54 protein-coding genes and 1 pseudogene (1 of these 55 running past the window's edge) are annotated in these 54,815 nt (G+C 72.0%); 26 read left to right on the top strand and 29 right to left on the bottom strand.

Annotation, left to right across the window (positions count from 1 at the left end; all coding sequences use genetic code 11):
• From SROS_RS36425 to SROS_RS36415, 3 genes are all read right to left on the bottom strand, one after another.
• Window positions 1-1,175 carry the 5' portion of a hypothetical protein gene (locus SROS_RS36425; RefSeq protein WP_012893958.1) on the bottom strand. The gene continues 1,027 nt to the left of window position 1, outside the view, so the window shows 1,175 of its 2,202 coding nt (coding positions 1-1,175); its start codon is at window positions 1,173-1,175; its stop codon lies beyond the left edge, outside the window.
• Window positions 1,172-1,414 carry a hypothetical protein gene (locus tag SROS_RS36420; protein WP_012893957.1) on the bottom strand — a complete coding sequence of 81 codons (243 nt, stop codon included), beginning with the start codon at window positions 1,412-1,414 and terminating at the stop codon, window positions 1,172-1,174. Before SROS_RS36420 ends, SROS_RS36425 begins: the two co-directional genes overlap by 4 nt.
• 188 nt (window positions 1,415-1,602) lie before the next feature.
• Window positions 1,603-2,085 carry a GNAT family N-acetyltransferase gene (locus SROS_RS36415; RefSeq protein ID WP_012893956.1) on the bottom strand — a complete coding sequence of 161 codons (483 nt, stop codon included), beginning with the start codon at window positions 2,083-2,085 and terminating at the stop codon, window positions 1,603-1,605.
• A gap of 166 nt (window positions 2,086-2,251) precedes the next feature.
• Between SROS_RS36415 and SROS_RS36410 the strand changes: the two genes are divergently transcribed.
• Complete coding sequence (locus SROS_RS36410) at window positions 2,252-2,470, top strand: EF-hand domain-containing protein (protein ID WP_012893955.1); 219 nt, start codon at window positions 2,252-2,254, stop codon at window positions 2,468-2,470.
• 12 nt (window positions 2,471-2,482) lie between these two features.
• Here SROS_RS36410 and SROS_RS36405 read toward each other — a convergent pair whose 3' ends face one another.
• The gene (locus tag SROS_RS36405) at window positions 2,483-5,638 is read right to left on the bottom strand and encodes a SpoIIE family protein phosphatase (protein WP_012893954.1); all 3,156 of its coding nucleotides are present in this window, start codon (window positions 5,636-5,638) and stop codon (window positions 2,483-2,485) included.
• A gap of 65 nt (window positions 5,639-5,703) precedes the next feature.
• On the opposite strand from SROS_RS36405, the gene SROS_RS46460 reads away from it, so the two are divergent.
• Together SROS_RS46460 and SROS_RS36395 are read left to right on the top strand one after the other, a co-directional pair.
• Window positions 5,704-6,030: an STAS domain-containing protein gene (locus SROS_RS46460; RefSeq protein ID WP_012893953.1), complete on the top strand. Its 327-nt coding sequence runs from the start codon at window positions 5,704-5,706 to the stop codon at window positions 6,028-6,030.
• Window positions 6,023-6,523 carry an ATP-binding protein gene (locus tag SROS_RS36395; protein WP_052317112.1) on the top strand — a complete coding sequence of 167 codons (501 nt, stop codon included), beginning with the start codon at window positions 6,023-6,025 and terminating at the stop codon, window positions 6,521-6,523. The genes SROS_RS46460 and SROS_RS36395 overlap by 8 nt, the downstream gene beginning before the upstream one ends.
• 191 nt (window positions 6,524-6,714) lie before the next feature.
• Here the strand turns inward: SROS_RS36395 and SROS_RS36390 are convergent, their stop codons facing one another.
• The 3 genes from SROS_RS36390 to SROS_RS36380 form a co-directional block, all read right to left on the bottom strand.
• Window positions 6,715-6,987 carry a hypothetical protein gene (locus SROS_RS36390; RefSeq protein ID WP_012893952.1) on the bottom strand — a complete coding sequence of 91 codons (273 nt, stop codon included), beginning with the start codon at window positions 6,985-6,987 and terminating at the stop codon, window positions 6,715-6,717.
• Window positions 6,988-7,228: 241 nt separating this feature from the next.
• On the bottom strand, window positions 7,229-7,822 hold the full coding sequence (locus tag SROS_RS36385) for a TetR/AcrR family transcriptional regulator (RefSeq protein WP_012893951.1): 594 nt from the start codon (window positions 7,820-7,822) through the stop codon (window positions 7,229-7,231).
• Window positions 7,822-8,331: an SRPBCC domain-containing protein gene (locus SROS_RS36380; RefSeq protein WP_012893950.1), complete on the bottom strand. Its 510-nt coding sequence runs from the start codon at window positions 8,329-8,331 to the stop codon at window positions 7,822-7,824. Before SROS_RS36380 ends, SROS_RS36385 begins: the two co-directional genes overlap by 1 nt.
• A 325-nt stretch (window positions 8,332-8,656) precedes the next feature.
• Here SROS_RS36380 and SROS_RS36375 point away from each other — a divergent pair, with 325 nt between their 5' ends.
• The gene (locus SROS_RS36375; RefSeq protein WP_169369467.1) at window positions 8,657-9,268 is read left to right on the top strand and encodes an HAD-IA family hydrolase; all 612 of its coding nucleotides are present in this window, start codon (window positions 8,657-8,659) and stop codon (window positions 9,266-9,268) included.
• Window positions 9,269-9,555: 287 nt separating this feature from the next.
• Here SROS_RS36375 and SROS_RS36370 read toward each other — a convergent pair whose 3' ends face one another.
• Together SROS_RS36370 and SROS_RS54280 are read right to left on the bottom strand one after the other, a co-directional pair.
• A complete protein-coding gene (locus SROS_RS36370) occupies window positions 9,556-9,900 on the bottom strand; it encodes an STAS domain-containing protein (protein ID WP_169369465.1) in 345 nt (114 codons plus the stop codon).
• 198 nt (window positions 9,901-10,098) lie between these two features.
• Window positions 10,099-10,671 (bottom strand): ArsR/SmtB family transcription factor, encoded by a 573-nt coding sequence (locus SROS_RS54280; RefSeq protein WP_342632897.1) that lies wholly within the window; start codon window positions 10,669-10,671, stop codon window positions 10,099-10,101.
• 157 nt (window positions 10,672-10,828) lie between these two features.
• Here SROS_RS54280 and SROS_RS36360 point away from each other — a divergent pair, with 157 nt between their 5' ends.
• Together SROS_RS36360 and SROS_RS36355 are read left to right on the top strand one after the other, a co-directional pair.
• Window positions 10,829-11,941 (top strand): acetate/propionate family kinase, encoded by a 1,113-nt coding sequence (locus SROS_RS36360; protein ID WP_043653673.1) that lies wholly within the window; start codon window positions 10,829-10,831, stop codon window positions 11,939-11,941.
• Window positions 11,942-11,990: 49 nt separating this feature from the next.
• Complete coding sequence (locus SROS_RS36355; protein WP_012893945.1) at window positions 11,991-12,440, top strand: DUF6789 family protein; 450 nt, start codon at window positions 11,991-11,993, stop codon at window positions 12,438-12,440.
• 193 nt (window positions 12,441-12,633) lie between these two features.
• Here the strand turns inward: SROS_RS36355 and SROS_RS36350 are convergent, their stop codons facing one another.
• Window positions 12,634-12,963 carry an isoamylase early set domain-containing protein gene (locus SROS_RS36350; RefSeq protein ID WP_012893944.1) on the bottom strand — a complete coding sequence of 110 codons (330 nt, stop codon included), beginning with the start codon at window positions 12,961-12,963 and terminating at the stop codon, window positions 12,634-12,636.
• 370 nt (window positions 12,964-13,333) lie between these two features.
• On the opposite strand from SROS_RS36350, the gene SROS_RS36345 reads away from it, so the two are divergent.
• Window positions 13,334-13,963: a nucleoside/nucleotide kinase family protein gene (locus SROS_RS36345; RefSeq protein WP_012893943.1), complete on the top strand. Its 630-nt coding sequence runs from the start codon at window positions 13,334-13,336 to the stop codon at window positions 13,961-13,963.
• A gap of 195 nt (window positions 13,964-14,158) precedes the next feature.
• On the opposite strand, the gene SROS_RS36340 is transcribed toward SROS_RS36345, so the two are convergent.
• From SROS_RS36340 to abc-f, 5 genes are all read right to left on the bottom strand, one after another.
• A complete protein-coding gene (locus SROS_RS36340) occupies window positions 14,159-14,431 on the bottom strand; it encodes a hypothetical protein (protein WP_245564409.1) in 273 nt (90 codons plus the stop codon).
• 141 nt (window positions 14,432-14,572) lie between these two features.
• Window positions 14,573-14,791, bottom strand: coding sequence for a hypothetical protein (locus SROS_RS36335; protein ID WP_012893941.1), 219 nt, complete (start codon window positions 14,789-14,791; stop codon window positions 14,573-14,575).
• Between the two features lie 101 nt (window positions 14,792-14,892).
• Complete coding sequence (locus tag SROS_RS36330; RefSeq protein ID WP_012893940.1) at window positions 14,893-15,576, bottom strand: hypothetical protein; 684 nt, start codon at window positions 15,574-15,576, stop codon at window positions 14,893-14,895.
• A 202-nt stretch (window positions 15,577-15,778) separates the two neighbouring features.
• Window positions 15,779-16,687 (bottom strand): Vgb family protein, encoded by a 909-nt coding sequence (locus SROS_RS36325; protein WP_012893939.1) that lies wholly within the window; start codon window positions 16,685-16,687, stop codon window positions 15,779-15,781.
• A gap of 160 nt (window positions 16,688-16,847) precedes the next feature.
• Window positions 16,848-18,458, bottom strand: coding sequence for a ribosomal protection-like ABC-F family protein (gene abc-f / locus SROS_RS36320; RefSeq protein ID WP_012893938.1), 1,611 nt, complete (start codon window positions 18,456-18,458; stop codon window positions 16,848-16,850).
• A 139-nt stretch (window positions 18,459-18,597) separates the two neighbouring features.
• On the opposite strand from abc-f, the gene SROS_RS36315 reads away from it, so the two are divergent.
• The gene (locus SROS_RS36315) at window positions 18,598-19,212 is read left to right on the top strand and encodes a TetR/AcrR family transcriptional regulator (protein WP_012893937.1); all 615 of its coding nucleotides are present in this window, start codon (window positions 18,598-18,600) and stop codon (window positions 19,210-19,212) included.
• Window positions 19,213-19,295: 83 nt separating this feature from the next.
• Here the strand turns inward: SROS_RS36315 and SROS_RS36310 are convergent, their stop codons facing one another.
• The 4 genes from SROS_RS36310 to SROS_RS36295 form a co-directional block, all read right to left on the bottom strand.
• Window positions 19,296-19,688 (bottom strand): nuclear transport factor 2 family protein, encoded by a 393-nt coding sequence (locus tag SROS_RS36310; protein WP_012893936.1) that lies wholly within the window; start codon window positions 19,686-19,688, stop codon window positions 19,296-19,298.
• A gap of 115 nt (window positions 19,689-19,803) precedes the next feature.
• Window positions 19,804-21,270, bottom strand: a complete 1,467-nt coding sequence (gene hpaE, locus SROS_RS36305) for a 5-carboxymethyl-2-hydroxymuconate semialdehyde dehydrogenase (RefSeq protein ID WP_012893935.1) — start codon at window positions 21,268-21,270, stop codon at window positions 19,804-19,806.
• The gene (gene dapA, locus SROS_RS36300) at window positions 21,267-22,181 is read right to left on the bottom strand and encodes a 4-hydroxy-tetrahydrodipicolinate synthase (protein WP_012893934.1); all 915 of its coding nucleotides are present in this window, start codon (window positions 22,179-22,181) and stop codon (window positions 21,267-21,269) included. The genes hpaE and dapA overlap by 4 nt, the downstream gene beginning before the upstream one ends.
• Window positions 22,178-23,815: a fumarylacetoacetate hydrolase family protein gene (locus tag SROS_RS36295; protein WP_012893933.1), complete on the bottom strand. Its 1,638-nt coding sequence runs from the start codon at window positions 23,813-23,815 to the stop codon at window positions 22,178-22,180. Before SROS_RS36295 ends, dapA begins: the two co-directional genes overlap by 4 nt.
• Window positions 23,816-23,977: 162 nt before the next feature.
• Between SROS_RS36295 and SROS_RS36290 the strand changes: the two genes are divergently transcribed.
• The 4 genes from SROS_RS36290 to SROS_RS36275 all read left to right on the top strand — a co-directional run bounded on the left by SROS_RS36290 (window position 23,978) and on the right by SROS_RS36275 (window position 27,857).
• Window positions 23,978-25,423 (top strand): aldehyde dehydrogenase family protein, encoded by a 1,446-nt coding sequence (locus tag SROS_RS36290; RefSeq protein WP_012893932.1) that lies wholly within the window; start codon window positions 23,978-23,980, stop codon window positions 25,421-25,423.
• Window positions 25,423-26,280: a 3,4-dihydroxyphenylacetate 2,3-dioxygenase gene (gene hpaD / locus SROS_RS36285; protein WP_012893931.1), complete on the top strand. Its 858-nt coding sequence runs from the start codon at window positions 25,423-25,425 to the stop codon at window positions 26,278-26,280. The genes SROS_RS36290 and hpaD overlap by 1 nt, the downstream gene beginning before the upstream one ends.
• A 109-nt stretch (window positions 26,281-26,389) precedes the next feature.
• A complete protein-coding gene (locus tag SROS_RS36280; protein ID WP_218919744.1) occupies window positions 26,390-27,112 on the top strand; it encodes an alpha/beta fold hydrolase in 723 nt (240 codons plus the stop codon).
• A gap of 61 nt (window positions 27,113-27,173) precedes the next feature.
• Window positions 27,174-27,857, top strand: a complete 684-nt coding sequence (locus tag SROS_RS36275) for a GntR family transcriptional regulator (protein ID WP_012893929.1) — start codon at window positions 27,174-27,176, stop codon at window positions 27,855-27,857.
• A 188-nt stretch (window positions 27,858-28,045) separates the two neighbouring features.
• Here the strand turns inward: SROS_RS36275 and SROS_RS36270 are convergent, their stop codons facing one another.
• Window positions 28,046-28,435 (bottom strand): PPOX class F420-dependent oxidoreductase, encoded by a 390-nt coding sequence (locus tag SROS_RS36270; RefSeq protein ID WP_012893928.1) that lies wholly within the window; start codon window positions 28,433-28,435, stop codon window positions 28,046-28,048.
• A gap of 142 nt (window positions 28,436-28,577) precedes the next feature.
• Here SROS_RS36270 and SROS_RS36265 point away from each other — a divergent pair, with 142 nt between their 5' ends.
• Window positions 28,578-29,465, top strand: coding sequence for an imine reductase family protein (locus SROS_RS36265; RefSeq protein WP_081453302.1), 888 nt, complete (start codon window positions 28,578-28,580; stop codon window positions 29,463-29,465).
• A 199-nt stretch (window positions 29,466-29,664) separates the two neighbouring features.
• On the opposite strand, the gene SROS_RS36260 is transcribed toward SROS_RS36265, so the two are convergent.
• Both SROS_RS36260 and SROS_RS36255 read right to left on the bottom strand, forming a co-directional pair.
• Window positions 29,665-30,405, bottom strand: coding sequence for an SDR family NAD(P)-dependent oxidoreductase (locus SROS_RS36260; RefSeq protein ID WP_012893927.1), 741 nt, complete (start codon window positions 30,403-30,405; stop codon window positions 29,665-29,667).
• Window positions 30,402-31,394 (bottom strand): methyltransferase, encoded by a 993-nt coding sequence (locus SROS_RS36255; RefSeq protein WP_012893926.1) that lies wholly within the window; start codon window positions 31,392-31,394, stop codon window positions 30,402-30,404. The genes SROS_RS36260 and SROS_RS36255 overlap by 4 nt, the downstream gene beginning before the upstream one ends.
• Window positions 31,395-31,487: 93 nt before the next feature.
• Between SROS_RS36255 and SROS_RS36250 the strand changes: the two genes are divergently transcribed.
• Window positions 31,488-32,477 (top strand): aldo/keto reductase, encoded by a 990-nt coding sequence (locus SROS_RS36250; RefSeq protein WP_012893925.1) that lies wholly within the window; start codon window positions 31,488-31,490, stop codon window positions 32,475-32,477.
• 200 nt (window positions 32,478-32,677) lie between these two features.
• Here SROS_RS36250 and SROS_RS36245 read toward each other — a convergent pair whose 3' ends face one another.
• Entirely contained in the window at window positions 32,678-34,066 is a 1,389-nt protein-coding gene (locus SROS_RS36245) for an amidohydrolase (protein ID WP_012893924.1), read from the bottom strand.
• A gap of 111 nt (window positions 34,067-34,177) precedes the next feature.
• Here SROS_RS36245 and SROS_RS36240 point away from each other — a divergent pair, with 111 nt between their 5' ends.
• Genes SROS_RS36240 through SROS_RS36210 form a run of 7 tightly spaced genes read left to right on the top strand, consistent with a single transcriptional unit; the run spans window position 34,178 to window position 41,833 of the window.
• A complete protein-coding gene (locus SROS_RS36240) occupies window positions 34,178-35,125 on the top strand; it encodes an alpha/beta hydrolase (protein WP_012893923.1) in 948 nt (315 codons plus the stop codon).
• Window positions 35,122-35,862, top strand: a complete 741-nt coding sequence (locus tag SROS_RS36235) for an ABC transporter ATP-binding protein (protein WP_012893922.1) — start codon at window positions 35,122-35,124, stop codon at window positions 35,860-35,862. Before SROS_RS36240 ends, SROS_RS36235 begins: the two co-directional genes overlap by 4 nt.
• 2 nt (window positions 35,863-35,864) lie before the next feature.
• Window positions 35,865-37,601 carry a branched-chain amino acid ABC transporter ATP-binding protein/permease gene (locus SROS_RS36230; RefSeq protein ID WP_043653668.1) on the top strand — a complete coding sequence of 579 codons (1,737 nt, stop codon included), beginning with the start codon at window positions 35,865-35,867 and terminating at the stop codon, window positions 37,599-37,601.
• A 36-nt stretch (window positions 37,602-37,637) separates the two neighbouring features.
• Complete coding sequence (locus SROS_RS36225; RefSeq protein ID WP_012893920.1) at window positions 37,638-38,792, top strand: ABC transporter substrate-binding protein; 1,155 nt, start codon at window positions 37,638-37,640, stop codon at window positions 38,790-38,792.
• 31 nt (window positions 38,793-38,823) lie between these two features.
• Window positions 38,824-39,696 (top strand): branched-chain amino acid ABC transporter permease, encoded by an 873-nt coding sequence (locus SROS_RS36220; RefSeq protein WP_012893919.1) that lies wholly within the window; start codon window positions 38,824-38,826, stop codon window positions 39,694-39,696.
• A 19-nt stretch (window positions 39,697-39,715) separates the two neighbouring features.
• Window positions 39,716-40,825, top strand: coding sequence for a zinc-binding dehydrogenase (locus SROS_RS36215; RefSeq protein ID WP_012893918.1), 1,110 nt, complete (start codon window positions 39,716-39,718; stop codon window positions 40,823-40,825).
• A 39-nt stretch (window positions 40,826-40,864) separates the two neighbouring features.
• A complete protein-coding gene (locus tag SROS_RS36210; RefSeq protein ID WP_012893917.1) occupies window positions 40,865-41,833 on the top strand; it encodes an aldo/keto reductase in 969 nt (322 codons plus the stop codon).
• A 195-nt stretch (window positions 41,834-42,028) separates the two neighbouring features.
• Here SROS_RS36210 and SROS_RS36205 read toward each other — a convergent pair whose 3' ends face one another.
• Genes SROS_RS36205 through SROS_RS36195 form a run of 3 tightly spaced genes read right to left on the bottom strand, consistent with a single transcriptional unit; the run spans window position 42,029 to window position 45,244 of the window.
• Complete coding sequence (locus tag SROS_RS36205; protein ID WP_012893916.1) at window positions 42,029-42,874, bottom strand: fumarylacetoacetate hydrolase family protein; 846 nt, start codon at window positions 42,872-42,874, stop codon at window positions 42,029-42,031.
• Between the two features lie 10 nt (window positions 42,875-42,884).
• The gene (locus SROS_RS36200) at window positions 42,885-43,808 is read right to left on the bottom strand and encodes a 3,4-dihydroxyphenylacetate 2,3-dioxygenase (RefSeq protein WP_012893915.1); all 924 of its coding nucleotides are present in this window, start codon (window positions 43,806-43,808) and stop codon (window positions 42,885-42,887) included.
• A complete protein-coding gene (locus tag SROS_RS36195; protein WP_012893914.1) occupies window positions 43,796-45,244 on the bottom strand; it encodes an aldehyde dehydrogenase in 1,449 nt (482 codons plus the stop codon). The genes SROS_RS36200 and SROS_RS36195 overlap by 13 nt, the downstream gene beginning before the upstream one ends.
• Window positions 45,245-45,362: 118 nt before the next feature.
• Between SROS_RS36195 and SROS_RS36190 the strand changes: the two genes are divergently transcribed.
• Window positions 45,363-46,055: a gamma-glutamyl-gamma-aminobutyrate hydrolase family protein gene (locus SROS_RS36190; RefSeq protein ID WP_012893913.1), complete on the top strand. Its 693-nt coding sequence runs from the start codon at window positions 45,363-45,365 to the stop codon at window positions 46,053-46,055.
• Window positions 46,056-46,058: 3 nt separating this feature from the next.
• On the opposite strand, the gene SROS_RS36185 is transcribed toward SROS_RS36190, so the two are convergent.
• The gene (locus SROS_RS36185) at window positions 46,059-46,631 is read right to left on the bottom strand and encodes a MarR family winged helix-turn-helix transcriptional regulator (protein ID WP_012893912.1); all 573 of its coding nucleotides are present in this window, start codon (window positions 46,629-46,631) and stop codon (window positions 46,059-46,061) included.
• Between the two features lie 176 nt (window positions 46,632-46,807).
• Between SROS_RS36185 and SROS_RS36180 the strand changes: the two genes are divergently transcribed.
• Window positions 46,808-48,259: an APC family permease gene (locus tag SROS_RS36180; RefSeq protein ID WP_043653665.1), complete on the top strand. Its 1,452-nt coding sequence runs from the start codon at window positions 46,808-46,810 to the stop codon at window positions 48,257-48,259.
• A gap of 159 nt (window positions 48,260-48,418) precedes the next feature.
• Here SROS_RS36180 and SROS_RS36175 read toward each other — a convergent pair whose 3' ends face one another.
• Window positions 48,419-49,228 carry an acetoacetate decarboxylase family protein gene (locus SROS_RS36175; RefSeq protein WP_012893910.1) on the bottom strand — a complete coding sequence of 270 codons (810 nt, stop codon included), beginning with the start codon at window positions 49,226-49,228 and terminating at the stop codon, window positions 48,419-48,421.
• Between the two features lie 178 nt (window positions 49,229-49,406).
• Between SROS_RS36175 and SROS_RS36170 the strand changes: the two genes are divergently transcribed.
• The 3 genes from SROS_RS36170 to SROS_RS36160 all read left to right on the top strand — a co-directional run bounded on the left by SROS_RS36170 (window position 49,407) and on the right by SROS_RS36160 (window position 53,239).
• On the top strand, window positions 49,407-50,744 hold the full coding sequence (locus SROS_RS36170; RefSeq protein WP_012893909.1) for a glutamine synthetase family protein: 1,338 nt from the start codon (window positions 49,407-49,409) through the stop codon (window positions 50,742-50,744).
• Between the two features lie 42 nt (window positions 50,745-50,786).
• Entirely contained in the window at window positions 50,787-52,034 is a 1,248-nt protein-coding gene (locus SROS_RS36165; protein WP_012893908.1) for a cytochrome P450, read from the top strand.
• A gap of 155 nt (window positions 52,035-52,189) precedes the next feature.
• On the top strand, window positions 52,190-53,239 hold the full coding sequence (locus SROS_RS36160) for a magnesium transporter CorA family protein (RefSeq protein WP_012893907.1): 1,050 nt from the start codon (window positions 52,190-52,192) through the stop codon (window positions 53,237-53,239).
• 94 nt (window positions 53,240-53,333) lie between these two features.
• Here SROS_RS36160 and SROS_RS54620 read toward each other — a convergent pair.
• Window positions 53,334-54,753: pseudogene (locus tag SROS_RS54620) on the bottom strand (aminobutyraldehyde dehydrogenase).
• Between the last annotated feature and the right edge of the window lie 62 nt (window positions 54,754-54,815).

Genomic DNA, 54,815 nt, shown 5'->3' with positions numbered 1-54,815 from the left:
TTGGTCAGCTCGGCGGCCAGTTTCTTGGAGGTGGCGTCCTGGCCGGTCGTGCTCGTAAGGAGCACGCTGCGGAACGATCCGTGCTCGCCGGTCCCGCGGAAGGCACCCCACCGCGTGGTCACCAGGTGTGACAGCACGGACTCCTTCCATCCCGCCGGAGTGTGGGCGAGCAGGGCCTTGGACGCCTCCGGGCTGGAACCGGCCGCGTGAAGGAGATCGTCCACAGCCGAGGATCTCGTCTTCTTGCCGGGGTTCGCCGTCTCCGCGCCGGATCTCAGCAGGCCGCCCAGCCCCAGAGCGCCGGCGAGGTCCGGCAGGGACACCTGGGCGTCGTGGTGGTATTCGGTGGCCGCGGCCCACCTGCGCCGGTACTGCTCCTTCTCGTAGGCGACCGCGTCGCCGCCGACGGTCCGCATGAACGTCGCGGAGAACGGCGTCTTCCCGTCGTGGGCGCCCCAGATCAGCGCCTGGGCCTGGTATCCCGCGTACTTCACGCCGCCGGCGGCATGGTCCGCGCGGCCCTGTTCGGTGAGCTCTTCGAGGAACCCGTCACCGACGTAGGCCCTGTTCTTCGGGTCGGTCCCGGCGGCGAGAGCGGTGCTCAGCAGGCGCAGCGTCTGCTTGCCCTGCGTGGAGAGGCCGTTCATCCGAGCCGACTCCCCGCGCTTCGAGGCGTCCCGGAGCTGTGCCGCGAGCGTGCCGGGCAGCTCGGTGACTCCCTTGGCCCCCAACTTCCTCAGGAACGCCCCGGCGAACTCGGGATCGGCCGCCCGGCCGGCGTATTTCCGCAGCGCGGCCAGGGCCTTGGCATCCCCGTCGGCGGCGGCGCGCGCGAGGCGGGCGGCCAGGGTCCCGTCCAGCAGGCCCTGGGTGGCGTCCAGCCCGTCGGGCATCTCCATGAAGGATCCAGCGGTCGTGGAGGTCCCGAAGCTGATCTTCTGCTGCTCCATCTCGCGGATCAGCGCCTGCCGCCGCCGCAGGTCCTCGGCCTGCTTGCCGACCCGGCCGGCCAGCTCGCGCAGGCGCAGCGCCGGAGCGGTGTCCAGCCCGGCGCCGTGCAGCTCGCCGTACAGACTCTCCGCCAGCTGCTCGATCCGCCCGGCGGCCTGGGTGTGCCTGCCGGCCATCGTGTCGAACTCGGGCTGCCTGACCCCGCTGAACTCCGCGCCGGTCACGAGGTGCCCGGAAGCGAGGCCAACCTGCTCTGCGCGCTGTGCACCGCCCTGGCGAGCAGGTCGCGCAGCTCCCGCTGGTCGGCGTTGACCTGGGTGCCGAACCGGGCTCCGGTGGGTCCCACCCACGCGTCGCCCTCCATCAGGCGGCAGGAGGGGTCGAGCGCCCACCAATGCTCGTCCGACAGCCGCTGGATCCGCTCCAGCACCGCCCGCATCGCCTCGCGATCGAGGTCAGCCACGACGAACTCCCGTACGGCGCTGCACAGAAACAGATCGGAAAGCGGCGCCCCCCGCGCCCGTTACAGATTAATCAACGGCGCACTAATCAAACAACCCTCTATATTTATAAAGGATGAAGAATGTCTGATTTGGTTAGTGAAAGTCATATCGAAAAATCGGGGAGCTCGGCCTGACCTGCCGTGCGCGGCTATCGCGGGTGCTCCGTCGCTGCGAGCTTTTCGAGCGCCGGTCCTGTGAGCCGGTACGTGTCCCATTCGTCGAGCGGCTCGGCGCCGAGCGAGCGGTAGAACTCGATGGACGGGGTGTTCCAGTCGAGAACCGCCCATTCGAACCGGCCGTAACCGCGTTCCACGCATATGCGGGCGAGCTCGACCAGCAGTTGCTTTCCGTGCCCGGCTCCCCGGTGGCCGGGGTGCACGTAGAGATCTTCGAGGTGTATTCCATGCCTGCCCAGCCAGGTGGAGTAGGACACGAACCAGAGCGCGAACCCCGCCACCGTCTCTCCGTCGGTGGCGATGTGGCAGAACACGGCGGGGGACGGTCCGAAGAGGGCGTCGTGGAGCTGCTCGGCGGTGGTCTCGACCTCGTCGAGCGCCTTCTCGTACTCCGCGAGCCCACGGATCATGTCGATGATCGCCGGAACGTCGTCCGGCGTTGCGGGGCGAATCATGGGGGAAGTCTAGGCTTCCGCGGTGAGCGGACCGGCACGGCAAAGCGCCCGAACGACGATAAAAGACCATATTTAGGGGCATGTGGCTGCGTGGGCGGGGACTCCCGTAAGTTGGCTGCTGATCGAACGCAGGGCGTTCACAGGTTGTTGAGGAAGGCGGACCACCATGTCGACAGAGCCCACCGGTGAGCGGCTGGCCGAGCTGAAGCAGGCCTTCGCCGCCATCGACGCCGACGGCGACGGCTTCATCACGGAGCGGGAATTCGGTGAGCGCTTCCCCGACCTGCCCGCCGAGGCCATCGGGTCGCTGAACCGGGACGCCGACTCCGACGGCGACGGCCGGTTCTCCTTCGAGGAGTTCGTCCGGATCGTGTCCGTCGACTGACCCGGGCGGCTCTCACACGCCGGCGAGGGCGAAGCCGAGCAGGGCCACGTCGTCGCGGGTGTCCTCGTCGCCGACCAGGGCGAGCAGCGACTCCAGCTGGGCGTCGAGGTCCAGCCCGGCCGCCTTCACCATCTCGGAGCGGAGCCTGGCCATGCCGGCCAGGATGTCCGCCGACCGCTTCTCGACGATCCCGTCGGTGTAGAGGAGCAGCCGGTCGCCTGGCTCCAGACGGGTCTCCGCCGTGGTGAAGACCGTGGACGGCAGGGCGCCGACCAGCGGGGCGAGCGCGCCGCCGAGGTAGTCGGCCTCCCCGTCCGCCCTGCAGATCAGGACGGGCGGATGGCCCGCGCTGGAGTACTGCAGGCGCCCGGTCGACAGCGACAGCCGCACGCACAGGACCGTCCCGTGCATCCGGTCGTAGCGGCCGGTCGTCATCCGGTTGAGGCGGCCGAGGATCCGGCCCGGGTCGGGGTCCTCCAGGGCGTACGCCCTCAGCGCGTTGCGCATCCGGCCCATGGTCGCGGCGGCCTTGACCCCCTTGCCGACGATGTCGCCGATCACCAGCACCACCTCGTCGCCGGAGACGCGGATGACGTCGTACCAGTCGCCGCCGACGCTGGACTCGTCGTTCCCCGGGCGATAGCGGCCGACGATCTCCGCACCGCTGATGCGGGGAACCTCGGGCAGCAGGGCGAGCTGCAGCGTGGTCGCGATCCGGTGCTCCAGCTCCAGCTGCTTCAGGTTCTCCAGGCGCGCGGCGGTGAGCTGGGCGAGCTGCCGGAGGACCGTGTCGTCCCTGCCGTCGGCCGCGATGCCTGAGACACCTGAGACGGCGGAGACGGCGGCGCTCGGCGGCTCGACCCGGAGGTCGCTGCCGGAGGCGAGCGTCACCCTCGCGCCCGGGGAGTCGGCCAGCAGCCGGCCGTACTTCTCGGTGAGAGCCAGCACCTCGGGTGCCGACGGCGCCTCGTTGATCGCGAGGGCCGCCTCCGTCAGCTCGCGCAGCTGGCGGTTGTGGCGCGAGCGCGCGGCGGCCAGCCGCAGGACGCCGCGTACCCGGGTGAGCAGCTCCCTGGCCGAGAACGGCTTCACCAGGTATTCGTCGGCCCCCGCGGTGAGTCCCGTCAGGGACTCCTCCTTGCCGGCCCGCGCCGACAGCAGCATGATCGACATGCTCCGGGTGCCGGGGTCGGCGCGCAGCCGGCGCACCAGCTCCAGCCCGTCCATCCCGGGCATCATCACGTCGGCGATGATCAGGTCGGGGTTCTGCTCCCTGGCCGCGTCCAGGGCGGCGGCACCGTCGGCCACCGCCGTCACCGCCCAGTGCGGGCTGAGCAGGCGGACGAGATACTCCCGCAGGTCGGCGTTGTCGTCGACCACCAGGATCCGTTCGACGGCGGAACGGCCGGCGGAGTGCTCCGGCGCGGCTCCGTTCGTCGCCCCCCTGCCCGCCCGCTCGTCCGGGATCGGCAGCCACAGCCCCTCGCCCGGTCCCGTTCCGTACGGCATGGCCGCGTCGGCGACCTGGTCCTGGGGAAGGTGCGCCGAGCCGTACGGCAGGGTGATCGTGAAGGTCGTCCCCTCGCCGAGACGGCTGTCCGCCTCGATCCGGCCGCCGTGCAGGGCGATCAGCTCGCGCGCGAGCGCCAGGCCGATGCCCGTCCCCTCGTGGCTGCGCGACGGCGAGCCGCTGACCCGGTGGAAGCGCTCGAAGAGGTTCGGGATCTCGTGGCCGGGGATGCCGACCCCGGTGTCGGAGACCGTGACCACGGCGTGGCCCTCACCGGGCCGGACGCCGACCGTGACACCACCCGCGAACGTGTGCTTCAGCGCGTTGGAGAGCAGGTTGAAGACGATCCTCTCCCACATGTGCCGGTCGAGGTGGACCGGCTCCGGAAGCGGCTCGCCCTCCACCCGCAGGGTCAGCCCGACGCTCTCCATCGACGAGCGGAACACGCCGGCCAGCTCGGCGGTCTGCGCGGTCAGGTCGGTCGGCTGGTAGCGGGCGCGGGTCCGGCCGGAATCGACGCTGGTGAAGTCGAGCACGTCGTTGACCAGCGTGAGCAGCCGCATCGCGTTGCGGCGGGCCGTACGGAGGACGGTGTGCTGATCGGAGCCGAGTGAGGGGTCGTCGAGCAACTCCTGCAGCGGACCCAGGATCAACGCCAGCGGGGTGCGCAGCTCGTGGCTGATGTTGGAGAAGAACGCGGTCTTGGCGTCGTCGAGCTCCGCGAGCTCCCGGGTCCGGCGGCGTTCGTGCTCGTGGGCCTCGGCGGCGGACAGCGCCCGCGACACCCCGGCCGTGAGCACTTCGAAGAACTCCTGGTACGGCCCGCGCGGCTGGAGCAGCGGGTTCGTGCCGCACACGAGCACGCCCAGGACGCGGGCGCCCGAGGTGAGGACCAGGGCGACCGCCGGGCCGGACGCGCCGAAGGGCTCGCCGGAGAGCTCCGGCGCGCTGCCCCCGCCCGTCATGGAGCGCTGGAGGTCGCCGCCGGCGCGGATCCGCGCCGGAGCCGTGCCGTGCGGCACGGCGAGCCGCAGGTCCCCGTCGGCGTCCAGGAGGTAGACGAGGGCGAACGGCACGTCGTCGCGTGCCTCGCCGAGGACCGAGACGACGGCCCGTGCCACCTCCTGCCGCGTGACCGTTCCGCTCGCCGCCACGCCGACCTGGCTGAGCGTGCGCAGCCGGCGCTCGGCGAGCACCCGGCCGGTCGTCTCGCTGACCAGGCACAGCACTCCGCCGACCGTTCCGTCGGCCAGCCGTATGGGGCTGTAGGAGATGTCGAAGTAGGTCTGTTCGAGGAAGCCGTGCCGTACCAGGAGAAAGGGGTGGTCCCGGGCCCAGAAGGGCTCGCCCGTCTCGCGCACCCCGTCGAGCAGCGGGCGCAGGACGTCCCAGGTCTCCCGCCAGTTCTCCACGGCCGGGTGGCCGAGAGCGGCCGGATGCTTGTCGCCGATGGTGGGGATGTAGGGGTCGTTGTAGAGGGGGATGTAGTCCGGCCCCCAGAAAACGACGATCTGCATACCGGCGGAGAGCGCGAGGTCGACGGCGCCTCTGAGGGGGGCGGGCCACTGCTCCATCGGCCCCAGGGGGGTCGTTCCCCAGTCGTGCCCGCGGATCCGCGAGCCCATCTCACCGCCGCTGGAGGGGGTCTCCTTCTGCATCTCACTCCCCGCGTATCAGGTAATGTGACCATACCTGGTGCGGCAAGAGATCCTACGGTGAGGACATGGGCATTCACCTCGAGGGACGGATGGATCCCGACGGTTCGCGCGTGATCATCCCGATCGGCGACCTCGACCGTGACGCGGCGGATACGCTGGCCACCGCGGTGAACGAGAGCCTCGCCCATCCGCCCGGCAGACTGGTGATCCAGATGACGCACGTGCAGTTCTGCGACTCCTCCGGGATCGTCACCCTGCTCGACGCCCACGCCGACGCGGCGCAGCTGGGCACGGAGCTCGTCCTCGCCGGTGTCAGCGACCACCTGCGGGCGCTCTTCCAGATCTGCGCTCTCGACCAGGTCGTACGGATTGTCGAAGAGTCCCGTGGCTGAGGCGGCCCATGAGGGCGTGCGGCTGGTCCCGGAGAGCCCCGAGGCCGTGCGGACGGACCAGGAGAGCCCCGAGGCCGCGCAGGCACCTCCGGAGGACGGGGCGGCCGCGGACGGCGGCCGGACGCTCTCCCTCCCGATCGCCGGAGATCTCGCCGGGCTCAGGAGGCTGGCGCGCCGGTTCCTGGAGCCGGAGGTCCTCGACGAGATGCGGGAGAAGAACTTCATCCTCGCCGTCAGCGAGGCCGCCAACAACGTGCTCGACCACGCCGGCACGGGCGGCACCATCATCCTGCGGCGCGATGCCGATCGGATCGTCGCCGAGATACGCGACCGGGCGGGGCTGCTCACCGACGCCGAGGCCGGCATGACCCCGCCGCCGGTCGGATCCCGCCGGGGCTACGGCCTCTGGCTGATGCGCCAGATGTGCGACGGGGTGGAGATCCTCCACGACCCGGCCGGATCGACGGTCCGGCTCACCATCCTGCGCGCCTGACCCGCTCGGGCCGTCCTGCCGGCCCGATCTCCGTCCAAGTCTTGCCCTGCGGTCCGCTCCGCCGTCCTGTCGGCCCGCTCCCCGTCCAAGCCTTGCCCCTCCGGTCCGGTCCCGCCGTTCTGCCGGCCTGATCCCCGTCCAAGCCTTGCCCCTCCGGTCCGGTCCCGCCGTTCTGCCGGCCTGATCCCCGTCTAGGACTCGGTCAGCGGGTCCTGCCGCTCGCTGATGCGGGTCGCCCACCTGCGGATCTGTGCTCCGTCGAACTGCTGGATCCCGGGGAGCTGCAGCAGGGCCGCCCGCAGGGCCTCGTCCACCTCGTCGACCGGCCCGCCGCCGTGCGAGGCGCTGACACGCTGCAGCACCTGGGTGGTCCGGGCGTCGAACTGCGGCCGCTTCCCGGCGGCGGTGCGCATGGCCACGTCACGCAGGGCGGCGTTGTCCATGGTGATACGGATGCGAGACATCCCCGATTCCCCCCGAAGAACATAGGTTTCACGAGACCGGCGCCGATAGGTCGTTTCCGACCAGAACAGGGGACTGGCCTATGTCCTGACCTGTTAAAACGTGATTCCGATCCTGAGGGAGTGTCTCACGCCGCCCCGTGACGGATCACCAGGACGCGCCATTCGCGGGCCACACGAGGGCCGGCGGGCCGGACTGTTTTACCTGTTCGTGGCCAGTGTCGCGGCCGGGAGGGACGCCGCCTCACCCCTGCGCCTCCGTGCCGGGCCGCTCGACCCGGAGGTGGCGCGCGGCGAAGGCGTGGGCGCCCTCGGACCAGGTCCGGTCGAGATCGGAGCCTTCCGGATAGCGGCCGTCGAGCTCCAGGATCACCATCCCGTGCGCGAAGGACCACAGCGCCTGGGCCAGGTACGGCTCGCCGGCGGCCAGGAAGAAGGGGGTGCCCGCCCACTCCTCCAGGCCGGGGGCGAGCCGCTGCCGGGGGAGCGGGCCCGAGGTCGTCAGGCGGTAGAGGTTGGGGTGGGCGAGGCCGATGCGCCGGTAGGCGCGGAGCACCGCGCCGATCGGGTCCTCCGCGGGAGTCGAGTGGAGGGCCGCGTCGAGGGCCGCGTGGAGGGCCGCCCCGGTCTCGGCGAGCCCCCGCTCCATGAGCGCGGCCTCGACGGCGGCCTTGTCGGAGAAGTGCTTGTAGAGCGACGGGGCCCGGATGCCGAGCCGGTCGGCCAGCGCTCGCACGGTGAGGGCGTCACGTCCCTCCTCCTCCAGCAGCACCCGGGCGGCTGACACGATCTCCGCCGCCCGTGGGGTGAGGGGGCTCAGTTCCGGCGCGGTGCTCATCAGGGCATCTTCTCAGCACGGGCCTTCAGTGCCGTGTTCATCGCCGCGAAGTTGTCGGCCACATCCAGGGCGCCGCCTGCCAGCGGCACGAGCGCGCCGGTGAACGTCTCGCCCTGCGTCAGGCGGCTCCGGCCGCCGCCGAGGTCCTCGATGCGGAAGTAGTGCTCGCCGTCCACGATCCCCGGCACGCCGAACCGGCCGATCCAGCGCAGCTCCCGCCCGGGGGTGGCGGCCAGGACCGTGGGGGTGAAGGTGGTGACCGAGCCCTCGTCGGAGAGCCGGTTGGTGAGCACCGCGCCGACCCGGGCCTCGCCCACCGCGCTCACGATGAACGGGTTCCACTGCGGATAGGCGCCGAAGTCGGTCAGCACCTGCCACACCCGCTCGGGCGAGGCGTCGATCTCAACCTCCGCGCGGACCTGGTGAGGAGCGATCCGCGTCCAGGTGTAGAGGCCCGCGGGGACCGCGACGAGCAGTGCGACGACGACGAGCAGGATGCGCTTGACCATCATTCCTCCATGGCTAACTTTGTTAGCCAGACTCTAGGCTAACAAAGTTAGCTACGCAAGCGGCCAGCGGCGGGAGGTACGCAAGCGGCCGGCGGCGGGAGGGGGCGCTGCGGCGGCGGTCATGGCGGGTCGGGGCCGGAGCGGAGCCCCGTGACGATGGGGCGCGGATCATCCCTTGCGTGCGAACATCAAACGTGTTCGAATGAACTTGACCTGCTTCCGAAACGGGAGGTGGGCGTTGGCGGCGCGAGCGCGGTACCGGGTGCCGTGTCTCCTCCCCGCCCGCGCGGCCGCCCGCTTTCCCCGGACCGACCTGGGAGAACCCTTGACCGCCTTTCGCCCGACCGATCAGGAAGAGGCCGTGACCGGCTGGATGCTGCTGGACTACGGCGAGGTGATCTCGCTGCCCCAGCCGGCCGAGGAGGTGGCTGCCATGGCCGTCCTCGCCGGCCAGGACCCCGACGCCTTCCGCGACCGCTACTGGCACCACCGGGATCCCTACGATCGCGGCCAGGCCCCCCACCTGTACTGGAGCAACGTCCTGGGCCGGGACCTGGCCGCCGACGACCCCGTCGTCACCGACCTCAACGCGGCCGACGTCGCGAGCTGGTCCCACCTCGACCCCGCCGGCATGGACATGCTCCAGGAGCTCGCCGGCCGCCACCGCCTCGCCCTGCTGTCCAACGCCCCCGAGCCGCTGGCGGCGGCCATCGACGAGGCCCCCTGGGCCGCGATGTTCGCCCACCGCTTCTACAGCTGCCGTCTGGCCCTCGCCAAGCCCGACGCCGCCATCTTCGAACGGGTCCTCCACCACCTCGACGCGGACCCCGGACAGATCACCTTCCTCGACGACAGGGCCGTCAACGTCCACGCGGCGGCGGCACTCGGGATCAACGCCGTCCTCTACCGCGCCCAGCCGCACGCACAGGGGCGGTGAAGCCGGCCGGAGCGCGCGGCGGCGCCTGCGGTGCGGGCGTGTGGTGGGAGGGGCGGTACGGCTTCCTGCGGTGGGCGCTCCGGCAGGAGGGGGCCTGTGGTGGGGGTGAGGGTGCGGCTTCCTGTGGTGTGAGCGCCACGGCGGGAGGGGGGCGGGCGTGCGGTGGGGGTGCGGCTTCCTGTGGTGGGCGCCCTGGCGGGAGGGGGCGCCGGTATGTGTGGCGGCGCCTGGCGCGTGAGTGGGGGAAGGGCCGGGCCCGCCGTCCCGGTGCGGCCCGGCAGGGCCGATCAGGAGGCCGAGACGCTCCCCGCGGAGGCCTGGCGCAGGGACTCGCCCACATCCGGGTCGATGGGGAAGGCCTCGCCCAGCCGGGTCAGCTCCAGCAGCCGGCCGAGGAACCCGTGGACGCCGGCCAGGCGGAGCCAGCCGTTCTGCTCGTAGGCGCGGCGCATTGTCGTCAGCAGCGCCCAGACGCCGGTGGAATCGCAGAACCCCAGCCCCGCCGTGTCGATGATGATCCGGACACGTCCCTGTGTCAGCAGTCCAGCGAGCGCCTCCTCGAACTGTGGGGCCGATAGCTTGTCTAGATCACCGATGAGTGACACCACAGAGAACTGCGAATGGTCGCTCACCGTGACGGAGAGTCGAGTCATGATGCCCCGCTGTCCACGACTGTTGGAGACAGCGCCCTCATGGGGAGCCGCGCAAAGACGGAAACCACTACCACCACGGTACGCCGGTGCCTCAGGACAGTTCAACGGGTCGGTGCGGGCACCCGCAACCAGGATGTTCGGGGGCACGGACAGGGGACGGCGGTGCCCGAGGGCGGGTCAGCCGCTGCCGGTCGCCTTCCCGGGAGCCGCCCCGGTGCGGCCCCCGGTACGGCCGGCGTCGCCGGGGGAATCCGGTTCGCGGCCGTGCCGTCCTGGGCCGCCCCCCGTACGGCCCGTGCCTGAGGCGCCCGCCGTACGGCCCGCGGCGCCGGGGGAGCCCGCGGTGCCGGTGGGGTCCGCGGTGTCCTGGCGGCCCGTGCTGTCGGTGCGGCCCGCGGTGTCCGGGGAGCCCGTGCCGCCTCTCATGCGGCGTTCGCGCTTTCCCCGCGAGAGCTCGGTGCCGAGGGCGTCCAGCCTCTGGGTCCAGAACCGGCGGTAGCGCTCCAGCCAGACGTCGACCTCCCGCAGGGGGGCGGGATCGACGGCGTACAGGCGCCGGGTGCCCTCGGCCCGGACCGTCGCGAACCCGTTGTCGCGCAGCACGCGCAGGTGCTGTGACACTCCCGGCTGGGAGATCCCGAACTCCTCCTGCACGACGGCGCCGAGCTCGCCGGCGGAGCGCTCGCCGTCGGCGAGCAGCTCCAGGATCCGGCGGCGTACCGGATCGCCGAGAACGTCGAAGGCGTGCATGGACGCCATTGTATGAGCGCACGCTTATATAGTTCAATTCCCGGAGCGGCTCCGGTCTCGCGGGCCGTCCCCCGCCGGGGCAGGCGTGCCGGTCTTCCGGGGAGACCCGGGCGGAGCGGGTCGTTTGCCCCGTGTCACCGGGGGCACCCCGGAAACCATGGGAACCACCGATCCGGCGGTGCTCACCGTCAACGCGGGATCATCGAGCCTCCAGCTCCACCTCGTCCGGAACGGGCGGGTCCTGCGTGCCGAACAGAGCGAGAAAAGTCCTGATCCGGCAGGCGTCGAACGGACGCTGTCGGACTTCCTCGACGCCGAGCCCGGGTGCGAGGTCGTGGCGGCCGGTCACCGGCTCGTGCATGGCGGCGACGCCGTACGGCAGCCGACGGTCGTCGACGACGCCGTGCTGGCCGCGGTGCGCGAGCACGCCGACCTCGCTCCGCTGCACGTGCCGCCCGCGCTCGCGCTCGTCGAGGCCTGCCGGCGCCGGCTGCCCGACATCCCGCACGTGCTCTGCCCGGACACCGCCTTCCACGCCGGACTGCCCGAGCGGGCCGCGACCTACGCGCTGCCGCCGGAGTGGAGGAGCCGGTACGGCCTGCGACGCTACGGCTTCCACGGGCTGTCCTACGCCTGGACGCTGCGGCGGGCGGCGGAGCTGCTGGGACGGCCCGCCGGGGCCCTGCATCTCGTCCTCACCCATCTCGGCGGAGGCGCCTCGGTGTGCGCGGTCCGCGAGGGCCGCAGCGTGGACACCTCCATGGGCTTCACCCCGCTTGAGGGGGTCCCGATGAGCAAACGGTCGGGCAGCGTCGACCCCGGCATGCTGCTCTGGCTCCTGTCCGGTTCCCGGCTCTCCCTGGAGGAGCTGCGCGACGGCCTGGAGCACCGGTCCGGGCTGCTCGGGCTCTCGGACGGCAGATCCGGCGACACGAGGGACCTGGTGAGCGCGGGTGACCACGCCTCCGCTCTGGCGCTGGAGGTGTTCGTCCACCGGGTGAGCCGGGAGATCGCCGCCGCCGCGACGAGCCTGGACCGGCTGGACGCGCTGGTGTTCACCGGGGAGATCGGCTGGGACCAGCCGGAGGTCCGTGAGGCCGTCTGCCGCAGGCTCGCCCTCCTCGGCGTCGAGCCGCCCGCACTCGCCGACCCGGAGGCCGACGGGGCGGTGAGCCGGCCGGACGCCGCCGTGCCCGTGCTGGTGGTGCGGCCGCGTGAGGAGTTGCAACTGGCCCGCGACACTCTTGGCGCGCTCGGCGACATCCCGTAGATATATCCGGACAATCGGGTAGGAGAATCCATGTAAGGGGGGTGAGATCGTGACACGTGACCTCGTGAACGGGGCCGCCGGCGGGGTCCTCGCCACCGCGGCGATGAGCGCGGTGATGCTCGCCGGTGACCGGATGGGCCTGATGCCGGACCAGCCGCCCAAGCGGATCGCCCGCGCGGTCCTCCCTGGCCACCGGCACCGACCCAAGCCCGGTGAGGGGGTGCTGGGCGCGGTCACTCACTTCGGCTTCGGGGCGGCCTGCGGGGCCCTCTACGCCCTGGCCCGGGGGCGGCGGCGCACGCCGATCCTCCTGGGCGCCGGCTACGGGCTGGCCATCTGGCTCGTCAGTTACCAGGGCTGGGTGCCGCGCCTGGGCATCCTGCCGCCGATCTCCGGTGACCGGCCGGGGCGTCCCGCGGTCATGGCCGCCGGCCACGTCGTGTACGGAACCGTGCTCGCCCTGGCGGTGAACCGCCTCAACGGCGCCGCCGAGACGTGACGGCCGCCGGCCCGCTCGGCCGGGAGATCCTCGCCGGGCCTCCGCCGGGGTCGCGGACGCGGTGCCGGGCGGGAGGGGCCGCGCTGGGACAGGATAGGGGGGAGGCCGCTCCAGCGAATGGCGATCGTGGAGACGGCGGAACTCTGTCCTGTGACGCGGCCCGCAGGGCTGCGAGCGGTCGTGGTGCCGCTTCCTACATGACGGGTGCCGGAATGCCCTCGCCCGCCAGATCCTGCCGGAGCACCGGGTTGATGCGTCCGCCGTGCTCGTCGTGGTGATCGGCGTCGGCGTCGTCGAACCACACGCCGCCGTCCGCCAGGTAGCGGAAGCGGATGGGCTGCTGCGACGGGACGGTGAGGCTCACCTGGTAGGTGCCGTTGTCCTTACGCTGCATCGGGTGGGCGTAGGGGTCCCAGTTGTTGAAGTCGCCGACCAGCGAGATCCCGCCCAGGGGCTGGTCGGCCGGCACGGTGAAGGTGAGTTTGACCTGCCCGTTCTTGGTTGGTTTACCGCGTTTGATCATCGAAGTTCTCCTGACATCACTGTCTCCATGGGTGGCCTGCCGTGATCGTGGTGACGGTATGACGCGAAGGTCACGCCGGTCCCCGAACGTGTGTCCTCCAGGACGGGCACGATCGGGAGACCGGCGTCCAGTCACGGTCAAGCCGGTACGATTCACATGGATCGTTACCGCCAGTGACCGCAGGACAACACGGTGCGCCAACTTTTGGGCGGGATAACGTCCGACTTTGACTAGATCAAGATGATTAACCGGGCCACGGCCCATGGAAAGGGCGTTTCTCCCCTTCTACCCCCCGTGCGGGACCGGGTAAGGGAGACCTGCGGCCGGTGGTCCGGGAGCGCGCATCGGCGCACCGGTGAAGGATGGCCCCATGGAGATACGGCCCATCTCACCGTCGCTGCTGGTCGAGGAGCTCGCCGACCGGGTGGCCTCGGCGGCTCCGGACTCCTGGGTGCGGGTGGCGCTCGACGGCGCGCCCGCGGCGGACCCGGGACGGCTCGCCGACGCCCTGGTGGACCCGCTCCGGCTCCGCGGCCGCGAGGTTCTCCGGGTGTCCTCCGCCGACTTCCTGCGCCCGGCGTCACTGCGCTTCGAGTACGGCCGGACCGATCCGGACGCCTTCTACACCGACTGGCTCGACTACGGAGCGCTGACACGCGAGGTGCTCGGCCCGCTCGACCCCGGCCGCTCGGGGAAGGTCCTGCCCACGCTGTGGGACAGCGCCGTCGACAGGGCCACTCGCGCGCCCTACGTCACCGTGCCGCGCGGCGGAGTGCTCCTGCTGGACGGGGCGCTGCTGCTGGGTCAGGGGCTGCCGTTCGACCTGGCGGTGCACCTGTGGCTGTCGCCGGGCGCGCTCAGCCGGCGGACCGCCGGGGAGTGGCGGTGGACGTTGCCCGCCTACGCCCGGTACGAGCGGGAGATCGAGCCGGTCGGCGTCGCCGACGTCGTCGTCCGCGTCGACGACCCGCGGCATCCGGCCATCGTCAGGCGGCCGTGAGACCGCACCCGCCCGCCGCCGCGGACCGGCGTCCTCTGGAACGTCTCACCGGACCGGCGTCCTCTGGAACGTCTCACCGGACCGGCGTCCCCTGCGACACCTCACCGGACCGGCGGCCCCCGCGACGCCTCGCGCGTCGCGGGCGGGCCGCGCCCCCCTGGGACGCGGCCCGCCCGAACTCGCCTGTTCGCCTGGCTAGACTCCGGCGCGCGAGGGCATCTTGCCCTCGGCGTAGGTCCCCTCGAACATCTCCCCGCTCATCGCCCGGGAGTCGGCGTGCGTTTCCTCGATCCGCAGGGCGATGCCCACCGCGAAGAAGGTCGGCGCCCACTGGCCGACGAAGATCCCCCACCGGTCCGCCCTGTCGGTCCCGGCCTTCTCGATCGACTGCGAGGTCAGCCATGACGCGAACGACAGGCCGATGGAGGCGACCCCGGCCGCGTACATCATGCCGGACCGTACGCCCATCTTATGAAGCATGTTGATCATTTCATCCCCCTGATGAGTGTTCGTTCTTATCGTTACCCTTTGGGCTGTTGTGTAACCGAACGTCCGAAAATGCAGGCCGGTACGTCGCGCCCGGGCGGGTTGTGACAGGGGGATCGGGGACTACGTGTCCGGGTCGCCTGCCTGCTGGAGCAGCGCCTGGCGCCGTCCCTCCAGCTCGTCGGCCAGGGCTTCCTGCTGGTCGGCCATAGTGATCAGCGTCGACCGCTCGGCGGCATCCGTCGGGCCGATCTCGCCGACCTGCCTGCGCAGCTCGGCGGCCTCGGCCCGTAGCCTCGCCAGCTCCTTTTCGACCTGGTGGAGTTCCTCTTGAATGCTCATCCGGTGTCCATACCCCCGCCGTGAGCCCCGACTCCAGAGGCTCCCGGCCCCGGCGTGGTCGGCGCCGCCGGCCGGGAGGCGCGTCCCGGGGACGAGGGCGGTCAGCGCCGCCGTACGCGATGGGCCACCACCCCCAGCGCCACCAGTGCGAGGACGGCGGCCACCGTGTACGGCGGGCGCCACCAGGAGTCCGGCTCCACGACGGCGACGGTGGTGGTGCCGGGTGCCCCGGCGGCTCCCGCCGACGGGGACACGGCCGGAGACGCGGCCGGAGACGCGGCCGGGGACGTGGAGGGTGACGGGGACGCGGTGCCGGCCGGGAAGCCCGGCGGGTGGATCTCGCCCCAGTGGTCCTTCTGCGGTGCCTGGTCGTCGATCGCCCGCTGGAGGTCCTTCGGGATCGGGTCGACCTTCAGGCTCCCCGGCACGCTGAGGGTGCCGATCGCGTAGGGGGCGAACCAGCCCTGGACGCCCTCCACCTTCCAGGTGCCCGGCGGCAGCGAGATCGCCGCCGCGTAGTGGGACGGTTCCCTCAGCTCCACGCCGGGGAAGCCGACGGTCCTCTTCCCGTCGGTGAACTTCAGCCCGACCTCGCCCAGGTCGTCGCCCTCGTAGGGGTGCGTGCCGTGCTGGAGCAGCCAGAAGCCGAGCGTGTAGGTCGTGTGCGGGCGCATGTCCGCCGGAGCCGGGTCCATGTAGGTGACCGCCCAGCCGCCCGCCCGCGCCGGCGCCGCCAGGGCCAGCACGGGGGCGAGGATCGCCAGAATCAGCAGGATACGTTTCATGCCAGCTCTACACCGGCCGGACCGGCCGGGTTCCGGTTTCCCGTGCGGGCCGTACTCCCCGCGGCGTGGGACGACGGCCCTCCGGCGGAGGGTCTCCGGTGGGTGGAGACCCCCGCCTCGGGCGGTCTTCCGACGCGGGACGGGAGAGGCCGGTTCTCGCCGCGGGCCGGTTCTCGACGCGCGGGACGGAAACGGCCGGTTCTCAGCGCGGGCCGGAAGGGGTGAGCCGGGCGAGGGCTCCGATCTCCAGCGCCACCCAGATCGTGCCGTCCGGCCCGGCGGCGATGCCGTGCGGCTCCGAGGCCGGGGTCGGCAGCCCGTACCCGTCGATCCGGCCGTCGGGGGTGATCCGCCCGACGCGGTTGGCGCCCCATTCGGTGAACCAGCAGTCGCCGTGCCCGTCGACGGCGATGGCGTGGGGACGCGCCCCGCGGTCGGGGAGCGGGAACTCGTCGATCCGGCCGCCGGTCGTGATCCGCCCGATCCGGCCGGCGCCGATCTCGACGAACCACATCGCGCCGTCGGCGCCGGCGGTGATGCCCACGGGGGCGGCGCCGGCGGTCGGCAGCGGGTGGACCGTGACGTCGCCGTCCAGGCCGATCCGGCCGATCGCGTCCGCCTGGTTCATGGTGAACCACATCGCGCCGTCGGGGCCGGCGGCGATCGCGGACGGGAACGCCCCCGGAACCGGGAGCGGGAACTCGGTGACCTCGCCGCCGGTCGTGATCCGGCCGATCCGGCCGGCGTTGGTCTCGGTGAACCACATCGCGCCGTCGGCTCCCGCCGCGATCCCGAACGGCCCGGCGTCCGGCGACGGCAGCGCGAACGAGCCGATCTCCCCGGCCGTGGTGATCCGGCCGATCCGGTGGCTCTGGTACTCGGTGAACCACAGCGCGCCGTCGGGGCCGGAGGCGATGACCGTCGGCCCGCACGAGGCCGGATCGAGCTGGTGGGAGGTGAGCTCCCCGCCGGGCGTCATCCGGCCGATCCGGCCGTGGTGGACCATCGTGAACCACAGGGCGCCGTCCGGTCCGGTGGTGATCCCGTACGGCCCGGCGTCACGGCCGGACACGGGGAGCTCCTCGATCGAAACGGTCAGGTCGGGTGACATGGATTCTCCTTCGGCCCGGTCCCGGGGACCGGGGTTGTCTGTGACGGATGACCGGGGTTGTCTGTGACGGATCGGAGGCGATCCCGGGGACCGGGATCGCCTGTGGCGGATGTGCCGTGCGGATGTGCCGTGCGGACGGGCCGGCGGACCCGCCGAGACGTCAGGCCGGCCGGCCGTCACGCATCTCGATCTCGGTCCCGGCGAACCGGCCGCGCAGCGCCCGGTCGTGGGAGACGACGACGAGGGCGCCCCGGTAGGCGTCGAGGGCCTCCTCCAGCTCCTCGACGAGGGTGAGCGAGAGGTGGTTGGTCGGCTCGTCGAGCAGCAGCAGGTCGGCCTCGCCGGCCAGCAGCCTGGCCAGGGCGAGCCGCCGCCGCTGGCCGACCGACAGCGCCCCGACCGGTGTCCGGAGGCTGTCGGGCCGGAACAGGCCCATCGACAGCAGCCTCGCGCGGTGCTCTTCGGGATAGCCCGGCCGGCCGTCGGCGAACGCGTCGAGGACGCTCCGTCCGGGCCGGCCCGGGGGCGACTCCTGCGGCAGGTACCCGATCCGCCCCCGGTGCCGTACGGTCCCGCCGTCGGGTCCGAGTTCACCGGCGAGGACGCGCAGGAGGGTGGACTTGCCCGCGCCGTTGGGGCCGTGGACCAGCAGCCGCTGTCCCGGCTCGACGGTGAGGGAGTCCACGGCGAGCCGGTCTCCCACCCGTACGGCCCGCAGCTCGGCGACCGGCCCGTCGGCCGTGCCGCGCCGGAAGAGGCCACCGAACCGCAGGGGCTCCGGCGGCCGGGGCACCGGGTCGTCCTGGAGCCGGCGCAGGCGTTCCTGCGCCTGGCGGACCCGGCCCGCGACCGAGCTCTGCACCCGGCCCCCGTGGCGGTCGTAGGCCATCTTGTTGCCGTCCTTGATGTCCCGGCCGTGCGCGACGCGGTGCGCCGTGGTCGCCGCGAAGGTCTCCAGCCGCCCGATCTCCTCGCACCAGTCGGCGTAGGCCTGCTCCCACCGCCGCCGGGCCGCCGCCTGCTCGGCCAGGAACCCGCTGTAGCCGCCGCCGAACCGGGTGATCCCGCCATCCTCGACCTCCAGGATCGAGGTGGCCACCCGGTCGAGGAAGACACGGTCGTGCGACACCGCGACCACCGTGCCCCGGTGCGCCCGCAGGCGCTCCTCCAGCCAGGCCGTCGACGCCCCGTCGAGATGATTGGTCGGCTCGTCGAGCAGCAGGATCTCCGGGGAGGCCGCCAGCAGGCAGGCCAGGCCGAGCCGGGCCTGCTCGCCGCCGGACAGGCTGCCCAGCGGGCGGTCGCGGCCGACGTGCCCGAGCCCGAGACCGTGCAGCGCCTTGTCCACGCGGGCGTCCGCCTCGTAGCCGCCGCGTGCCTCGTAGGCGCTCAGCAGGTCGCCGTATTCGGCCAGCCGGTCCTCGGTGAGGTCGTCCTCCAGGGCCCGCATCCGCCGTTCCATGGCGCGGAGCTCCGCGAGCGCGGCGTCGACGGCGTGCTGGACGGTCTGGTCCGCGGGCAGGCCGATGGTCTGGCCGAGGTGGCCGATCCCGCCGTCGGCGGAGACGGTGACCTCGCCGTCGTCCGCCCTCTCGATGCCGGCGATCAGCCGCAGCAGGGTGGACTTGCCCGAGCCGTTCTCCCCGACGATCCCGGCGCGCTCGCCGGGCCGGACGGTGAGGGAGACGTGGTCAAGAACCGGCTGCTCGCCGTACGCCTTGGAGACTCCTCGCAGAGTGAGCTGAGTAGACAGAACAGGCCTCCGGAACATGATGTGAACAGGTCGTCGCGGCGTTCGGTGAAAGGCCCATGGCTACTGCGCTCCCTCGATCTCTACCCTAATGCTACTGAGTTGCATTAAGCTGGAGTATGCCCGATGTGCCGGAACTCATGCAAGCGGAGGTGTCGTGATGTCCACCGGAAATGTGCGGCCCGGCGGGCGCACCGCGCGGGTGCGCGAGGCCGTGCGCGAGGCCACCCTCGCCGAGCTGGCGGACAAGGGATACGAGGGGCTGACCGTGGAGGGGGTGGCCCTGCGGTCCGGCGTGCACAAGACCACGGTCTACCGGCGCTGGGGCAGCGTGGAGGGGCTCGCCGCCGACGCGCTCGACCTGGCCGGCGGCGAGCCGTGGCCGATCCCCGACACCGGCACGATCGAGGGAGATCTGCGGGAGCTCGCCCACCTGGTGCTGACCGGGTTCGCCGACCCCGAGATGGGACCGGTCTCGACGGCGTTCATCTCGGCCTCCGGACGGAACCCTGTCGTCGCCCGGGCGCTGCACGCGTTCTTCGCCGCCCGCCACGAGCAGTCGGCCATCCTCGTCGTCCGGGCGGTCGAGCGCGGCGAGCTGCCCGAGGACACCGACGCCGCCGACGTGGTCCGGACCGCCGTCGCGCCGCTGTACTACCGGCTGTTCGTCAGCGGTGAGCCGGTGGACACGGCGGTCGCCGACCGCGCCGCCGACGCGGCCCTGGCCGCCGCCCGCGCGGGGGTGTTCCGCACCGTCGGGCCGGGGCACGCATGAGCGCGCCCCGCCCGCGCGGGGTGTTCCGCCGACCGCGCGGGGTGCCCCGGCCGGCTACGGGCTGACGGTCTTCTGGAGCCTGGCTACGGCCTGACGGTCTCCTGGAGCAGGGCGGTGTCGGTGAACTGCTCGAACCGCGTGGCGACGCCGTCCTCGCACTTCCAGACGTGCACGAAGCGGATGACCATGTGCTTGCCCGTCGCGAGGTACGTCCCGCTGTAGTTGCCGATGACGACGACCGTGTCGCCGCCGTCCACGTACTCCTCGGGCACCGCCCGGTAGTCGTCCCACTCGGTGCCCAGCCGCTGGAAGACCCCGTCCAGGACGCCTTCGGGGCCCACGTAGGTGCCGCCGTAGGGGGACCCGGCCATCTCGGTCCAGCGGGCGTCCGGTGCGAGCAGGCGCAGCAGCCCGCCGACGTCGCCGGCGGCCGAGGCCTCGTAGGAGCCGCGGACCGCGTCGAGGTTCTTGCTCATTGCATCTCCTTCAGACCGGCTCTTCGCCGTTCGGGTAGGCCCCGTCGCCGGAGGGACGGGACGCGGGCGCGGCCGGGCGGGGGCGCCGGTCACCGCCCGCCCGGCCGCCCGCTTCTCAGGCCGCGCCGAACCGGGGGATCGGCATGTCCTCGGTGGCCAGGTGGACGATGTGCGACTCGGTGTAGACGTCGATGCTGTGCCGGCCGCCCTCCCGGCCCAGCCCGCTGGCCTTGACGCCGCCGAAGGGCGTGCGCAGGTCACGGACGTTCTGGGAGTTGACCCAGAGCATGCCCGCCTCGACCGACTGGGCCAGCCGGTGCGTGCGGCGCAGGTCGTTCGTCCACAGGTAGGCGGCCAGCCCGTAGCGGGTGGCGTTGGCCAGCTCCAGCGCCTCGGCCTCGGTGGAGAACGGCGTGACGCAGACGACCGGGCCGAAGATCTCCTCCTGGAAGATCCGCATGTTGGGGGTCACGTCCGCGAACACGGTCGCCGACAGGAAGTTGCCGACCGGCAGGTCCGCCGGCCGCGATCCCCCCGCGACCAGGCGGGCGCCCTCCTCGACGCCGATCCGGACGTAGTCCATGACCCGCTCGTAGTGCTCGGGGTGGACCAGCGCGCCCAGCTCGGTTGCCGGGTCGTCGGGGGAGCCCACCCGCACCCGGGAGGCGCGCTCGGCCAGCCGCGCCACGAACGACTCGTAGACCGTGTCCTGGACCAGGACGCGCGAGCTGGCCGTGCAGCGCTCGCCGTTGAGCGAGAAGACGCCGAAGACCGCGGCGTCCAGCGCCCGGTCCAGGTCGGCGTCGTCGAACACGATCAGGGGGGACTTGCCGCCCAGCTCCATCGACAGCGTCTTCAAATTGGCCGCGGCGGTGCGCATGATGACCTGCCCGGTGCCGGTCTCCCCGGTGAAGGAGATCACCGGCACGTCGGGGTGCTCGACGAGCGCCGCGCCCGCCTCCTCGCCGATGCCGTGCACAAGGTTGAACACCCCGGCGGGCAGCCCCGCCTCCTCCATGATCTCCGGCAGCAGCCCGGCGGAGGCCGGCGACCACTCGGCGGGCTTCAAGACGACCGGGCAGCCGGCCGCGAGCGCGGGTGCCAGCTTCCAGGTCTCCAACATGAACGGGGTGTTCCAGGGAGTGATCAGACCGGCCACTCCGACAGGCTTGCGCAGCACATAGTTGAGCTGGGCGGAGGCGACCCGGTAGACGTCCTCCCCCAAGGTGGTGATCACATCGGCGAAGAAGCGGAAGTTGTGGGCGGCCCGGTGCGCCTGGCCGCGTGCCTGGGTGATCGGCAGTCCGGTGTCGCGGCACTCCAGCGCGGCGATGCGGTCGTCCCGGGACTCGATCGCGGCGGCGATCCTCCGCAGGACCGTGGCCCGCTGCTCACCGGTCATCCGGGGCCAGGGGCCGTCGGTGAAAGCCTTGCGCGCCGCGGCCACCGCGGCGGCGATGTCCTCCGGGCCGCCGGCGGCGACCGTCAGGTAGGTCTCGTTGCTCGCCGGCTCCAGCGCGTCGAAGGTCGCGCCCGAGACGCTCGGGACATGGGCCCCGCCGATGTAGTGCTCCAGGTTCATGAGGCCACTTCCTCGCTCTGAGCCAGCAGTTCGTTGATCCGCTTGATCCCCGCCTCGGTCGGCGTGATCAGCGGCGGGCGGACGTGACCGGAGGCGATCAGGCCGCGGCGTTCCAGGACCCACTTGGCCGGGGCGGGGTTCGTCTCCACGAACAGCAGCTCGACCAGGGGGTGCAGTGAGTAGTGCAGGTCCAGGGCGGTCTGGTGGTCGCCCTCCACGTAGGCGGTGTACATCCTCGCCACGGTCGAGGGGGCCAGGTTGGCCGCCGCGCTCACGAACCCCACGCCGCCGATCGCCAGCAGCGGCAGGCAGAGCAGCTCGATGCCCGACCACATCAGGAAGTCCCGCCCGCAGCGGTGCAGGACCTGGGAGAAGTGCTCGAAGTCCTTGGTGGTCTCCTTGATGCCCACGATGTTGTCGTGGGCGCGGCGGAGCCGGGCGACGGTCTCGGGGGCGATGTCCACCGCGGTGCGCGACGGCACGTTGTAGATGACGATCGGCAGGCCGGGGAACTCGGCGGCCACCGTGGAGTACCAGCGGTGGAGCGCTTCCTGCGTCGGCCGGGCGTAGTAGGGGGTGATGACGAGCGCGGCGTCGGCGCCCAGCCGCTCGGCCTCGGCGGTGAGGCGGAGCGTCTCGTCGAGCTTGGCCGATCCGGTGCCGGGCAGGAACGGCACCCGGTCGGCCGTCTCCTCGGCCACCGCCGCCATCGCCGCGATCCGCTCGTCGACGCTCTGGGCCCCCGGCTCGCCGGTGGAGCCGCCGGTCGAGATGCCGTGGGATCCCTGGGCGAGCTGCCAGCGCACCAGCGCCCGGAGCGAGTCGAGGTCGAGCTCTCCGGTCTCGGTGAACGGTGTCACCACCGGGGCTATGGACCCGCGTATGGTCGCCGGGTCGGAACGGAACTTCATTCGATCACTCCTTGGCGCACGGGGCTCGGCTGAGCCTCGACGGTGTGCAACGTGCGGTCCGGGGCGGGGACCCGTCCCGGCGCCCGCGGTTCGGGGGCCCGTCCGCGGTGCTCGCGCGGAGGCCGTACGGTGGCCGGCGTCATCGCGCGCTCCCGCTCCTCGTAGGCCTCGCGCCAGACGCGGTTCATCGGGTACAGGCCGTCGACGGAGGCTCCCTCGTCGACCCGCTCGTAGATGAAGCGCTCCTCGGCCTCCTGGCGGGCCGCGTCGCGTGCGACCTCGGCGGCCAGGCGGGGCGGGATGACGACCACGCCCTCCGCGTCGCCCACCAGGACGTCGCCCGGCATGACGAGCACGCCGCCGCAGGCCACCGGGATCTGGGAGTCCATCGGGACGTGCCTGCGCCCGAGCACGGCCGCGTGCGCCACCGCGAAGTAGGCGGGCAGCCCCAGGCCGGCGAAGGACGGGCTGTCGCGCAGGCCGCCGTCGGTGACGACCCCGGCCGCGCCCCGGCGCAGGGCGCGCAGGGCGAGGATGTCGCCCAGCGTGCCCGCCCCCCGCTCGCCCCGCGCCTCGATCACCAGGACCTCGCCGGGCCGGATCTCCTCGACGGTGCGCTTCTGCGCGTTCATCCCGCCGCCGATCTCCTCGAACACGTCCTCGCGGAGGGGGAGGTAGCGCAGCGTGCGGGCCACTCCCACCATGCGGAGGTCGGGTCTCGCGGGGCGGACGCCCTCGATGAAGTGGTGGTCGATCCCGCGCTTGCGCAGCTGCGAGGAGAGCGTGGCCGTCGAGACCGACCGCAGGGCCGTCAGGGTCGGCTCGTCCAGGCCGGCCGGGCCGCCCTCGCCGTCGGCGGGGGCGGAGTCCGTGGCGGGCGCCGGGCCGGTGGCCGGATCGGGGCCGGCGACGGCCGGCGCGGAGCCGGGGACCGGGGCGGAGCCGTAGGCGGCGGCGCGGACCTCGTCGGTCACGCGGGGCTGGACGCCGAAGTCGCCGAGGTCGCGGCTGTCGGCGACGACCTGGTTGCGGAGCCGTCCGGCGCCCTCCAGCTCCACCTCCACCACGTCGCCCGGCCGTACGACCGTGGACCCGGCGGGGGTGCCGGCGAGGATGATGTCGCCGGGCTCCAGGGTCATCAGCCGGGACAGGTCGGCGATCAGCAGGTCGAAGCCGAACAGCAGCTCGTCGGTGCACGCCTCCTGGGCGAGCTCGCCGTTGACGTAGGTGCGCAGCCACAGCCCCGAGGGGTCGGCCGTCTCCAGGATCGCCGGGCCGACCGGGGTGTAGCCGTCCTGTCCCTTGGCGCGGAGGTTGGAGCCGAGGTCGGCGTGCTTGAAGTCGTAGACGCCGAAGTCGTTGGCCGCCGTGTAGCCGGCCACGTGGCCGAGCGCGCGGTGGCGGGGGACGCGGTGCGCGCGGGCGCCGATGATGATCGCGATCTCGCCCTCGAAGGCCAGCAGCTCGCATCCGGCGGGCCGTACCACCGGCCGCCCCGACCAGGACAGCGACGAGGCGGGCTTGAGGAAGTAGGAGGGGACGGCCGGGGTGCGTCCGCGCTCGGCCGCGCGACTGCGGTAGTTGAGATGGACCGCGATGATCTTTCCTGGTGCCAGGCCGAGCGGGTGCTCCACGTCGACTCCCTTCAAATCGTATAGGACATCCTGGACGATACTCGATTTGGACAAGTGAGGCTATAGACAAAGATATTTGAATTCATACATGATTTGGAGGTGCCGGACTCAGGGGCACCCGCCGGGACGTGAGACGCCGAGCTGACCGAGGAGACCGAAGAGATGACCGATCTGTTCATCGGAGGTGAGTGGGGCCCCGCGGAGGCGGGCGCCACCTTCACGACGCTGAATCCGGCCGACGGCTCGGTGTTCGAGGAGTGCGCCGAGGCGGGCGCCCCCGACGTGGACCGCGCGGTCGCCGCGGCCCGCTCCGCGCTCGCCGACCCCGCCTGGGCCGGCATGACCGCCGCCGCGCGGGCGCGGATGCTGTGGCGGGTGGCCGACCTCGTCGAGGAGCACGCCGACGAGCTCGCCGAGCTGGAGACGCGGGACAACGGACAGCCGCTGGCGGTGGCCGGGGGCGTCACGGTCCCCGGCGCGGCCGAGCACTTCCGCTACTTCGCGGGGTGGTGCACCAAGATCGAGGGATCGGTGGTGCCGGTCTCCTTCCCCGACACCCTCCACTACACGCGGCGCGAGCCGGTGGGCGTCTGCGCGCTGATCACGCCGTGGAACTTCCCGCTGATGCTGGCCGCGTGGAAGCTCGCCCCGGCCCTGGCCTGCGGCAACACCGTGATCATCAAGCCCGCCGAGCAGACCCCGCTGAGCACGGTCATGCTCGTCGAGCTGATGGAGAGGGCCGGCTTCCCGCCCGGCGTGGTCAACCTGCTGACCGGCGGCCCGGCCACCGGGGCCGCCCTCGCCGAGCACTCCGGCGTGGACAAGGTCTCCTTCACCGGATCCACCGAGGTCGGCCGCAAGCTCGTGCACGCCAGCGCGGGCAACCTCAAGCGCCTCACCCTCGAACTGGGCGGCAAGACGCCGAGCATCATCGCCGCCGACGCCGACATCGACGCCGCCGTGGCGGGAAACGTGCAGGGCGCGCTGTTCAACAGCGGCCAGGTCTGCGCCGCCTACGCCCGCTTCTACGTGGACCGCCGGCGGGCCGACGAGTTCACCGAGAAGATGGCCGCCGCTGCCGCCGCGCTGGTCCTCGGACCGGGCCTGGACCCGGCCTCGCAGCTCGGGCCGCTGGTCAGCGAGGAGCACCTCGCCAAGGTCGACTCCCATGTCCGCGGCGCCCGCGCCGAGGGCGCGGAACTCGTGACCGGCGGGCGCCGGGCGGGCGGGAGGCTGGCCGAGGGATTCTTCTACGAGCCGACCGTCTTCGCCGGGGTCACCGACGAGATGGCGATCGCCAGGGAGGAGGTGTTCGGGCCGGTCATCCCGGTGCTCGCCTACGACGACCCTGATGAGATCGTGGAGCGTGCCAACGACTCGGCGTACGGCCTGGCGGCCTCCGTCTGGACCCGCGACCTGTCCACCGCACACCGCCTGGCGGCGAAGGTCAGGGCCGGAGCCGTATTCATCAACATGATCCATGTCCCGGACGCCGCGACCACCTGGGGTGGTTTCAAGGCCAGCGGCTGGGGCCGGGAGATGGGACCGTACGCCATCGACGCCTATACAGAGGTCAAAGGCGTCTGGACGCACCTGGGAGGGGCGTGATGGGAGAGCTCGTCATGGCGGCCAAGATCACACATGTGCCGTCGATCTGGCTGTCGATCCAACCGGGCAAGCACTTCGGCATCCGGAAGCCCGCCGAAGCGGCCCTGGAGGAGATCGGCAGACGCGCCCGCGAGCGCGGGGCCGACACCTTCCTGGTGGCCGACACCCACTGGATGAACAGCATCGGCTTCCACCTCAACGGTAAGGAGAGGCACAGCGCCTCCTACGTCAGTCACGAGCTCCCGCACTTCATCCACGATCTGGAGTACGACTACGCGGGAGACCCCGAGCTCGCCGAGCTCGTCCGCGAGGAGATCGCCGCCGGGGGGCAGAAGGCGCGCGTCCACACCTACAAGGACCTGGGCCTGGAGTACGCCACGCTCGTGCCGATGTATTTCATGAACGGCGACTCCTCCATCCGGGTGCTGCCGATCGGCTGCAACATCTACTCCACGATCGAGGAGAACCGCCGGATCGGCGAGGCCCTGCTCCGTGCCGTACGGCGCAGCGACCGGAAGGTGGCCTTCCTCGCCAGCGGCTCCCTGTCGCACGCCTTCCCGCCCAACGAGATCGCCGAGTCGCTGCTCAACGACGTGAGCAGCGAGATCAACCGCCAGGTGGACATGGCGGTCCTGGACATGTGGGCGGAGGGCAGGACGGCCGACTTCGTCGACATGCTCCCCGACTACAACAGGCGCTGCACGGGCGAGGGCGCCATGGCCGACACCGCCATGCTCTTCGGCCTGCTGGGCTGGCGGGACTACACGGGCAAGGGGGAGCAGCTCTGCCCGTACTTCGGCAGCAGCGGCACCGGTCAGGTCGTCGTCGACTTTCCAATACCTACCGAAATCGCCTGATCCGGTCGCCGAAACCCCTCAACGGACAACAGTCACATGGAGTACGATAAGAAATCGTATGTGAAAAGTATCGCTGAGGAGTGCGCGACCGATGCACGACCGATCTGGCTTGGCCTCTCGAGTTTTCTCTCCTGACCGTCCCGGCGACTCGCCGCCCGTCCTCCTCCTGCACAGCTTCGCCTCCGACGGCGCCGCCGACTGGGTCGAGACGGGGGTCGTCGCCGCGCTGACCGGCGCCGGCCGGACGGTCGTCGTGCCCGACCTGCGCGGTCACGGGGAGAGCCCGGCGCCCACGGCGGCCCACGAGTCCGGCGCGCGGGCGGTGGCCGAGGACATCGTGGCGGTGCTGGACGGGGCGGGCGTCACGACGTTCGACGTCGTCGGCTACTCGCTGGGAGCGCGTCTCGGGTGGGAGCTTCCCGAGGCGGCCCCGGGCCGGGTGCGCCGGGCGGTGTTCGGCGGGCTCAGCCCCGTCGAGCCGTTCGCCGCCGTGGACGCCGCCGCCCTCCACCGGGCGGTCCGGGACGGCGCCGAGCCCGAGGACCCGTTCACCGCGATGATCGCGGGCATGGTCCGCTCCCGTGGGGAGCGGGCCGCCGGGCTGGCGCTGTGCGTCGAGGGCCTGCAGGGCACCCCGTTCGAGGCGGCGCCGTGGGGCGGTCCGACACCCCCGGTCTTCGTGGTCGGCGAAGACGACGTGATGACGCGCGGGATCGAGCGTATCGTCAGTCTGGTCGGCGGAGCCGAGCCGATCACCGTTCCCGGAGATCATTTCCAGGTCCTCGGCGGTGCCGCGTTCCGCGACACTATCGTGAGGGTCCTAGGACAGTGATCATCAGGGGGGCGGCCGTCGGCGGGCCCATCAGCCGCCGGCCGAGAATGAGGGGACGCCGTTGAGTGCCGCGAAGAAGCCCGCCAAGGCCAAGGAGTCGAAGGCCGAGCTCAGCTACGAACTGCTGCGCTCACGGATCCTCGACGGCACCTACGGGCCGGGCTACCGGCTGGTGATGGACCAGCTCGCCCGGGAGACCGGGGTCAGCACGATCCCTCTGCGCGAGGCGGTACGGCGGCTGCAGTCCGACGGGCTCGTGGAGGTCGTGCGCAACATCGGCGCGCGCGTGGCCGTGTTCGACTCCACGCAGGTGGAGCACTCCCTGCACGTCCTGGCCCGCCTGGAGGGCTACGCGACCGCGATCTCGGCGCCGCTCATGACGCCGGAGCAGATCGAGGCGTCCAGGGAGATCAACGCCCGCATGGTCGAGGCGCTGGAGGAGTTCGACCCCGCCTCCTTCACCGCGCTCAACCGCAAGTTCCACTTCTCGATCTACCAGCACTGCCCGGACGAGCACCTGAGCGTCCTGCTGGAGTCGGAGTGGGCGCGGCTGGACCACATGCGGCGCTCGACCTTCACCTACGTCCCGGGGCGGGCCCGCCGCTCGGTGGTGGAGCACGACCACATGCTGGATCTCATCGCGGCGGGCGCGGACCCGGCGGAGATCGAGCGGGTGGCGTGCGCTCACAAGATCGCGACCGCCGACGCGCTGCACAACGTGCACGCCACGCCCCGGACCGCCTGAGCCCGCCCGGCCGTACGGCGGCGACACCCGCCCGTACGGCCCGGCGCGCGGACGGAGAGGCCCGGCGCGGCGGGCTCGTCGAGCACCCGGACGGACTCGATGTCCGGGGTTGAGGAACGGTGGAACAGCCGTTAGCGCTGGGGCATACCGGCGCAGGTCGGGGGAGGGTAGTGAGGGTCTACGAGCTTTCACACCTTGCGGCTCGACCGGGCCCCGTCCAACCCCCAAGAGATAATCTTGCTGGGCGTGATCGTGATGATTTCCCGCGAGAAGTACGGCACCGGCGGCTCGTGGTCCGTCAGAGCCACCGCCGAGCCCCGGATCTCGATGCCGCGCACCACCCACGGGTCCACCGAGGCAAGGTCGTCCACGACGAACGACACGGTGCTGCCCTGCTGGACGTTGCGGAACTTCTTGGACGCCCCCAGCGCGTGCCCGCCGATGGTGATCGTGCCCGAGGTGGCGTCCACGAAGAACCCCACGGGGTTGTTCTGCACCTGGCCGACGGGAGAGACGGTGGCCAGGCGGCCGAGGCGCTGTCCGGCCAGATAGTCGAGTTCTGCCTGCGTGAAGACCATATGGCCAGTATGTAACCTTGACGCCGGCGTCAATCAAACCAGCCGCCGGTCAGCCACCTCAGCGGGTTGCCGTAGATGACCAGGCGCAGGACGTCCTCGCCGACCCCAGCCTCGCGCAGGGTGACGTAGGGGGCCGGCCAAGGTGTGCCGAGGAACCGCGCACGCTGCCGACGAACTTCTCGCCAGCGGCGCTACTTGGGCAGACGGCCCGCTGGCCGCGCTCGATGCGAGTGAAGTGGCGATCGTATGCGTCATCGACGCCGACGCCGTCGACGCCATCCTCGACCGGGCACTCGCCGAATCAGATCATCACAAACTGCCGACCACCACACTGGTCAACCTCACCTCCGAAGGACCGGGACGCACCCGTGAGCTGGCCACCCGGGCTGAGAATCTCGGCGTGGCCTATCTCGACGGCTCGATCATGACCCCGGCGGCGGCCATCGGCACGGAGGCGACCCGCATCCTCTACAGCGGACCGGCCGATCTCTTCGACCGCCACCGCCGGACGTTGGCAGCACTGGGCGGCACGGCTGTCCATCTCGGTACCGACCCTGGGAGGGCGGCGAGCTTCGACGTCGCCCTGCTGAACCTGTTCTGGAGCTCGATCACCGGATTGATGCACTCCTTCGCGCTCGCGGCGCGGCAGCACGTGCCGGCCACCGCGCTGGCGCCCCACGCCCAGCAGATGGCGCAGCTCGTCGCCGACCTGCTTCCCGGGCTCGCGGCCGAGATCGACGCCGGCGGCTTCTCGGGGGAAAGCTCGTCATCGCTGACCTCGATCGCCGCGAGCCTGGAACACATCGTCCACGCACTTGAGGAGGCCGAGGTCTCCTCGGCCGTCACCCGAGCGGCCAAGGAGGTCATCGACGCCGCGGTGTCAGCCGGCCACGGAGCGGACTCCCCGACCCGCCTCGCCGAGTTCCTCAGTCGCGACCGCGCGGGCGGACATCCGCCAACCCGGCACACCGACCGTGATGCGGTTGGTCAGGCTGACCATTCACCGAGTGCCGGAGACCGGCTGCTGTAAGAAAAAGGCGGAGACGGGAGTGCCGGCAGTACTCGCCGGAATCCGGCGAGTCTCTCTTCGACCTGCGCTGATTCGTCAGAAGGCCCTCCACTCGGGTCGGGACCCTCTACCGCAAGTTCCCGACCCGAGTGGAGGGCCCACCTGACGGCCTTCTCCCGAATGTCCCAGCCGTTTCTCCGGTCCGGCCGGGATCGCCCGGTCAGACCAGGAGCTGGCCGCCGTCCACCTGGACGACGGTGCCGGTGATGTGCCCGGCCTGCGGCGAGGCGAGGAACAGCACCAGCGGGGTGATGTCGCCGGGGGTCGCGATCCTGCCGAGCGGGATGCGCGACTCCCACGCGCCCCGCGCGGCCGGGTCGGTCATCAGGCCCGCCGTCATCGGGGTGTGCACCGGTCCGGGGGCCACGCCGTTCACGCGGATGCCGTGGCCGGCGAGCTCGATGGCGCCGGTCCGGGTGAGCGCGTCCACGCCGGCCTTCGTGGCCTCGTAGTGGCCCAGGCCCGCGGTGGGCTGGCGGGCCCCGATCGAGCTGATGTTGACGATGCAGCCGCCCCTGGCCGCCTCGATCATCTGTGCCGCGGCGACCTTGGTGACGGTGAACGTCCCGCGCAGGTTCACGGCCACCACCCTGTCGAAGATCTCGATGGGCAGGTCGACGAGGGATCCGCCGCCGGCGACGATCCCCGCGTTGTTGACCAGGACCTCCACCGGGCCGAGCTCGCCGGCGACCCGCTCCAGGCCGGCCGCGACCGCCTCCGGGTCGGTGACGTCCAGGGGGAGGGCCAGCGCGCCCAGCTCCGCGGCGACCCGGCCGGCCGCCGTGCCGTCCAGGTCGGCGACCACGACCCGGTCGCCGGCCTCGGCGAACGCCTGGGCGACGGCCCGGCCGATCCCGCTCGCGGCGCCCGTGACCAGGACGACGCGGCCCGCGGCGCTCATCGGGCCTCCGCCACGATGACGCGCGGGCTGCCCGGGAGCGCGCGGGTCTCCACCGGCTCCCATCCCGCCTCCCGGAGCCAGCCGCGCACCTCGTCCTCGGGGTAGACGGTCGTGCCGTCGATCACGAGGTACTCGCCCGCGTGGAGCGCGTCGATGGCGCGCTGGTCGTCGTCGGAGTCCAGGAAGAAGTCGAGCAGCAGGAGCGTGGCGCCGGGCGCCGCGGCCTCGCGGGCCCGCCGGGCGATGAGCCGGTTCTGATCGGCGTCGAACCGGTGCGCCACGTGCTCCAGCAGCACCAGGTCGAAGCCCGTGGGGACGTCGCCCGCGAGGGGGTCGCCGTCGACGACCTCGACCCGGTCACCCATCCCGGCGTCGGCCAGTGTCTTCTGTGCGTGCTGGACCAGGTCGCCGCCGGAGAAGAACGTGCCGCGCAGGTCGGGGGCCGTCCGGAGGGCCTCGGCCAGGAAGGAGCCCGACAGCCCTCCGAAGTCGAGGACCCGCCGGTGCCGGGAGAAGTCGTAGTTCTCGGCGAGCATTTTGGCGTGCAGCGCGTTGTAGGTCATCACACCGGTCAGGAAGGTGCCCCACCGATCCTCGCTGAGATCCAGGTTCGCCGGCAGCGCGGTGCGGGCGGTCTCGCCGAAGCCGAGCCAGTGCCCGTAGCTGATCCCGTCAAGAAAGGCCAGGAACGGGCGGAGGTCCACGTCGTCCCCGGTGCCGGACAGGTACCGCGTGACGGACGGCGAGTTGGTGTACACCCCGTCGGCGCGGGTCAGCAGGTCGAGGCTCGCCATCGCGTCGGCGAGGATCCGCGCGGTGCGTCCGGGGAGCCCGGTGCGCGCGGAGATCTCGGCGACGGTCGCCGGTCCCCCGGCCAGCGCGGCGAACAGGCCGGCTTCACTGGCCGCGAAGAGCTGCTTGGCGGCCATGTAGCCGGTGGCCACGTCCACGATCCTGGCGGGACCGGCGGGGTCCGGGTGAGGCGACATGAACTCAACTCCCTAGGTTCAGACAATATTTGGAATGCTATACGATTTCCTTCTCGGCGGCCAGGGGCCGCACAACGTCATCGGAGGTTCGCGATGGAGTTCTCAGCTCAGGTGCCCAGGCGCCGGCTCGGCGCCGACGGGCCGGAGGTCCCGATCTTCGGCCTCGGCTCGTGGAACACGTGGGATCGGATGGAATCCGGTGAGGCGGCGGCGCTCATCCGCCGGGCCGTCGACCTCGGCGTCAACCTCTTCGACGTGGCCCACTACAACTTCGGCCCGCACGCCGAGAACGCCGTCACCGACCTGATCTTCGGCAGGGCCGTCCGCGAGGCCGGGGTCGCCCGGGAGGACTATCTCCTGTGCGGCAAGTTCTGGCTGTGGGACTACCCCACCACCTCCTTCGCCGAGCAGATAGAGCTCTCGCTGTCGCGGATCGGCACCGACCGGGCCGACTCCGTCGTCGCGGGTGACTTCCTCGGCGAGCTGGACATCCGGTCCGTGGTGACCGACGTGGCGGAGCTGGTGCGGGCCGGATGGTTCACCACGTGGGGCGTGAACAACTGGTCGGCCGCCGACCTGCGGTTCGCGCGGGAGTTCGCCCTGGCGGAGGGGATGGTGCCGCCGACGTTCGCGCAGCTCAAGTACAGCCTCGCCCGGCGTTCGGTGCCCGAGGGCGAGCCGTACGGGCGGCTGTTCGACGACGGGCTGGGCCTGCAGGCCTCGGACGTCTTCGAGGGGGGCATCCTCGCGGGCAAGCTGCACCCGGAGCGCAAGATCGGCGCCGACCCCGGAGGCATCCGCGACCGGATCCGCGCGTCGTACCCCGAGGCCGAGCGGGTCGCCGAGCGGTTCGGGGCCACCGCGGCCCAGCTCGCGATCGCCTTCTGCCTGACCCACCCCGCCGCCGCGACCGTGCTCTTCGGGGTCAGCGGCGGGCGGCAGCTCGACGACAACCTCGGCGCGCTCGACCTGCTGGCCCGGCACGGCGACGAGCTGCGCCCGGCGGTCGAGGGGCTCTGGATCGACAGGGACGTGGTGCGCCCCGACGCCTCCTGGGACACCGACGCCCCGGAACGGGGCTGATCCCCCTCCCGGGAGCACCGCCGTCTTCCGGGAGCACCGCCGTCGCGGGCCGTCACCCCCGGATGCGGCCCGCGACGCCCACCCGGTACGGCCCCCGCGACAGGCCGGGCTCGCGGGGCCGTACCCGGAGGAGGGACCTCGCGACAGGCCGGATTCGCGGGGCCGTGCCCGGAGGCGGCGCCCCGCGGGCCGCGCGGAGGTCAGAGCTCGTGGACCACGCGGCCGCCGACCATCGTCAGGGCGACCGGGACCTGGGGGAGGGCCTCCGCCTCGGTCTCCAGCAGGCTCGCCTCCAGGACGCACAGGTCGGCGACCTTGCCCTGCTCCAGCGAGCCCTTCCAGTCCTCGGCCCCGTCCTGCCAGGCGGGGGTGGCCGTGTAGGCGCGCAGGGCCTGGGCGAGCGCCAGCCGCTGGGCGGCTCCGCGCACGCTCCCGTCCAGGCCGCGCCGGGTCACCGCCGCGGCGATCCCGGCCCGCCAGTCGGGGGTGAGCACCGGCGCGTCCGAGCTCAGGCAGAGCGGGACGCCGGCGGCCAGCGCGTCGCGCGTCGGCCAGGCCCGTGCCAGGACGTCCTCGCCCAGGGCGTCGCGGAGCATGTCCTCGGTCGCCACCGCGATCCCCGCCTGCGTGTTGAGGCCGACGCGGGCTGCGGCCATCGCCGCCAGGGTCGCCGGGGAGATCACGTCCCCGTGGATGACGTAGTGCCGGGCGTCGCGGCCGTCGCGGGCGGTGGCCGCGCCGAAGGCGTCGGCGACCTTCCTGGTCGTCCGGCTGCCGGTGGCGTGCACGCCGATCTGGTGTCCCGCCGCGTGCGCCGCGTCGATCATCGCGACGAGGCCGGCTTCGCGCTCGGCCTCCGAGCCGCCCTCGACGAGCAGGCCGCCGTGCGTGCCGTCGGCGTAGGGCTCGTCGGTCCAGGCGTTGCGCATCGGGGGGATGCCGTCGGCGAAGATCTTCACTCCCGCGACGCGGAACCAGCCGGGCACGTCGGCGGGCGGGACGAAGTCGCGCAGTCCCGCCAGGAGGCCGGGCAGGGAGGAGGCGCCGTCGAGCTCGCCGAACAGCATGAGCGCGGTGACCCGCGCGCTGAGCAGGCCCTCGGCCGCGAGGTCGGCGTAGTCGCGCAGCGCGGCGGAGCCGAAGCAGCCGCTGGGCCCCGCGTCCTCGCCGGGGCCCAGGCCCGGCTCGGTGTAGCTGGTGACGCCGAGGGAGGCCAGCAGCTCCCCGGTGCGCAGGATCGCGCCGCGCCGTGCCCCGGCGGTCTCCAGGCGGGAGGGGGGCTCGCCCCCGTGGTGCCCGGCGGCCATCTGGTCCATGAGGAGATCGGGCCACATCTGGCCGAGCCAGACGCCGTGGAGGTGGGAGTCGTTGATGCCGGGGAGCACCGACCTGCCGCGCAGACGGATGACACGGGTCCGCGGCCCGATCAGCGGGGCCACCTCCCCGGCCGTTCCGACCCTGGCGATCCGGCCGCCGGTGACGGCGATCGCCTCCGCGACACGGTCGGCGGCGTCGACGGTGTGCACCGTACCGCCGGTCATGACCACGTCCGCCGGCACGGGGTCACTCAGGGATTCGTTCTGCAACATTTCACCAGCACTCTAGACACGTCATTTGGTCCCGCATAACGTACATGGAATCGGATACGATTTGCGAGTGCCTGAACGTGAGCGAGGGCACCCGGGCAACCGGAGGTAACGATGCCCCTGCATCCTGAGGCGCAGAGAATAATCGATCGCGCCGGCGTCGAGGACCAGGGCGAAGCCCCCCAGCTTGACGCGGCGGCGATGCGCGAGGGATTCCGCCAGTCCTGGACCATGCCGGACGATCTCCAGCCCGTGGGCGGTGTCGTCGACACCGTGTTCCCCGGCCCCGCCGGAGACGTCCCGGTCCGGGTCTACACCCCCGAGGGGGAGGGGCCTTTCCCCGCCTTCGTCTGGTTCCACGGCGGCGGATGGACGATCGGCAGCCTCGACGAGAACGAGGTCGCCTGCCGCGCCGTCTGCGCCGGAGCCGGCGTCGTGGTCGTCTCGGTCGACTACCGGCTCGCGCCGGAGAACCCCTACCCCGCGGCGGCCGACGACTGCTACGCCGCGGTGCGCTGGGTCCACGACAGCGGCGTGCGGCTCTCGGTCGACCCGGCGCGGATCGCGGTGGGAGGGGAGAGCGCGGGCGGCAACCTCGCCGCCGTCGTCGCGCTGAAGGCGCGCGACCTCGGCGGACCCGCGATCGCCCTGCAGGTGCTCGTCTCGCCCGTGCTCGGCCATCCGGACGACGGGCGCGCGTCCTACCGCGACTTCGCCGACGGCTTCTTCCTGTCCAAGGCGAGCATGGACTGGTTCTTCACCCAGTACCCCCGCGACGCCGGTGACATGGACGACCCCTACCTCCTGCCTCTGCGCGCGAGCGACCTGTCGGGCCTGCCCCGCGCGCTGATCCTCGGCGCTGAGTACGACGTGCTCCGCGACGAGGGCGAGGACTACGCCCGGGAGCTGCGGCGCGCCGGCGTCGAGGTCGAGCTCGTCCGGTTCGACGGCCTCATCCACGGCTTCTTCGGCCTCCTCGCCATCGAGCTGTCGGCGGCCCGCGACGCGCACGAGCGCGTCATCGCCGCGCTGCGGTCGGCCCGCGCGGAAGGCCCGCGATGAGCGGCCCGGTCCTCGCCCTGAAGGGCGTCAGCGTCAACCGCGGTGAGGTCCCGATCGTTCACGACGTCTCGCTCGACGTCGAGCCCGGTACGGTCACCGTGGTCCTGGGCGCCAACGGCGCGGGCAAGACGACCCTGATGGACGGCATCGCCGGCCTCGCGAAGGCGACGTCGGGAACGATCCAACTCGGCGGGACCGCGATGGAGCGGCTCCCGGTCTACAAGCGGGCGCAGGCCGGCCTGGGCTACGTCGAGCAGGCGCGGACGGTCTTCCGGACGCTGACCGTCGAGCAGAACCTGCTGGTCTCCCGGTCGGGCGCCGGCGACCTGGAGACGGTCTACGGCCTCTTCCCCGAGCTGAACAAGCGCCGCGGGCTCCAGGCCGGGCACCTGTCGGGCGGCGAGCAGCAGATGCTCGTGCTCGGGCGCGCGCTGATCTCCGATCCCAAGGTCGTCCTCATCGACGAGATGTCCCTGGGCCTGGCGCCCGTGGTGGTCCGCCGCCTCATGCACGCGGTCAAGGACCTGGTCGGCCTGGGCATAGCGGTCCTGCTCATCGAGCAGTTCGCGAACCTGGCCCTGGAGGTCGGGGCCAACGCCTACGTCCTGCGCAAGGGGCGCGTCGTGTTCGACGGCCCCTGTGACGAGCTGCGGGGCGACGGCGAAAGGCTGCACGAGTTCTACTTCGGCGCGGTGCCCGCCGGAGCCGGAGCCGAGGCGGAGGGCGAGACCCGGTGAACATGATCGACAAACGCGCGTGGGGGATGGGCCTGGGCGCCGCCGTGCTGGCCTGCGTCGCCGTACCGGCGCTGTTCTCCTCGTACTGGACCTACCTGGCGATCACCGCCGTCGTCGGCGCGGTGATCATGCAGAGCTACGGTGTGATCGTCGGGCGGGCCGGGGTCATGTCCCTGTGCCAGATGTCGTTCGCCGCGATCGGCGCGTGGGTGGTGCTCCGGCTGAACCTGGCCGACGCGCCCGGCGGCTTCCTGCTCTGGCTGGTCCTCGGCGGCCTGGCGGCCGTCCCCGTCGGGGTGGCCATCGGGCTGCCGGCCCTGCGCATCCGCGGGGTCAACCTCGCCGTCGTCACCTTCGGCTTCGCCGTGTCCACCGACATCGTGCTCAACGCCAACCAGTTCCCCGGCACCACCGAGCTGAAGACGCTCACGAGGCCGGGGCTGTTCTCCGGTAACGCCGCGTACTTCGTCCTGACGGTGATCGTCTTCACCCTGCTGGCCCTCGGGCTGGCGCTGTTCAACCGGACCCGGCTGGGCATGTCCTGGCTGGAGCTGCGCTACTCGGAGCGGGCCGCCGCCGCGCACGGCATCTCGGTGGCGCGCAGCAAGCTCGCCGCGTTCGCGATCAGCGCGTTCATCGCGGGCGTCGGCGGCGGGCTGATGGCCGGCCAGCTCGGGCTCGTGGTGTCGAGCAACTTCGCCATGGGGCAGTCCCTCGCGCTCTTCGCGGTGGCCATCCTCATCGGGCCGCACAACCCGGAGGGGGCCGTCATGGGCGGCGTCTTCGGCGCGGTGATGGCCACGATCCTGGAGAAGCTGCGGCTCCCGCAGGACCTGGGCGGCATGCTGTTCGGCCTGTTCGCGGTCTTCGCCCTGCGCAGCGGGGTGAGCCAGACAGACTTCACCCGGGCGCGCAAGCGGGAACGCGACGCCCGCAAGCTGCTCGCGGCCCTGGCGGACAGGCCGCAGGAGCCCGAGGTCACGGCCGCGGAGGCCGCTCCCGCGCCGCCGGCCCCTGCGGGCGGCGAGCCCTGCCTGGAGGTGCGGGGCCTCACCGTCCGCTACGGCGAGGTCGTGGCGCTCGACGCGATCGACCTCACCGTCCCCTCCGGCGGGGTCGTCGGGCTCATCGGCCCCAACGGCGCGGGCAAGTCCACCTTCATCGCGGCGGTCACCGGCTTCATCGGCGGCTACCAGGGCACCGTGGAGCTGGCGGGGCAGTCGATCGACCGTCTCAGCCCGAGCGCGCGGGCCGGTCGCGGCCTGCGCCGTACCTTCCAGACCACGGTCATCGCCCCCGAGCTCACCCAGTACGAGTACCTGACGATCGGCGCGGGCCGGCGGCTGTCCAGGGAAGAGGCCGACGAGCTGCTCGACTTCTTCGGCTGCCCGCCGGGGGAGGTGCCGGTGTCCATCGTCGACGTCGGCACCCGCCGCCTGCTCGACGTGGCCGCCGCCATCGCAGCCCGGCCGAAGGTGGCCCTGCTCGACGAGCCGGCCGCGGGGCAGTCCGCCGCCGAGTCGCTCAAGCTCGGACGGCGGCTCGCCGAGGTGCCGGCCCGCTTCGGGGTGTCGATCCTCCTGGTCGAGCACGACATGGAACTCGTCAGGGCGGCGTGCGCGCAGGTGACCGTCCTCGACTTCGGTCACGTCATCGCCTCAGGGTCCACCCGGGACGTCCTCGACGACCCGGCGGTCATGGCCGCCTACCTCGGCACGGCCGACGTCCCGCTCGTCTGATCCCCGTCTTCCCCCCAGCCCAAGGAAGTGGCAGCAATGAAGCGTTCCCTCACCGGTGCCGTGGCGGTGGCCGCCCTGGCCCTCTCCGCCGCCGCCTGCTCCGACGCCGGCGGCTCGACCGACGGGCCGATCAAGGTCGGTTCCATCAACGGCGTCACCGGCCTGTTCCAGACGCCCGAGGTCCCGCAGGCGGTCAAGGCCGTCTTCGAGGAGGTCAACAAGGCCGGTGGCATCAACGGCCGCAAGATCGAGCTCATCAGCAAGGACGACGCGATGAACCCGCAGCGGTCCACCGAGGCCGCCCTGGAGCTGCTGGAGTCCGAGAGCGTCGTGGCGCTGGTCGGCTCCTCCAGCGCGGTCGACTGCGGGCTCAACCGCGCGACCTACGGCAACAGCGGGATCGTCTCCATCCCGGCCGTCGGCGTGGACCCCGCCTGCTTCACCAGCCCCAACATCGCCCCCGTCAACCCGGGCCCGTTCAAGCTGCTGACGGCGATGCTCTACTACGCCTCCGAGACGCTGAAGCACGACAAGGTCTGCATGTACTACACCGTGCTGCCGGGCAGCGGCGGCGGCATCGACGCCGCCATCAAGGAGTGGAGCGACATCACCGGCAAGCAGCTCGCGGTCAAGGACACCTCCGTCGGCGAGGGCGACCCGACCCCCTACCTGGTGGCGGCCAAGGCGGCCGGCTGCCAGGCCGTCCTCTACAACGCGACGGTCGGCCCGTGGTTCGCCCAGGCGCAGACGCAGGGCCTGCAGGACGTCGACTTCATCATGGGCGCCAACAGCTACACCGACGCCAACGCCGAGGTCATCCCCGAGGGGATGAACGCCTACGCCGGGACCGAGTGGCAGCCGTACACCGACGAGACCCTGCCGGGCAACGAGCGCTGGGCGAAGGTCGTCGACGACAACAAGATCCAGAAGACGGCGTTCAGCCAGGGCGCCGTGATGGCGGCCGACGTGTTCGTCCAGGTACTCAAGACGATCAAGGGTGACGTCACCCGCGAGTCGGTGACCGAGGCCTTCAAGAAGATGCAGCCGATCCAGTACCCGATGGTGGGCACCCCGTGGGTCTTCGGCCCCGGCGAGGCGCACAGCCCGATCCAGGGCAGCCGGTTCGTCAAGGTCGAGAACCGCAAGTGGAAGGTTCTCCCCGAGGGCTTCATCGTCCCGGGCAAGAACTGAGCTCCCAGGAGCCCCAGGAGGTGGGTGTCCGATGTTGAATTCCGTGATCGCCGGCCTGACGAGCGGCGGGGTGTACGCGCTGCTCGGCCTGTGCGTCGTGCTGACCTACCGGCTGGTCGCCGTGGTCAACTTCGCGATGGCGGCGGTGGGCGCGATGGGCGCCTTCGTGATGGTATCGCTGATGGACGCGGGGCTCGGCGTGTGGCTCGCGCTGCCCGCCGGGGTGATCTCCGGCGGGGCGCTGTCCGCCCTGCTCGGCGCGGTGCTCGTCCGCTGGTTCGGCGACCACGACGAGCGCACCAAGGCCGCCGTCACCGTCGCCCTGTACGTGGCCCTCATGGCGATCGGCCTGCGGCTGTTCGGCAGCACGACGACGGGCGCCCGGCGCTTCCCGAGGCCGTTCGACGCGCCCGCGTTCACCGTGGGCGACGTCGTGGTGCCGCAGTCGGTGCTGGTCTCGCTCGCCTTCGCGGTGCTGATCACCGTGGGTGTCGGGCTGCTGCTGAACAGGACATCCGTCGGCCTGCAGCTGCAGGCCCTGTCGGAGCGCCCGGCCACCGCCCAGGTCGTCGGCATCGCGGCGCCCCGGCTCGCCGTCGCCGTCTGGGCCGCCATCGGGGCCATCAGCGCGCTGGTCATCCTCCTGGTGGCGCCCCGCCTGGGCGGGGACTTCTCCACCCTGGGCAAACTCATCACCACGGCGCTGGCCGTCGCGATGGTGGGCGCCTTCCGGAGCCTGCCCATGACGCTCGCCGGAGGCCTGCTCATGGGCTGCCTGGAAGGGCTCACCGCGTCGCTGAGCGCGGTCCAGCAGTACCGGGGGGTCGTCCCCTTCCTCGTGATCGTGGTGCTCCTGTGGTGGCGCAGCCGTCACGAGGTCTGGGACACCGCCCACAGCAGATAGCGAAATCGGAGAACATCACATGTCAGTTCCGACGTCTACGCGGGCGGCCGTCCTGCGGGCCCACGGCGAGCCGCTGGTCCTGGAGGAGCTTCCGCTCCCCCAGGAGTGCGAGCCCGGCGCCGCGATCGTGAAGGTCGACTGCGCGACGCTGTGCGCGACGGACGTGCACCTGTGGAGCGGCGGCATGTCGTTCCCCGGCATGCTCCCGATGGTGCTCGGCCACGAGATGGTGGGCACGGTGGTGGCCGCCGGGCCGGGCACCGCCGACGCCCTCGGCCGCGCCGTCCAGGTGGGCGACCGGATCGGCTGGTCGGAGTCCACCTGCGGCCACTGCCACGGCTGTACGGTGACCCGCAACCCCGTGGCCTGCTCCAGCAGGGGCTACGGCTTCCTGCAGCGGTCCGACCGGTGGCCCCACTCCACCGCCGGGCTCGCCGAGTACGACTACGTCACCCCGAACGCCCAGAAGTTCATCCTCCCCGACGACGTCAAGGACACCTGGGCGGCCAGCGCGGGCTGTGCCGTCAAGACGGTCCTGCACGCCTTCGACCGGGCCGGCGGCGTGCGCCCCGGCGCGAACGTCCTCGTCCAGGGGGCCGGGGCGCTCGGCATCGTCGCCACCGCGGTGGCCCGCGCCTCCGGTGCGGGCACGGTCGTCACCGTCGGCGCGCCGGACGCCCGGCTCGAACTGGCCAGGAGGTTCGGCGCGGATCTCGTGATCGGGCTGGACGGCGACGCCGGGAGCCGGCGGGAGGCCGTGCTGGAGGCCACCGGCGGCCGGGGCGCCGACCTCGTGCTGGACCTCGCCGGCGCGCCCGGCGTGGGAGCCGAGGCCGTCGACCTGGCCGCGTGGGGCGGCACGTTCGTCATCGTCGGCAGCACCGGTCCCCGCCCCGACCCGATCCCCCTGGGGACGGTCATGGGCAAGGAGCTGAACGTGCTCGGCTCCCTCAACGGCGACGTCGGCGACTACCGCAACTCGATCGAGTTCCTCCGCGCGTTCCGGTCGCGCTTCGCCTGGGACGAGCTCTTCAGCGAGCCCGTCGGGCTCGGCGGGGCGTCGGAGGCCCTCGCGTCCATGTCACGGCTCGAACAGGTCAAGGCCGTCGTCCACCCGTGGCTTCCCTGACCACCGTCAACAACCGTCATCCACCCACCGAGGAGTCCGATGTCCGAGCGGAAGAAGGTCGTCCCCCTGCGCAGGGTCGGGACCCACGGCCCCGATGTCTCCGTGCTGTCCCTGGGGTCCTGGCACACCTACGACCGGATGAACTTCGAGGACGCCGTGGCCATGGTGAGCCACGCCGTGGAGCTGGGCGTCAACCTTTTCGACGTCGGCGTCTACGGGATCCCCGGGCAGCCGCCGGTCTTCACCGACGTGCTGTTCTCGGCGATCGTGCGGGCCGCGGGGATCGACCGTGACGACTACCTGCTGTCGTCGAAGCTGTGGCTGGAGCCGTACCCGGAGCAGTCGCTGCGCGAGCAGCTCGAACGCGCCCTGTTCCGGGTCGGGAGCGGCCGGGCGGACCTGGTCGTCCTCGGCGACATCCGCCGCGACGACCTCGACCTGCGGCGGCTCGCCGCCGACCTCGCGGAGCTGGAGGCCGACGGGATCATCGGCTGCTGGGGCGTGAACAACTGGTCGGCCACCGCGGTCAGGACCATCCGCGACCACGCGCTCCAGGCCGGCTCGCCGGGGCCGCAGATCGCGCAGCTCAAGTACAGCCCGTGCCGCCGGTCGATCCCGGACGGGGCGCCGTTCGCGGAGGTGTTCGCCGAGGGGATCACCATGCAGGCCTCGGACGTCATGGAGGGCGGGATCCTGGCGGGCAGGACGGCGCCCACCCGGGAGATCGGCCGTGACCCGGGCGGGGTGCGCGGGCAGATCATGGAGGCGGCCGACGGGATCGCCGCGGTCGCCGCGGACCTGGGGGCGACCGCGGCCCAGCTCTGCGTCGCCTTCACCCTGACCCACCCGTCGGTCAGCACCGTGCTGTTCGGGGCCAGCCGCATGGAGCAGCTCGTGGACAACGTCGGCGCGCTGGCGCTGCTGGAGCGGGTCGGCGCCCCGCGCCTGCGCGAGCTGCTCGACCCCTTCTGGGCCGACCGCGGCGTGGTCGACCCGGAAGGCCCGTGACAGCTCGCCAGGCCTGAGGCCACTGCGGCGCGGCCGTTCCGGGCGGCCCGTGCTCTCCCCGGCCCACCTCCTCACGGCGGGCCGGGGAGAGCGCACGTCCCGGCGCTGAACTCCGTGGGGAGAGCACGCCCCGGAGTTCAGCGCCGGCGGAAGGCCGGCCCCGGAGGCCGGCGTCGGGGGCCGGCCTCCGGGAGGTCAGCGCCGGGGTGCGCGGACGCCGCGGAACTCCCAGTCGCCGCCGAAGGTGGTGGAGATGACCTCTTCGGACTCGGTGGGCTGGGCGCCGCAGTCGTCGCGGACGGGGGTGGGGCCGGTGACGATGTGGTTGGTCAGCCTGCCGAGGCCCTCGACCTCGACCTCGACCACGTCGCCGGGCTGGACCGGGCGGGAGTTGGCCGGGGTGCCCGACAGCAGCACGTCGCCGGGGTTGAGGGTGATGGTACGGGCGATGTCGGCGACGAGATAGTGCATGTCCCACTCCATCTCGTCGGTGGAGCCGTCCTGCACGACCGTGCCGTTGACGAGGGTCCGCAGCCGCTTGCCGCGGAAGTCCCAGTCGGTGACCAGGCCGGGGCCGAGCGGGCAGAGCGTGTCGGAGCCCTTCACCCGCAGCATCGACCCGGCGTCGGTGTCGCGGAAGTCGTGCAGGCCGTAGTCGTTGCCGACGGTGTAGCCGGCGATGTGGTCGCCGGCCTCGGCGGGGGAGATGTTGCGCGCGGTGCGGCCGATGACGATCGCCACCTCGCCCTCGTAGTTGAGGTATTTGCACCGCTCAGGGCGGACGATCGCGCCTCTGTGCCCGTTGAGCGAGGAGGTCGGCTTGTGGAAGTAGGTCGGCGCGGGCGGCAGCGAGGTCATGAACTCCTCGACCCTGCTGCGGTGGTTGAGGTGCACAGCGATGATCTTGCTGGGCACCGACGGCGGCAGGTGGACGGCGTCCTCGACGCCCACCACCCGGCCGTCGGCGCTGACCAGTTCGTCACCCTCGCGGCGCGTCTGCGTGGCGGCGCCGTCGAGCAGGATCCTGCGGTACTCGGGCATCGGGGTCCCTTCAGGCGGGGTGGGGGTAGGGGTCGCCGGAGGCGTCGGTCGCCCGTGGGGCGGGGAAGCCGCCCGCGGGCCGGTCGAACCACAGGTGCACCTGGCCGGTGCCGATGGAGTTCTCGTACTCGCCGTACTGGCGGCCCGGAGCGGTGCAGTCGCCCTCGCCGAGCGCGCCGATCATCATCAGGTAGTGGCCGAACCTCGCCTCGGGCTTGTAGGCCGCGAACTCCGGCATGGTGTCCAGCACCCGGGCGTGGTCGCCGGTCTTGAACCACTCGATCCGCTCGTGGTCGGCCCGGCGGGCTTCGGCGGTGAAGATGTGGCTCGGGTCGGAGGACTCGTGGGCGCGCAGGTGACGGAGCGGCCAGAAGGTGTGCGACAGGGCGCCGGAGGCGATCAGCAGGACCCTGCGGTCGGACTCGCGGATGGCGTCGCCCAGGGCGCGGCCGAGCCGCAGGTGGTCCTCGGCGTCACCGGTCTGGCATACGCCGATCGTCACCCAGGGCTTCTGGGGGGCGCCGAGGTAGGTCCACAGGTTGACGGTGGCGTAATAGATGGGCAGGTAGGGGTCGTCGATCGCGGTGATCCAGGTGGCGTGGTCCCCGGCCTTGGCCGCGATGGCGCGGGCCAGGTCCTGGTCGCCGGGGAAGTCGTAGGGCATGCGGCACATGCCCCGGGGAAGCTCCTCGGAGGTGAACAGCCCGGCCCTGCGCTGCTGGGCGGAGACGACGAACTCCACCGTGGTCGCCCAGTGCGAGTCGAGCACGACGACGGTGTCGTAGTCGTCGCGGTCGAAGACCTCCCGGCGCAGCTCCCGCAGGCCGGTGACGAGGGTGATCTCCCGGCCCTCGTTGAGCTCGCGGCGGGTGGCCTCGGGCAGCACGATGGTGGGGACGTGGGCCAGCAGGCCCGCTCCGACTACTTCGCCCATGGCGCGGTCACCGTGTTCTTGAGGTCGCAGTAGAAGTCGAAGCTCCAGTCGCCGCCCTCGCGGCCGACGCCGGACTGGCGGGAACCGCCGAACGGGGCCTTGAGGTCGCGCACGAAGAAGCAGTTCACCCAGACGGTGCCCGCCACCAGGCGCTCGGTGACCCGGGCCGCGCGCTCCTCGGAGCCGGTCACCAGGGTGGCCGACAGGCCGAAGCGGGTGGAGTTGGCCATCTCGACGGCCTGCTCCTCGGTGCGGAAGGTCTGCAGGGTGAGGACCGGCCCGAAGACCTCCTCGTTGACGATCTCGCTGTCGGCCGCGACGCCGGTGAACAGGGTCGGCCGGTAGTACAGGCCGCCGAGGTCGGTGTTGGGGCCGCCGCCGACGACCGCCGTGGCCCCGGCGTCGAGCGCCCGCCGTACGAAGCCGTCGATCCGCGCGAAGTGCTCGGGGTGGATGTTCGGGCCGATGTCGGTCGCCAGGTCGCGCGGGTCGCCCTGCGTGAGGGCGCCGGCCCTGGCGGCGAACCGGGCGGTGAACTCCTCGGCGATCGACTCCTCGACCAGCAGCCGGGTCCCGGCCAGGCAGACCTGCCCGGCGTTGTCGTACTGCTCGACGGCGAGGTCGACGGCCAGGTCCAGGTCGGCGTCGGCGAACACGACGAGCGGGGACTTGCCGCCCAGCTCCAGGGAGAGCGGGGTCAGGTGGGCCGCTGCGGCGGCGGAGATGTGCCGGGCGGTCGGGACCGAGCCGGTGAAGCTGATCCGCCGGACGCCGGGGTGGGCGACCAGGGCCGCGCCGACCTCCTCGCCGTAGCCTTGGACCACGTTGAACACGCCGGCGGGCAGTCCGGCCTCGGCGGTGATGTCGGCCAGCAGGGAGGCGGTCAGCGGGGTCCACTCGGCGGGCTTGAGCACCACGGTGTTGCCCGCGGCCAGCGCCGGGGCGATCTTCCAGGTGGCCAGCATCAGGGGGGCGTTCCACGGCGTGATCAGCGCGCAGACGCCGGCCGGGTCCCAGCTCACGTGGTTGCGGTGGCCGCGGGTGTCGAAGTCCTCGTGTCCCAGCTCCAGCAGCCGGTCGGCGAAGAACCGGAAGTTGTGCGCGACCCGCGGCATCACACCGCGCAGATGGGAGCGGAGCAGCGCGCCGTTGTCGGTCGTCTCCACGATCGCGAGCTGCTCCAGCCGCTTCTCCACGCCGTCGGCGACGGCGTGGAGCAGGCGGGCCCGTTCCTCCCGGCTGGTCCGCGACCAGGCGGGGAAAGCCGCCTCGGCTGCCCTGACGGCGGCGTCCGCCTCCTCGGCTCCGCCCCTGGCGATCTCCGCGATCACCTGACCGTCGATCGGCGAGACGTCCTCGAACGTCGCGGGTGAGGAGACCCGCTCGCCTCCGATCCAGTGACCGCCCTCGACTGCGACGCCGGCGACAGTGGCCATCCGCTCCTCCAAATCGTTTGAGTCCAAACAATTTAAGGGTGCCCGGACGGCCAGTCAAGACACGGCCTGGGCGTTAGAGTGTCGTTTGGAGTCAAACAAATCTCTGGAGGAGTCCGGGATGTCCCGTCGCCCGCTCATCGCGATCCCCTCGCGCTTCGCCGCCAGCACCTCCGCCCTCCGCTACGCGGCTGTGGTCACCGCCAGAGCGCTCGCCGACGCGGTCCACCGGGCGGGCGGCGAGCCGTTCATGATGCACCCGGTCGGCGCCGGGGAGGCGGCTTCCAGGCTCGCGGTCGCCGACGGGCTGCTGCTCCCCGGCGGCGGCGACCTCGCCCCGGGCGTCTACGGTGAGAGCGTGGCCCACGACGCCGTCTACGACGTGGACGCCGGGCAGGACGCCTTCGACCTGGCCGCGGCCCGCCACGCGCTGGCCGCCGGACTGCCCACCCTGGCGGTCTGCCGGGGGCTGCAGGTGGTCAACGTCCTGCTCGGCGGGCGGCTCCGGCAGCACATGGAGCCCGACCACCGGCATGTCGTGCACCCGGTCGGGGTGCGTCCCGGCTCCCTGCTCGCCGAGGTCGCGGGGGCGGAGAAGATCGAGGCCTCCTGCTACCACCACCAGTGCGCCTCGGCCCTGGGCGACGGGCTCGTGGCCACCGCGCACGCCGGGGACGGCACGGTCGAGGCGGCCGAGCTGGCCGGCTCCGGAGGGTGGTTCCTCGGCGTCCAGTGGCATCCGGAGGACACCGCGCACGCCGATCCCGCCAACCAGCGGATCTTCGACGCCCTGGTGGCCGCCGCCCGGTCCTAGTTCTCATTCGGTGCGGCGGCGGCCGCCTCGGCGTGGGGGGAGGGGGGTGGTGCGGTGGAGGTCTTCGCGTCGTTGTTCGCCGTGTTGTTCGAGGTGGGTGATGATGCGGCGGAGGGTGTCGGCGAGGTGGCGGGATTCGTCGGGGGTGAGGGGGGCGACGACGAAGGCCTCTTCGTCGTTGAAGGTGGGGAAGAGGTGGTGCATGAGGTGGAGGCCGTGGGGGGTGAGGCGTAGGAGGGCCAGGCGGCCGTCTTCGGGGTGTTGGCTGCGTTGGGCGAGGCCGCGGGATTCGAGGGTTTTGATGATGCCGGTGAGGGTGCCTTTGGAGATGCCGGCTTCGGCGGCGGCGTGGCGGGTTTCGATCTCTTCCCAGATCCAGATGACCCAGAGGACGACGAAGGCGCTCCAGGTGAGGTCGGCTGCGCGGAGGGCGGAGTTTTCGAGGTGTTGGCGGACGGCGGTGGCGGCGCGGTAGAGGTTGGAGACGGCGGCCAGTGCCTCGCGTTGTACCGGGATGGGTCCGAGGCGGTGGTTGACGGCTTTCTCGGTCTCGGTCAGCGAGTAGTGCGCGGGCACTCATGCTCCTTCGGTCGCGGGCCGCGATTGCGGGCGTAGGGAAACTCCTGCGGACGCGGACCTGCGAGAACAGGGTCTTGCGCCACCTCCATTTGTACACGTACGATCCCGGCCACGCAGGTCGTACGGGTACGAACGACATGCGCTTCCGTTCCACCCCCCAATGGAAGGCCGCCATGACCGTCAACGAATCGGCAGCCGCCCCGGCCGCGCTGTCACGCCGTCGCATCGGCGTGCCGGACATCGTGTTCTTCGTGGTCGCCGCGTCTTCTCCGCTCACCGTGGCCGCGGGCGGCACCCCGCAGAACTTCGCCACCACCGGTGTTCTCGGCGTGCCGATGATGTTCCTCATCCTGGCCGTCGTGCTCGCGGTCTTCTCCGCCGGATACGCCGCGATGAGCCGCCACATCTCCAACGCCGGCGCCTTTTACGCCTACATCGCGCACGGCCTGGGCCGCGTCCCCGGCGTCGGCGCCGCCTTCGTCGCGCTGGTCGCCTACAACGCCATGCAGGTCGGCCTGTACGGCCTGCTCGGCTTCAGCGCCGCCGGGTTCCTGTCGGCGACCTTCGGGGTGGACCTGCCCTGGTGGGTGGTCTCGCTGGCCTTCATGGCGCTCATCGCCCTCCTCGGCTACCGCCGGATCGACCTCAACGCCAAGGTGCTCGCCGTCCTGCTGGTCTGCGAGGGCCTGCTCGTCCTGGTCTTCGACGTCTCCCAGATCGCCACGGCCCCGCAGGGCCTGTCGCTGGAGCCGTTCGGCTGGGACGCGCTGACCACGGGCGCGGTGGGGGCCGCCTTCCTGTGGACGATGGCCGCCTTCATGGGCTTCGAGTCCGGTGCGATCTACAGCGAGGAGTGCCGCGACCCGCGCAGGACCGTCAGCCGGGCCACCTACATCTCCGTCGCCGTGATCGGCGTCTTCTACGCCTTCACCGCCTGGGCCACCGCGATGGGCGCGGGGGTGGACGACGTCGTCGCCGCGTCCCGCGAGCACGGGCCCGACCTGATCTTCGTGCTCGGCGAGCGCACGCTCGGCTCGGGCTTCTCCACCCTCGGCCAGGTCTTCCTGATCACGGCGGTCTTCGCCGCCACGCTCTCCTTCCACAACGCGGTCGCCCGATACTTCTTCGCGCTCGGCCGCGAGGGCGTGCTCCCCGCGAAGCTGGGCTCCTCGCACCCCCGGCACGGCTCGCCGTACGTGGGGTCGATCGGCCAGACCGTCTTCGCGGCGGTCGTCGTGCTCGGGTTCGGGCTGCTCGGCGGGGACCCGATGGGCACGCTGTTCAACTGGTTCACCAACCTGGGCGCGCTCGGGGTGATCCTGCTGCTGGTGTCCACCTCGGTCGCGGTGATCGGGTTCTTCCGCCGCCAGGCGCGGGGCGAGGGCGTCTGGAGCCGGGTGGTCGCCCCGGCGCTGTCCGGTCTCGCGCTGCTGGCCATCCTGTACGTCGCGTTCACCAACTTCTCCGCGCTGCTCGGCACCCCGCCGGACTCGGCGCTCAACTGGGCGCTCCCGGCCGTGGTGGTGCTGGTCGGCGTGGTCGGCCTCGGCTACGGCGCCTACCTGAGGTCCGCCGACCCGGCGGCGTACGCCCGGATCGGGCAGGGCGCGCCGCCGCAGGACTGATCCGCCCGCGGGCCCTTCTCGCGCGCTCGGGCCCGCGTGCGAGAAGGGCCACCGTGGGGGAACGGCCCGCGCGTGAGAACGGCCCGCATGCGAAAGGGCCTGTACGGCGCTCGCCGTACAGGCCCTGCTCGCTGCTCGCTGCCGTGGGCCGCGCCGCGGCTACTCCGCGCCGGAGGTGCCGGACTCCAGCAGGGTGCCGCCGTTCCAGCTGACTCCGACCTGGCGGTAGTAGCCGCCGATGACCTCGTCCACGGTCAGGCCGGCCAGTTCCTCGGTCGGGGCGTCGAAGAGCTCGATCTCCGCCTCGCCCGACCAGGCCTGCCCTCCCTCGAAGGACGCCCCGGAGGTGGCGATCAGCTCGTCCAGGGCCAGGCCCTTGCCGGGCTCGATCGACGGCAGCCAGCGGTTGTGGGCCATCGGGTGGCCGTTGACGGAGCCGTTGGTCTCGCTCGGCTCGCGCAGCCGTACCACCGCCTGGGCGAGACGGCGGTCGGCGGCGGCCAGCGTGGCGCCGAACACGCCGCCCTCGCCGAGGCGCGGCGCCGCCAGGCCGTACGGGTGAGGCCGGGTCATGTGGATCGAGCCGAGCTTCTTGGGGTAGCCCTGGTGCATGCCGCGGGCGATCGCGAAGTCCTTGTCGACCCAGATGTAGACGCAGCGGGAGAAGGTCCGCCCCCGGTAGGCGCAGCGCACCACCACGAAGCACTCCTTGTACTGCGAGCGCACCGGGTCGAGCAGCTCCTCCCGGCCGCCGGAGCAGGACTGCCAGTCGGCCCAGATGACCGCGACGGCGCCGGGGTCCTCGTCGGCGAGCGTCAGCGGCTCCGGCAGCAGCTCGGCCACCCGGGCCGGGTCCGTGCGGTACTCGACCGTGAGCAGGTCACCGGAGTAGTACCAGGGCGGGCTGGGGACCAGCGAGGAGCGGCCGGTCGCCGTCTTGGGGGTGAAGAAGCCGCGTACCGTGGCCACGACGCCTCCTTGTCTCGGGGGCTCGGTGTTGTTTGGGTCCATACGATATGCCCTGAACTGCGGGATGTCACGACGGGCATCGGCCGTTTTCGTTCCGCTGAGGTCTTGTTCCCGGCCTGCTCGACGCGTATTGTTTGCGCCCAAACGAGCTATCCGGCAGACCCTTCGAGGAGGCCCAGTGAGCGCGGAGTCCGTGGAACGGATCGTCGAGCGCCTGACGGAACAGGGCATCGACGTCGTCCGGGTGGGTTACCCCGACCTCATCGGCACCGAGCGCGGCAAGGACGTCCTCCTGGAACGGCTCCCCGAGGTGGCCGAGAGCGGCGTGGCGTTCTGCCGGGCCGTCTACCACACCTCCCCCCAGGGCGACACCGTGGCCGTGCCCGGCGGCCTGGACCTGGGCCTGCCGGACGTCTGCATCCGCCCCGACCTGTCCACCCTGGTCGAGCTGCCCTGGGAGCCCGGCGTCGCGCACTGCCTGGGCGACGCCTACGACCCGGCCACCGGCCTGCCCCTGCCCGAGTCGCCCCGCTCGGTGACGCAGGCCGCCGCGGCCCGGCTGGCCGAGCTCGGGCTCACCGGCGTGGTCGGCCCCGAGCTGGAGTACTTCCTGCTGGAGCCGGACGGCGCCGGCTGGAAGCGCTACGACGACGCCCCCGGCAACGTCTACGTCACCGGACGCAAGGGCGACCGGGGCTCCCACGTGCTGCGCAGCCTGCGCACGCTCCGCAGGCTGGACATCGGCGTCACGATGGGCAACCACGAGTACTCCGGCGGGCAGTTCGAGATCAACCTGAACCACTCCGAGGCGACCGACGCCGCCGACCGGGCCTTCCGCTTCAAGTCGGCCGTCAAGGAACTGGCCCGGCACGACGGCCTGATGGCCACCTTCATGGCCAAGCCGTTCAACGACGAGGGCGGCTCGGGCTTCCACGCCCACATCTCCTGCGTGGACGGCGACGGGCGCAACGTCTTCGCGGACCCCGCCGCGCCGTACGGGCTGTCGGCGACCGCGCTGCACGCGATCGGCGGTGTGCACGCGCACGCGTCCGCGCTCGCGGCGCTGCTCAACCCCACGATCAACTCCTACAAGCGGTTCGGCCCCGACACGCTGGCCCCCTGGCTCAACGACTGGGGCCTGGACAACCGCAGTGCCATGCTCCGCGTCCCCCCGGAGCGCGGCGCGGGAACGCGCCTGGAGGTGCGGCTGGGCGACGCCTCGGCCAACCCCTACCTCGGCATCGCGGGCCTGCTGGCCGCCGTCTACCTCGGCATCCGCGACCGCGTCGAGCCGCCGGCCCCTCTGGAGGGGTACGGATACGACACCGCCAAGGCCGCCGTGCTGCCGATGTCGCTGCCGGTCGCGCTGGACGCCTTCGAGGCCGACGGCGAGCTCATCGAGGTGCTCGGCAAGGAGTTCGCGGCCTCCTACCTCGCCTACAAGCGCAACGAGGTGGAGCGGTTCTCCCAGTCCGTCACCGACTGGGAGTTCCGCGAGTACGCCTATCACCTGTAGCCCCCCACCTGTAGTCCACCCGAAGCACCAGCTGGAGGATCCATGCGCCTGGACGATGTCGACCTGGCGGACAACGACAGATTCCTGGACGGCGACACCCCGTGGCGCATGTTCGACGTGCTCCGGGCCGAGGCTCCGGTGCACTGGCAGGACGAGGGCGAGTACGGCAGCGGCTTCTGGTCGGTCACCCGCCACGCCGACATCGTGGCCGTGGACCGCGACGCGGCGACCTTCACCTCCTCGAAGTTCACCAACCTGGAGGAGGTGGACGAACGCCAGGCCACCATCCGCCGCTCGCTGCTGGAGACCGACGGCCCCCGCCACGGGGTGCTCCGCCGCATCCTGCAGCGCGAGTTCACCCCCCGCGCGGTCGCCGGCTACGAGGTCTTCCTGCGCGGCCTGACCGCCAGGACCCTGGACGCCGCGCTGGCCAAGGGCACCTTCGACTTCGTGAAGGAGGTCTCCGCCGACTTCCCGATCAACGTGCTCGCCAAGATGCTGGACGTCCCGGAGGACGACACCCAGCAGCTCATCGACTGGGGCAACCGGATCATCGGCAACACCGACCCGGACTACGCCGACGTGCTGCTGCACAGCGAGGAGAGCGAGAAGTACCGCGACCTGCCGTTCCGCAGCCCGGCCTCGCTGGAGGTCTTCGAGTACGGCCGCGAGCTGGCCGGGCGGCGGCGCGGCGGCGACGGCACGGACCTGGTCAGCAGGCTGGTCAACGGGACGCCGATCGACGGGGTGCCGCTCTCCGGCCACGACTTCGACAACTACTTCCTGCTGCTCGTGGTGGCCGGCAACGAGACCACCCGGCACGCGATCTCGCACACCATGCTCGGCCTGATCGACAACCCGGACCAGGCGGACAGGCTCCGCCACGACCTCTCGCTGATGCCGGGCGCGGTCGAGGAGTTCCTGCGCTGGGCCTCGCCGGTCTACCACTTCCGCCGCACCGCCACCCGCGACGTGGAGATGCACGGCCAGAAGATCGCCGAGGGCGACAAGGTCGTCATGTGGTTCGCCTCGGGCAACCGGGACGAGCGGGTCTTCGACGACCCCTACCGCTTCGACGTCACCCGGCCGGACAACGACCACATCACCTTCGGCAAGGGCAGCCCGCACTTCTGCCTGGGCAACGCGCTGGCCCGCCTGGAGATCCGGATCATGTTCGAGGAGCTGCTACCCCGCATCTCGGACATCAGGCTTGCCGGGGAGCCGCGCCGGGTCCGCTCGAACTTCGTCAACGGGATCAAGGACCTGCCCGTCACGGTCACCCTCGCCTGACGCCGCGTGGACGGGCGGCCCTCGACCGCTCCGCTGTGAGGCCCCTGGTCACGGGCGCGCACACGGCTCTTGACACGATCGAAGTCGACAGGGCCGTGGTCGGTCCGCAGCGCCGGTCCGATCGATCCGCGCCGGGATCGTTGGGGGTGAGCCGAATGGACGTTCGCCTGGTCGGCGACGAGGGGGTCGTCGAGGAGCGTCCCGTCGAAGAACTGGCGGCGCTGCTCGACCGTGAGGACAGCCTGGTCTGGGTGGACATCCCCGGCTGTGACCCGGGGGCCGTGCGCGTGCTGTCGGAGGTGTTCGGCTTCCATCCGATGGCGATCCGGGACTGCGTCGAGCGCAACCGCGTGCCCAAGGTGCACGCCTACCCGGACCACCTGTTCGTCGTCCTGCACGCCCCCGCACGGGGCATGCGCGGCCACGTGCACTACGTCGAGCTCGACCAGTTCGTCGGCCGGAACTATGTGGTGACCGTCCACGGGCCGGTCAACCCGGCGGTCGAAGCGGGGATCGCCCTGCGTGAGACCCGCGCGGTGCTCGCGCGGATCATGGCGGGGCGCCTGCACCCCGCCACGCCGTCCGAACTGTCATACGCGATCGTCTCCGCCCTGATCCGCAATCAGGAGGACTACGTGGAGACGGTGACAAGCGATGTGTGGCGGCTGGAACAGCGGGTCACGGGCGGGCAGGTCGGCGATCCCGAGGAGTTCCTCGACGAGCTGTTCCGTGCCCGCCACGGGCTGCTCGCCGTGCGCACCATGGGCGCGCTGGGCGGCGCGATCTACGGGAGGATGACCAACCTCGCCCGCGTCTCGCCCGAAGGGCAGCGGCTGGTGGTCGACATCGCGGACCAGTTCGACCGGATCCGCAGCCTGGCCGATGGTGAAAGGGAGTACCTCCAAGGGGTGATCGAGTTCTACCAGACCACCCTCACCATCAAGGCCACGCTGGTCGGCCAGGCGCAGAACGCGGAAGTCAGGCGTCTGACCGAGGCCAGCTACACCCAGAACGAGGAGATCAAGAAGATCTCCGCGTGGGCGGCGATCTTCTTCGCCCCCACTCTCGTCGGCACCGTGTACGGCATGAACTTCAACCACATGCCGGAGCTGCACTGGATCGTCGGCTACCCGTTGGCGCTGGTCCTGATGGCACTGGGGTCCGCCGCGCTCTACACGGTGTTCAAGCGGCGGGGGTGGCTGTGACCGCTCCGGACGGGGGACAGGCGGTGGGCGGCGAAATCGCGCATCCGGCCATTTGAGCCGGGAGGCCCGCCGATGCCCGTCACCGGCGGCTCCGTCAGGAGTGGCTGATCATCACGTGCTTGATCCGGGTGTAGGCGTCGAACCCGTAACGCGACAGGTCCTTGCCGGTACCGGAGTGTTTGAAGCCGCCGTGCGGCATCTCCGGCAGGATCACCTGGTGGCAGTTGACCCAGACCGCGCCCGCGTCCAGGGCCGCGCTCAGGCGCATGGCGCGGCCGGTGTCGCGGGTCCACAGGCTGGCCGCCAGGGCGTAGTCGACGCCGTTGGCCAGCCGTAGCGCCTCCTCCTCGCCGGTGAACGGCTGGACGGTCACCACCGGGCCGAAGATCTCCTGCTGGACGATCTCGTCGTCCTGGCGCACCCCGGCGACCACGGCGGGGGCGAAGAAGTAGCCGTCCCGCTCCAGGCGGCCGCCGGTGACCAGCCGGGCGTGCGCGGGCAGCCGGTCCAGGAAGCCCGCCACCCGCTCGGCCTGGGCGGCGTTGTTGGACGGGCCGAGGAAGACGCCCTCCTCGTCGGGGGCGCCGACCGCCAGCGCGGCGGCGGCCTCGGCCAGCGCGGCGACGAACTCCTCGTGGACGTGCTCCTCGACCAGCACGCGGGTCACGGCCGTGCAGTCCTGGCCGGCGTTGAAGAACGCGGCCTCGGCGATCGCGCGCGGTGGCGGCCACCTCGACGTCGCCGAAGACCACCGCGGGGGCCTTGCCGCCCAGCTCCAGGTGGACGTCCTTGAGGTCGTCGGCGGCCGAGCGCATCACCTCGGCCCCGGCGCGGGTCGAACCGGTGATGGCCACCATCTCCACCTCCCGGTGCCCGGCCAGGGCCCGGCCGGTGTCCCGGTCGCCGCAGACGACGTTGACGACGCCCGGCGGCAGGAGGCGGGCGCACAGCTCGCCGAGCAGCACGGTCGAGCCGGGGGTGGTGTCGGCGGGTTTGACGACGAGCGTGTTGCCGGCGGCCAGCGCCGGGCCGATCTTCCAGGCGGCCATCATCAGCGGGTAGTTCCACGGCGTCACCTGGGCGATCACTCCGATCGGCTCGCGGCGGACGAAGGAGGTGTGGCCCTCGGTGTACTCGGTCGCGCCCAGGCCCTCCAGCACCCGGGCGGCCCCGGCGAAGTAGCGGATCGCGTCGACCGCGCCGCCCACGTCGACGCGGCGGGCCGTACCGCGCGGCTTGCCGGTGGCGCGCACCTCGGCGTCGGTGAGCGCGTCGAGGTTGTCCTCCATGAGGCTCGCGAGCTCCAGCAGCAGGCGCTGCCGTCCGGCCGGGGTGGTGCGGCGCCAGCCGGCCGAGGCGGCGGCGGCCGCGGCGACCGCGGCCGCGACGTCGTCGGCACCGGAGCGGGGAGCCCTGCCGTAGACCTTTCCGGTGGCGGGGTCGACGAGGTCCATCCACTCGCCGGAGGCGGGGTCGCGGCTCTCGCCGGCGATCACGTTGCGCAGCACGTCCATGGAGTCTCCTTTGCCCGGCGCGCCGGGGCCGGGCCGAGGCCCGGCGTCGCCGTCCGGTTCTC

It is taken from the genome of Streptosporangium roseum DSM 43021 (assembly GCF_000024865.1).
Taxonomy (GTDB): domain Bacteria; phylum Actinomycetota; class Actinomycetes; order Streptosporangiales; family Streptosporangiaceae; genus Streptosporangium; species Streptosporangium roseum.
This window is presented reverse-complemented; position numbering and strand designations above follow the sequence as displayed.

Bases quoted from the DNA above. Each gene is read 5' to 3' on its own strand.
- SROS_RS36415 (WP_012893956.1), bottom strand. From the start codon at position 2,085: ATGATTCGCCCCGCAACGCCGGACGACGTTCCGGCGATCATCGACATG.
- SROS_RS36410 (WP_012893955.1), top strand. From the start codon at position 2,252: ATGTCGACAGAGCCCACCGGTGAGCGGCTGGCCGAGCTGAAGCAGGCC.
- SROS_RS36405 (WP_012893954.1), bottom strand. From the start codon at position 5,638: ATGCAGAAGGAGACCCCCTCCAGCGGCGGTGAGATGGGCTCGCGGATC.
- SROS_RS46460 (WP_012893953.1), top strand. From the start codon at position 5,704: ATGGGCATTCACCTCGAGGGACGGATGGATCCCGACGGTTCGCGCGTG.
- SROS_RS36390 (WP_012893952.1), bottom strand. From the start codon at position 6,987: ATGTCTCGCATCCGTATCACCATGGACAACGCCGCCCTGCGTGACGTG.
- SROS_RS36385 (WP_012893951.1), bottom strand. From the start codon at position 7,822: ATGAGCACCGCGCCGGAACTGAGCCCCCTCACCCCACGGGCGGCGGAG.
- SROS_RS36380 (WP_012893950.1), bottom strand. From the start codon at position 8,331: ATGGTCAAGCGCATCCTGCTCGTCGTCGTCGCACTGCTCGTCGCGGTC.
- SROS_RS54280 (WP_342632897.1), bottom strand. From the start codon at position 10,671: ATGCACGCCTTCGACGTTCTCGGCGATCCGGTACGCCGCCGGATCCTG.
- SROS_RS36360 (WP_043653673.1), top strand. From the start codon at position 10,829: ATGGGAACCACCGATCCGGCGGTGCTCACCGTCAACGCGGGATCATCG.
- SROS_RS36350 (WP_012893944.1), bottom strand. From the start codon at position 12,963: ATGATCAAACGCGGTAAACCAACCAAGAACGGGCAGGTCAAACTCACC.
- SROS_RS36345 (WP_012893943.1), top strand. From the start codon at position 13,334: ATGGAGATACGGCCCATCTCACCGTCGCTGCTGGTCGAGGAGCTCGCC.
- SROS_RS36340 (WP_245564409.1), bottom strand. From the start codon at position 14,431: ATGGGCGTACGGTCCGGCATGATGTACGCGGCCGGGGTCGCCTCCATC.
- SROS_RS36335 (WP_012893941.1), bottom strand. From the start codon at position 14,791: ATGAGCATTCAAGAGGAACTCCACCAGGTCGAAAAGGAGCTGGCGAGG.
- SROS_RS36330 (WP_012893940.1), bottom strand. From the start codon at position 15,576: ATGAAACGTATCCTGCTGATTCTGGCGATCCTCGCCCCCGTGCTGGCC.
- SROS_RS36325 (WP_012893939.1), bottom strand. From the start codon at position 16,687: ATGTCACCCGACCTGACCGTTTCGATCGAGGAGCTCCCCGTGTCCGGC.
- abc-f (WP_012893938.1), bottom strand. From the start codon at position 18,458: ATGTTCCGGAGGCCTGTTCTGTCTACTCAGCTCACTCTGCGAGGAGTC.
- SROS_RS36315 (WP_012893937.1), top strand. From the start codon at position 18,598: ATGTCCACCGGAAATGTGCGGCCCGGCGGGCGCACCGCGCGGGTGCGC.
- SROS_RS36310 (WP_012893936.1), bottom strand. From the start codon at position 19,688: ATGAGCAAGAACCTCGACGCGGTCCGCGGCTCCTACGAGGCCTCGGCC.
- hpaE (WP_012893935.1), bottom strand. From the start codon at position 21,270: ATGAACCTGGAGCACTACATCGGCGGGGCCCATGTCCCGAGCGTCTCG.
- dapA (WP_012893934.1), bottom strand. From the start codon at position 22,181: ATGAAGTTCCGTTCCGACCCGGCGACCATACGCGGGTCCATAGCCCCG.
- SROS_RS36290 (WP_012893932.1), top strand. From the start codon at position 23,978: ATGACCGATCTGTTCATCGGAGGTGAGTGGGGCCCCGCGGAGGCGGGC.
- hpaD (WP_012893931.1), top strand. From the start codon at position 25,423: ATGGGAGAGCTCGTCATGGCGGCCAAGATCACACATGTGCCGTCGATC.
- SROS_RS36270 (WP_012893928.1), bottom strand. From the start codon at position 28,435: ATGGTCTTCACGCAGGCAGAACTCGACTATCTGGCCGGACAGCGCCTC.
- SROS_RS36260 (WP_012893927.1), bottom strand. From the start codon at position 30,405: ATGAGCGCCGCGGGCCGCGTCGTCCTGGTCACGGGCGCCGCGAGCGGG.
- SROS_RS36255 (WP_012893926.1), bottom strand. From the start codon at position 31,394: ATGTCGCCTCACCCGGACCCCGCCGGTCCCGCCAGGATCGTGGACGTG.
- SROS_RS36250 (WP_012893925.1), top strand. From the start codon at position 31,488: ATGGAGTTCTCAGCTCAGGTGCCCAGGCGCCGGCTCGGCGCCGACGGG.
- SROS_RS36245 (WP_012893924.1), bottom strand. From the start codon at position 34,066: ATGTTGCAGAACGAATCCCTGAGTGACCCCGTGCCGGCGGACGTGGTC.
- SROS_RS36240 (WP_012893923.1), top strand. From the start codon at position 34,178: ATGCCCCTGCATCCTGAGGCGCAGAGAATAATCGATCGCGCCGGCGTC.
- SROS_RS36235 (WP_012893922.1), top strand. From the start codon at position 35,122: ATGAGCGGCCCGGTCCTCGCCCTGAAGGGCGTCAGCGTCAACCGCGGT.
- SROS_RS36230 (WP_043653668.1), top strand. From the start codon at position 35,865: ATGATCGACAAACGCGCGTGGGGGATGGGCCTGGGCGCCGCCGTGCTG.
- SROS_RS36225 (WP_012893920.1), top strand. From the start codon at position 37,638: ATGAAGCGTTCCCTCACCGGTGCCGTGGCGGTGGCCGCCCTGGCCCTC.
- SROS_RS36220 (WP_012893919.1), top strand. From the start codon at position 38,824: ATGTTGAATTCCGTGATCGCCGGCCTGACGAGCGGCGGGGTGTACGCG.
- SROS_RS36215 (WP_012893918.1), top strand. From the start codon at position 39,716: ATGTCAGTTCCGACGTCTACGCGGGCGGCCGTCCTGCGGGCCCACGGC.
- SROS_RS36210 (WP_012893917.1), top strand. From the start codon at position 40,865: ATGTCCGAGCGGAAGAAGGTCGTCCCCCTGCGCAGGGTCGGGACCCAC.
- SROS_RS36205 (WP_012893916.1), bottom strand. From the start codon at position 42,874: ATGCCCGAGTACCGCAGGATCCTGCTCGACGGCGCCGCCACGCAGACG.
- SROS_RS36200 (WP_012893915.1), bottom strand. From the start codon at position 43,808: ATGGGCGAAGTAGTCGGAGCGGGCCTGCTGGCCCACGTCCCCACCATC.
- SROS_RS36195 (WP_012893914.1), bottom strand. From the start codon at position 45,244: ATGGCCACTGTCGCCGGCGTCGCAGTCGAGGGCGGTCACTGGATCGGA.
- SROS_RS36190 (WP_012893913.1), top strand. From the start codon at position 45,363: ATGTCCCGTCGCCCGCTCATCGCGATCCCCTCGCGCTTCGCCGCCAGC.
- SROS_RS36180 (WP_043653665.1), top strand. From the start codon at position 46,808: ATGACCGTCAACGAATCGGCAGCCGCCCCGGCCGCGCTGTCACGCCGT.
- SROS_RS36165 (WP_012893908.1), top strand. From the start codon at position 50,787: ATGCGCCTGGACGATGTCGACCTGGCGGACAACGACAGATTCCTGGAC.
- SROS_RS36160 (WP_012893907.1), top strand. From the start codon at position 52,190: ATGGACGTTCGCCTGGTCGGCGACGAGGGGGTCGTCGAGGAGCGTCCC.